60 protein-coding genes (1 of these 60 only partly in view) are annotated in these 53,847 nt (G+C 63.4%); 35 read left to right on the forward strand and 25 right to left on the reverse strand.

All coding sequences use genetic code 11. The features are described from left to right. The first annotated feature begins 32 nt into the window (after positions 1–32). Entirely contained in the window at positions 33–1,061 is a 1,029-nt protein-coding gene (locus tag CAF78_RS26690; RefSeq protein WP_085677683.1) for a LacI family DNA-binding transcriptional regulator, read from the forward strand. A 12-nt stretch (positions 1,062–1,073) separates the two neighbouring features. Here the strand turns inward: CAF78_RS26690 and CAF78_RS26695 are convergent, their stop codons facing one another. The 10 genes from CAF78_RS26695 to CAF78_RS26740 all read right to left on the reverse strand — a co-directional run bounded on the left by CAF78_RS26695 (position 1,074) and on the right by CAF78_RS26740 (position 10,634). Further along, entirely contained in the window at positions 1,074–2,003 is a 930-nt protein-coding gene (locus CAF78_RS26695; RefSeq protein ID WP_256573981.1) for an alpha/beta hydrolase, read from the reverse strand. A gap of 15 nt (positions 2,004–2,018) precedes the next feature. Then, complete coding sequence (locus tag CAF78_RS26700; RefSeq protein ID WP_085677685.1) at positions 2,019–3,299, reverse strand: OprD family porin; 1,281 nt, start codon at positions 3,297–3,299, stop codon at positions 2,019–2,021. Between the two features lie 39 nt (positions 3,300–3,338). After that, positions 3,339–4,208 carry an aldose 1-epimerase gene (locus tag CAF78_RS26705; protein WP_085677686.1) on the reverse strand — a complete coding sequence of 290 codons (870 nt, stop codon included), beginning with the start codon at positions 4,206–4,208 and terminating at the stop codon, positions 3,339–3,341. 82 nt (positions 4,209–4,290) lie between these two features. Further along, positions 4,291–5,379 carry a mandelate racemase/muconate lactonizing enzyme family protein gene (locus tag CAF78_RS26710; protein WP_085677687.1) on the reverse strand — a complete coding sequence of 363 codons (1,089 nt, stop codon included), beginning with the start codon at positions 5,377–5,379 and terminating at the stop codon, positions 4,291–4,293. Further along, positions 5,376–6,185 (reverse strand): NAD(P)-dependent oxidoreductase, encoded by an 810-nt coding sequence (locus CAF78_RS26715; RefSeq protein ID WP_085677688.1) that lies wholly within the window; start codon positions 6,183–6,185, stop codon positions 5,376–5,378. Before CAF78_RS26715 ends, CAF78_RS26710 begins: the two co-directional genes overlap by 4 nt. A 34-nt stretch (positions 6,186–6,219) precedes the next feature. Next, the gene (locus CAF78_RS26720) at positions 6,220–7,509 is read right to left on the reverse strand and encodes an MFS transporter (RefSeq protein WP_085677689.1); all 1,290 of its coding nucleotides are present in this window, start codon (positions 7,507–7,509) and stop codon (positions 6,220–6,222) included. Between the two features lie 87 nt (positions 7,510–7,596). Then, on the reverse strand, positions 7,597–7,890 hold the full coding sequence (locus CAF78_RS26725; RefSeq protein ID WP_085677690.1) for a Dabb family protein: 294 nt from the start codon (positions 7,888–7,890) through the stop codon (positions 7,597–7,599). A gap of 13 nt (positions 7,891–7,903) precedes the next feature. Continuing rightward, the gene (locus tag CAF78_RS26730) at positions 7,904–9,310 is read right to left on the reverse strand and encodes an aldehyde dehydrogenase (NADP(+)) (protein ID WP_085677691.1); all 1,407 of its coding nucleotides are present in this window, start codon (positions 9,308–9,310) and stop codon (positions 7,904–7,906) included. 64 nt (positions 9,311–9,374) lie between these two features. After that, positions 9,375–9,821 carry a nuclear transport factor 2 family protein gene (locus tag CAF78_RS26735; RefSeq protein WP_085677692.1) on the reverse strand — a complete coding sequence of 149 codons (447 nt, stop codon included), beginning with the start codon at positions 9,819–9,821 and terminating at the stop codon, positions 9,375–9,377. Positions 9,822–9,824: 3 nt separating this feature from the next. Beyond that, positions 9,825–10,634 (reverse strand): ribonuclease activity regulator RraA, encoded by an 810-nt coding sequence (locus CAF78_RS26740; RefSeq protein WP_085677693.1) that lies wholly within the window; start codon positions 10,632–10,634, stop codon positions 9,825–9,827. Positions 10,635–10,809: 175 nt separating this feature from the next. Between CAF78_RS26740 and CAF78_RS26745 the strand changes: the two genes are divergently transcribed. The 3 genes from CAF78_RS26745 to CAF78_RS26755 all read left to right on the forward strand — a co-directional run bounded on the left by CAF78_RS26745 (position 10,810) and on the right by CAF78_RS26755 (position 14,294). After that, entirely contained in the window at positions 10,810–12,375 is a 1,566-nt protein-coding gene (locus CAF78_RS26745; protein WP_085677694.1) for an IclR family transcriptional regulator C-terminal domain-containing protein, read from the forward strand. A gap of 228 nt (positions 12,376–12,603) precedes the next feature. Next, the gene (locus CAF78_RS26750) at positions 12,604–13,302 is read left to right on the forward strand and encodes a GntR family transcriptional regulator (protein WP_085677695.1); all 699 of its coding nucleotides are present in this window, start codon (positions 12,604–12,606) and stop codon (positions 13,300–13,302) included. Positions 13,303–13,355: 53 nt separating this feature from the next. Then, positions 13,356–14,294 carry an AEC family transporter gene (locus CAF78_RS26755; RefSeq protein WP_085677696.1) on the forward strand — a complete coding sequence of 313 codons (939 nt, stop codon included), beginning with the start codon at positions 13,356–13,358 and terminating at the stop codon, positions 14,292–14,294. A gap of 52 nt (positions 14,295–14,346) precedes the next feature. Here CAF78_RS26755 and CAF78_RS26760 read toward each other — a convergent pair whose 3' ends face one another. Next, entirely contained in the window at positions 14,347–15,378 is a 1,032-nt protein-coding gene (locus CAF78_RS26760) for a TRAP transporter substrate-binding protein (RefSeq protein WP_085677697.1), read from the reverse strand. 267 nt (positions 15,379–15,645) lie between these two features. Between CAF78_RS26760 and CAF78_RS26765 the strand changes: the two genes are divergently transcribed. Together CAF78_RS26765 and CAF78_RS26770 are read left to right on the forward strand one after the other, a co-directional pair. Next, entirely contained in the window at positions 15,646–16,434 is a 789-nt protein-coding gene (locus CAF78_RS26765) for a phytanoyl-CoA dioxygenase family protein (RefSeq protein ID WP_085677698.1), read from the forward strand. Between the two features lie 65 nt (positions 16,435–16,499). Then, positions 16,500–17,297 (forward strand): SDR family NAD(P)-dependent oxidoreductase, encoded by a 798-nt coding sequence (locus CAF78_RS26770; RefSeq protein ID WP_085677699.1) that lies wholly within the window; start codon positions 16,500–16,502, stop codon positions 17,295–17,297. 388 nt (positions 17,298–17,685) lie between these two features. Here CAF78_RS26770 and CAF78_RS26775 read toward each other — a convergent pair whose 3' ends face one another. Continuing rightward, a complete protein-coding gene (locus tag CAF78_RS26775; RefSeq protein WP_016395015.1) occupies positions 17,686–18,075 on the reverse strand; it encodes an NUDIX hydrolase in 390 nt (129 codons plus the stop codon). Between the two features lie 340 nt (positions 18,076–18,415). Here CAF78_RS26775 and CAF78_RS26780 point away from each other — a divergent pair, with 340 nt between their 5' ends. The 3 genes from CAF78_RS26780 to CAF78_RS26790 are packed head-to-tail and all read left to right on the forward strand — an operon-like array spanning position 18,416 to position 21,223. After that, entirely contained in the window at positions 18,416–19,618 is a 1,203-nt protein-coding gene (locus tag CAF78_RS26780) for a zinc-dependent alcohol dehydrogenase (RefSeq protein WP_085677700.1), read from the forward strand. Positions 19,619–19,631: 13 nt separating this feature from the next. Next, positions 19,632–19,865 (forward strand): PLD nuclease N-terminal domain-containing protein, encoded by a 234-nt coding sequence (locus CAF78_RS26785; protein ID WP_085677701.1) that lies wholly within the window; start codon positions 19,632–19,634, stop codon positions 19,863–19,865. A 32-nt stretch (positions 19,866–19,897) separates the two neighbouring features. Beyond that, entirely contained in the window at positions 19,898–21,223 is a 1,326-nt protein-coding gene (locus tag CAF78_RS26790) for an SDR family oxidoreductase (RefSeq protein WP_085677702.1), read from the forward strand. A 57-nt stretch (positions 21,224–21,280) separates the two neighbouring features. Here the strand turns inward: CAF78_RS26790 and CAF78_RS26795 are convergent, their stop codons facing one another. Beyond that, positions 21,281–21,559, reverse strand: coding sequence for a hypothetical protein (locus CAF78_RS26795; RefSeq protein ID WP_085677703.1), 279 nt, complete (start codon positions 21,557–21,559; stop codon positions 21,281–21,283). Positions 21,560–21,823: 264 nt separating this feature from the next. On the opposite strand from CAF78_RS26795, the gene CAF78_RS26800 reads away from it, so the two are divergent. After that, positions 21,824–22,237: a response regulator gene (locus CAF78_RS26800; protein ID WP_085677704.1), complete on the forward strand. Its 414-nt coding sequence runs from the start codon at positions 21,824–21,826 to the stop codon at positions 22,235–22,237. Positions 22,238–22,442: 205 nt separating this feature from the next. Here the strand turns inward: CAF78_RS26800 and CAF78_RS26810 are convergent, their stop codons facing one another. The 4 genes from CAF78_RS26810 to CAF78_RS26820 form a co-directional block, all read right to left on the reverse strand. Beyond that, a complete protein-coding gene (locus CAF78_RS26810; RefSeq protein WP_085677705.1) occupies positions 22,443–22,667 on the reverse strand; it encodes a DUF2188 domain-containing protein in 225 nt (74 codons plus the stop codon). 16 nt (positions 22,668–22,683) lie between these two features. Beyond that, entirely contained in the window at positions 22,684–22,845 is a 162-nt protein-coding gene (locus CAF78_RS28615) for a hypothetical protein (protein ID WP_177408578.1), read from the reverse strand. Between the two features lie 37 nt (positions 22,846–22,882). Continuing rightward, on the reverse strand, positions 22,883–23,176 hold the full coding sequence (locus CAF78_RS26815) for a DUF6555 family protein (RefSeq protein WP_085677706.1): 294 nt from the start codon (positions 23,174–23,176) through the stop codon (positions 22,883–22,885). A 78-nt stretch (positions 23,177–23,254) separates the two neighbouring features. After that, positions 23,255–23,779 carry a hypothetical protein gene (locus CAF78_RS26820; RefSeq protein ID WP_085677707.1) on the reverse strand — a complete coding sequence of 175 codons (525 nt, stop codon included), beginning with the start codon at positions 23,777–23,779 and terminating at the stop codon, positions 23,255–23,257. Positions 23,780–23,975: 196 nt separating this feature from the next. Between CAF78_RS26820 and CAF78_RS26825 the strand changes: the two genes are divergently transcribed. Continuing rightward, complete coding sequence (locus CAF78_RS26825) at positions 23,976–24,833, forward strand: SDR family oxidoreductase (protein ID WP_085677708.1); 858 nt, start codon at positions 23,976–23,978, stop codon at positions 24,831–24,833. Between the two features lie 44 nt (positions 24,834–24,877). Here CAF78_RS26825 and CAF78_RS28620 read toward each other — a convergent pair whose 3' ends face one another. After that, positions 24,878–25,036, reverse strand: coding sequence for a hypothetical protein (locus tag CAF78_RS28620; protein WP_177408577.1), 159 nt, complete (start codon positions 25,034–25,036; stop codon positions 24,878–24,880). A 157-nt stretch (positions 25,037–25,193) separates the two neighbouring features. Here CAF78_RS28620 and CAF78_RS26835 point away from each other — a divergent pair, with 157 nt between their 5' ends. The 6 genes from CAF78_RS26835 to CAF78_RS26860 all read left to right on the forward strand — a co-directional run bounded on the left by CAF78_RS26835 (position 25,194) and on the right by CAF78_RS26860 (position 29,810). Further along, the gene (locus CAF78_RS26835) at positions 25,194–25,697 is read left to right on the forward strand and encodes a CinA family protein (RefSeq protein ID WP_085677710.1); all 504 of its coding nucleotides are present in this window, start codon (positions 25,194–25,196) and stop codon (positions 25,695–25,697) included. Positions 25,698–25,709: 12 nt separating this feature from the next. Then, positions 25,710–26,216, forward strand: a complete 507-nt coding sequence (locus tag CAF78_RS26840; protein ID WP_085677711.1) for a hypothetical protein — start codon at positions 25,710–25,712, stop codon at positions 26,214–26,216. 9 nt (positions 26,217–26,225) lie between these two features. Continuing rightward, entirely contained in the window at positions 26,226–26,669 is a 444-nt protein-coding gene (locus tag CAF78_RS26845; RefSeq protein ID WP_085677712.1) for a DUF421 domain-containing protein, read from the forward strand. Between the two features lie 456 nt (positions 26,670–27,125). Continuing rightward, entirely contained in the window at positions 27,126–28,940 is a 1,815-nt protein-coding gene (locus CAF78_RS26850) for a glycoside hydrolase family 15 protein (RefSeq protein ID WP_085677713.1), read from the forward strand. 90 nt (positions 28,941–29,030) lie between these two features. After that, positions 29,031–29,495, forward strand: a complete 465-nt coding sequence (locus tag CAF78_RS26855) for a hemerythrin domain-containing protein (RefSeq protein WP_085677714.1) — start codon at positions 29,031–29,033, stop codon at positions 29,493–29,495. 66 nt (positions 29,496–29,561) lie between these two features. Then, positions 29,562–29,810, forward strand: a complete 249-nt coding sequence (locus CAF78_RS26860) for a hypothetical protein (protein WP_085677745.1) — start codon at positions 29,562–29,564, stop codon at positions 29,808–29,810. 60 nt (positions 29,811–29,870) lie between these two features. On the opposite strand, the gene CAF78_RS26865 is transcribed toward CAF78_RS26860, so the two are convergent. Together CAF78_RS26865 and CAF78_RS26870 are read right to left on the reverse strand one after the other, a co-directional pair. Beyond that, entirely contained in the window at positions 29,871–31,010 is a 1,140-nt protein-coding gene (locus CAF78_RS26865; protein ID WP_085677715.1) for a glutathione-independent formaldehyde dehydrogenase, read from the reverse strand. A gap of 146 nt (positions 31,011–31,156) precedes the next feature. Further along, complete coding sequence (locus CAF78_RS26870) at positions 31,157–32,281, reverse strand: sensor histidine kinase KdpD (protein WP_085677716.1); 1,125 nt, start codon at positions 32,279–32,281, stop codon at positions 31,157–31,159. Positions 32,282–32,440: 159 nt separating this feature from the next. On the opposite strand from CAF78_RS26870, the gene CAF78_RS26875 reads away from it, so the two are divergent. After that, the gene (locus CAF78_RS26875) at positions 32,441–32,980 is read left to right on the forward strand and encodes a type 1 glutamine amidotransferase domain-containing protein (RefSeq protein WP_085677717.1); all 540 of its coding nucleotides are present in this window, start codon (positions 32,441–32,443) and stop codon (positions 32,978–32,980) included. Between the two features lie 35 nt (positions 32,981–33,015). Here CAF78_RS26875 and feaR read toward each other — a convergent pair whose 3' ends face one another. Further along, positions 33,016–33,912 (reverse strand): transcriptional regulator FeaR, encoded by an 897-nt coding sequence (gene feaR, locus CAF78_RS26880; protein WP_085677718.1) that lies wholly within the window; start codon positions 33,910–33,912, stop codon positions 33,016–33,018. A 241-nt stretch (positions 33,913–34,153) separates the two neighbouring features. On the opposite strand from feaR, the gene CAF78_RS26885 reads away from it, so the two are divergent. Further along, positions 34,154–34,780 carry an NIPSNAP family protein gene (locus CAF78_RS26885; protein WP_085677719.1) on the forward strand — a complete coding sequence of 209 codons (627 nt, stop codon included), beginning with the start codon at positions 34,154–34,156 and terminating at the stop codon, positions 34,778–34,780. Here the strand turns inward: CAF78_RS26885 and CAF78_RS26890 are convergent. Together CAF78_RS26890 and CAF78_RS26895 are read right to left on the reverse strand one after the other, a co-directional pair. After that, entirely contained in the window at positions 34,766–35,707 is a 942-nt protein-coding gene (locus CAF78_RS26890; protein WP_085677720.1) for a ketopantoate reductase family protein, read from the reverse strand. The genes CAF78_RS26885 and CAF78_RS26890 overlap by 15 nt on opposite strands. Before the next feature lie 83 nt (positions 35,708–35,790). Next, positions 35,791–37,002, reverse strand: coding sequence for a sugar MFS transporter (locus CAF78_RS26895; protein WP_085677721.1), 1,212 nt, complete (start codon positions 37,000–37,002; stop codon positions 35,791–35,793). Positions 37,003–37,295: 293 nt separating this feature from the next. Between CAF78_RS26895 and CAF78_RS26900 the strand changes: the two genes are divergently transcribed. Genes CAF78_RS26900 through CAF78_RS26910 form a run of 3 tightly spaced genes read left to right on the forward strand, consistent with a single transcriptional unit; the run spans position 37,296 to position 40,209 of the window. Next, the gene (locus CAF78_RS26900; RefSeq protein WP_085677722.1) at positions 37,296–38,435 is read left to right on the forward strand and encodes a tyramine oxidase subunit B; all 1,140 of its coding nucleotides are present in this window, start codon (positions 37,296–37,298) and stop codon (positions 38,433–38,435) included. Between the two features lie 33 nt (positions 38,436–38,468). Beyond that, positions 38,469–38,891, forward strand: coding sequence for a Rid family hydrolase (locus CAF78_RS26905; protein WP_085677723.1), 423 nt, complete (start codon positions 38,469–38,471; stop codon positions 38,889–38,891). Between the two features lie 22 nt (positions 38,892–38,913). Continuing rightward, positions 38,914–40,209 (forward strand): FAD-binding oxidoreductase, encoded by a 1,296-nt coding sequence (locus tag CAF78_RS26910; RefSeq protein WP_085677724.1) that lies wholly within the window; start codon positions 38,914–38,916, stop codon positions 40,207–40,209. Here the strand turns inward: CAF78_RS26910 and CAF78_RS26915 are convergent. Next, positions 40,185–41,147: a helix-turn-helix domain-containing protein gene (locus CAF78_RS26915; RefSeq protein ID WP_085677725.1), complete on the reverse strand. Its 963-nt coding sequence runs from the start codon at positions 41,145–41,147 to the stop codon at positions 40,185–40,187. The two genes, CAF78_RS26910 and CAF78_RS26915, sit on opposite strands and share 25 nt — an antisense overlap. Before the next feature lie 344 nt (positions 41,148–41,491). Between CAF78_RS26915 and CAF78_RS26920 the strand changes: the two genes are divergently transcribed. The 10 genes from CAF78_RS26920 (at position 41,492) to CAF78_RS26965 (ending at position 50,460) form a co-directional block, all read left to right on the forward strand. Beyond that, complete coding sequence (locus CAF78_RS26920; RefSeq protein ID WP_085677726.1) at positions 41,492–42,901, forward strand: circularly permuted type 2 ATP-grasp protein; 1,410 nt, start codon at positions 41,492–41,494, stop codon at positions 42,899–42,901. Positions 42,902–42,904: 3 nt separating this feature from the next. After that, positions 42,905–43,855, forward strand: coding sequence for an alpha-E domain-containing protein (locus tag CAF78_RS26925; protein ID WP_085677727.1), 951 nt, complete (start codon positions 42,905–42,907; stop codon positions 43,853–43,855). Next, positions 43,852–44,631: a transglutaminase family protein gene (locus CAF78_RS26930; RefSeq protein WP_085677728.1), complete on the forward strand. Its 780-nt coding sequence runs from the start codon at positions 43,852–43,854 to the stop codon at positions 44,629–44,631. Before CAF78_RS26925 ends, CAF78_RS26930 begins: the two co-directional genes overlap by 4 nt. Before the next feature lie 42 nt (positions 44,632–44,673). Then, the gene (locus CAF78_RS26935; RefSeq protein ID WP_085677729.1) at positions 44,674–45,396 is read left to right on the forward strand and encodes a proteasome-type protease; all 723 of its coding nucleotides are present in this window, start codon (positions 44,674–44,676) and stop codon (positions 45,394–45,396) included. A 110-nt stretch (positions 45,397–45,506) separates the two neighbouring features. Further along, positions 45,507–45,929, forward strand: coding sequence for a nuclear transport factor 2 family protein (locus tag CAF78_RS26940; RefSeq protein WP_085677730.1), 423 nt, complete (start codon positions 45,507–45,509; stop codon positions 45,927–45,929). Next, complete coding sequence (locus CAF78_RS26945; protein WP_085677731.1) at positions 45,926–46,678, forward strand: SDR family oxidoreductase; 753 nt, start codon at positions 45,926–45,928, stop codon at positions 46,676–46,678. Before CAF78_RS26940 ends, CAF78_RS26945 begins: the two co-directional genes overlap by 4 nt. A gap of 3 nt (positions 46,679–46,681) precedes the next feature. Continuing rightward, a complete protein-coding gene (locus CAF78_RS26950; RefSeq protein ID WP_085677732.1) occupies positions 46,682–47,929 on the forward strand; it encodes an NAD(P)/FAD-dependent oxidoreductase in 1,248 nt (415 codons plus the stop codon). Then, entirely contained in the window at positions 47,926–48,738 is an 813-nt protein-coding gene (locus CAF78_RS26955; protein WP_085677746.1) for a DUF1365 domain-containing protein, read from the forward strand. The genes CAF78_RS26950 and CAF78_RS26955 overlap by 4 nt, the downstream gene beginning before the upstream one ends. Further along, a complete protein-coding gene (locus CAF78_RS26960) occupies positions 48,713–49,972 on the forward strand; it encodes a cyclopropane-fatty-acyl-phospholipid synthase family protein (RefSeq protein WP_085677733.1) in 1,260 nt (419 codons plus the stop codon). Before CAF78_RS26955 ends, CAF78_RS26960 begins: the two co-directional genes overlap by 26 nt. A 2-nt stretch (positions 49,973–49,974) precedes the next feature. Then, positions 49,975–50,460 (forward strand): DUF2878 domain-containing protein, encoded by a 486-nt coding sequence (locus CAF78_RS26965; RefSeq protein ID WP_085677734.1) that lies wholly within the window; start codon positions 49,975–49,977, stop codon positions 50,458–50,460. 33 nt (positions 50,461–50,493) lie between these two features. Here CAF78_RS26965 and CAF78_RS26970 read toward each other — a convergent pair whose 3' ends face one another. After that, positions 50,494–51,903, reverse strand: coding sequence for a PLP-dependent aminotransferase family protein (locus tag CAF78_RS26970; protein WP_085677735.1), 1,410 nt, complete (start codon positions 51,901–51,903; stop codon positions 50,494–50,496). A 104-nt stretch (positions 51,904–52,007) separates the two neighbouring features. On the opposite strand from CAF78_RS26970, the gene CAF78_RS26975 reads away from it, so the two are divergent. The 3 genes in view from CAF78_RS26975 to CAF78_RS26985 are tightly spaced (at most 36 nt apart) and all read left to right on the forward strand, a layout consistent with a single transcriptional unit that may run on beyond the window. Then, complete coding sequence (locus tag CAF78_RS26975; RefSeq protein ID WP_085677736.1) at positions 52,008–53,219, forward strand: NAD(P)/FAD-dependent oxidoreductase; 1,212 nt, start codon at positions 52,008–52,010, stop codon at positions 53,217–53,219. Positions 53,220–53,240: 21 nt separating this feature from the next. Further along, positions 53,241–53,552, forward strand: a complete 312-nt coding sequence (locus CAF78_RS26980) for a non-heme iron oxygenase ferredoxin subunit (RefSeq protein ID WP_085677737.1) — start codon at positions 53,241–53,243, stop codon at positions 53,550–53,552. A 36-nt stretch (positions 53,553–53,588) separates the two neighbouring features. Beyond that, a protein-coding gene (locus CAF78_RS26985) for a hypothetical protein (protein ID WP_143515126.1) crosses the window boundary here: on the forward strand, positions 53,589–53,847 show its 5' portion. The gene runs 503 nt beyond the window's last position; only the first 259 of its 762 coding nucleotides appear in the window; the start codon lies at positions 53,589–53,591; its stop codon lies beyond the right edge, outside the window.

A 53,847-nucleotide genomic window follows, 5' to 3' on the forward strand; every position in this document is an offset into this window, starting at 1 on the left:
CACCCGCCCAACCCGCCTGCTTGAGGCTTTGCATGCTGGAAACGCCCGTGATCACCCCTGGCCCCAAACCGGGTCTCGCTACCCTCGATGACGTGGCGAAGATGGCCAAGGTCTCGCCCATCACCGTTTCCCGGGTGATCAACCGGCCAGAACTGGTGTCGGAGAAAACCCAGAAAAAGGTGCGCAATGCCATCCGCAAGACCGGATATGTGCCCAACATGCTCGCTGGCGCCCTGGTGTCGCAGCGCAGTCGGCTGGTCATCGTGGTGGTGCCGAATGTCGCCAACCGCGCCTTCGTCGACACTATCACCCAGCTCGGCCAGCGACTGGCCACGGCGCGCTACCAGCTGCTGCTGAGCCAGTCAGACCTGGCAAACAGCAGTGAAGCGGAACTGATCGATGCGATCCTCGCCCGCCGCCCCGACGGCATCGTGCTGACGCGCCAGCTGCAAAGCCCTGAAGCGCGGGAAAAGCTGATCGCTCGTGGCATTCCGGTGGTAGAGACCTGGGAGCTGGCGCAGGACCCGATCGACACGGTGGTCGGTTTTTCCCACGAGGCCGTTGGCCAGGCCATGGCCGAGCACATCATCGAACGCGGCCACCACCGCGTCGGCCTGGTTTGGAGCGATGACGCCCGCGCCACCCGACGGCGCCAGGCGTGCACCGATACCTTGCGCAAGGCAGGCGTCGAAGTGATCGGCTGCGAGCTCGAAGCAGTACCCGTAAACATGGGCCACGGCCGTGAAGCCATGGCCCGACTGCTGGCGGCCAAGGTGCCGATGGATGCGGTGATCTGCAGCATCGACCTGCTCGCCCAGGGAGTCATGGCCGAGGCCCAGGCCAACGGCCTGCGGGTGCCTCAGGACCTGGCGGTGATGGGTTTCGGCAATCTGGAATTCGCCGCCCATACCCACCCGCGCTTGAGCACGGTGAATGTTGACGGCGGACGCATTGGCCTGCGTACGGCGGAGTTGCTGCTGCAGCGGATCGAAGGCACTCTGGGGCGCGGGGAACAGGTAGAGGATGTGGGTTTCAGCCTGGTGGTTCGCGAAAGTACCTGAAGGCTGCGTGCGTCAATCGCCCGCCCAGCGCAGCAGCTGCGCCGCCATCTGATCCCAGGCCTGCTCGACTTCGGCCACCCCGAATGCGCGCAAGCTCGAATGCACCATGCCCTCGCCCACCCAAGCCCGGGCCACCCCACCCGCCGCCGCCAGCGCATCGACATAGGCCAGCCCGTGATCGCACAGCGGGTCGACTCGTGCCACCAGCACCAACGCCGGTGCCAGCCCGGTAAAGTCTTCAGCCTCCAGCGGCAGGGCGCAGGGGTCATGACGCTGCGCCGGTTGCGGCAGAAAACCCGCCAATGACTTCATCAACCCCGCCACCGTCATCAACGGCGCCTCGGCCTGTTCGCGCATCGATGGCAAGTGCTGCCGAGCCGTGAGCACCGGATACACCAGCATCTGTCCCAGTGGCTGCTCCAACCCGTCACGGCGCAAAGCCATGCACAGGCCCGCAGCCAGCGTGCCCCCTGCGCTGTCCCCCGCCACCATCAGGCACGTCGTGCTGAGGCGAGGGTCGACCAGCCCGGCCCGTAAACCGTGCCAGGCGTTCAGGCAGTCCTCCAGCGGCGCCGGATAGGCATACTCTGGCGCCAGCCGGTACTCCACGGCAACGATCGCCAGTGGCACCCGCTGCGCCAGAGCGTGGGCAAACCAGTCATGGGTGTCGAGATTGCCTAGGTCCCAGCCGCCGCCGTGCAGGTACAGCAGCGTTGGCCACCCCCCGGGCGGCATTTCGCCCGGGGGGGTGTAACAGCGCAGGCGCAAGCCCTTCAGGTCGATATCAGCCACCTGCCAGCCCAGCGGCCGCGGTGGCGTGCAGGCACGGCAGGCGGCGAGAAAGGCTTCGCGCCGGGCCGCCAGGCTGTCGTCACGCGGGGCGAAACGCCGGCTGTTGTCTATATAGGCCTGCATGGCAGGGTCGAGCGGACGGGATACCACGGGCGATCCTCCAGGTCAGAGCAAGGGCAAGGTATAGGCGATGATCACCCGGTTTTCATCACGCCGGCCGGTGGCATCGCCTTGCAGTTCGACGTTGCGCCAGCGCAGCGCCAAATTCTTCAGTGGCCCGCTCTGGATCACGTAGGTGATGTCCAGGTTGCGCTCCCATTCACTGCCGTCCTCGCCGGCCACCTTGAAATTGTCACCCTTCACGTAGCGGGCGAACGCGGTCAGCCCCGGTACACCAAGGGCCGCGAAGTCGAGGTCGTAGCGGGCCTGCCAGGAGCGCTCCTGGGCGCGGTCGAAGCGCAGCACCTGTACGGCATTGGCCACCCCAGGCAAGTCGGTGTCGTGGATGAACGGCAAGGCGCTGTCACCCGCGTTGTACTGGTAGCCGAGGCGGAACGTCTGCGCGCGCAGGTTGGCGCTGAGCATCGCCGAGGTCATGCGGCTGTCGAGCTGGCCGGCTTTTTCGCTACCGGATTCGCCGGTGTCGAGGTAGTTGAGCGTGCCGGAGAGGGTCCAGTCACCGGCCTTGAGGGTGTGGCTGCCGGTGTACAGGGTTTGCTGGTAGACGTCCGCCAGGCGGCCGGTCCACACCCCCAACGAGGTTTGCGGCGTGGCGCGCCAGGTGCCACCGAGGTAATCGAAGCGGTTACTGAACACGCTGTAGTAGTTGCCCACCTGGATATCCCGGGCACCGGCGAATTCGCGCTGGTTGACCCGGCGCATCTGGCCCAGGCCGATGTCAAGGTTGTCCAGCTCGCGTATATCCAGCGTCGCCCCTTCGAAGAACTGCGGCAGCAGGCGCGCGTCGCCAGAACTGACCAGCGGAATTTTCGGGAACAGCCCGCCCACCTTGAGCTCGCTCTTCGAGTACTTGAACTTGATTGCCGCCGTGGCCTCGGAAAACTCGTCCACCGAGCGCGGGTCGGCATTGCGCGGCCCGCCGGCGCGATTGTAGGCCCCGGGCAGCAGCGCTGTGCCGCTGCGAGAGGGCGACGAGTCGAGCTTCAGGCCGAGGCCTGCGTACACATCCATGCCCACCCCGACAGCCGTGTCGGTGTAACCCGACTCGCCCTTGAGAATGAAGCCCTGGGCCCACTCCTCAAGCTTCGACTGAGCGGGCCTGGTGGAATCACGCAGGTCGTGGTTGTAGTAGAAATTGCGAAAGGTCAGGTTGGCCTTGCTGTCGTCGAGGAACGCGCCCTGGGCGCACAGCGGGCCGAGCCCGAGCAGCAGGGACAGAGGTTTTGCAGCGCGAGCGAAGCCCGCTCCAGTCGAGGAGTGTTTCATTGTTGTTGTGCTCTTCTTATAGGTATGTAGGGTGTTGCGTCAGCGGTGTTGCCAGGTGAATTCGAGAGTGGCCTCCAGGCGCTGGCCCGGAGCGAGTTCATGGGTGCCGGTTTCGGCCCAACTGTCGCGGGGCTGGTTGAACGCGTCAGCCAGATGCGACACCGGCTCCAGGCACAGGTAGGGGCTGCCGACCGGGGCGAAAGCGACGAAGTGGTTCAGTACTTGCGAGGCCTGAAGGTGCACATGGCCATTGGCGTAATCGATTTGCAGCTGGCCATCCCAGCGTGATTGGTAATGCGCGAGAGGCTCGCCCGCATCCGCGTCGATCGACCAGTTCCTGACACCCTCCAGGTACGCGCCGGTAGCCATGTACTCCTCGTCGATCTGCCATTCGCGCCCGGTGCGGTACTGCACGCGCATGCCGGGGTGGCGCTGGAAGTACGGGTGCAGCCCGAGGCCGCCAGGCATGGGCGTCTGCCCCAGGTTTATCAGCACCAAGGTGATCCGCAGGCGTGCGCCGTCGAGTGCGAAGTGCTGTTCGGCGCGAAACGCCCAGGGCCAGTGCTCGCCTTGATAGTCGCAGGCAATGCTCAAGTTATCGCTGCCTGAGGTCATCACTTGCCAAAGCTGGGTGTGGGTCACCCCATGCAAGGTATGGGGCCGAGCAGCCGGATGCGCAGGCAGCGCATGTTCGGTGCCAGCGAACTGCAACCGCGCGTTGCGAATGCGGTTGGAATACGGCATCAGCGGGTAGGCACCGGCCCGTGGCCAGTCCAGCGGGTTGAACTGATTGGCGTTGATCGGCAGCAGGATATCCAGTCCCTCGGCATTGAGGTGGGCGATGCGCCCGCCCCAGGCCGGCAGCACGCCCAGCGACCAGGTGGAGTTGCTCAGAACCACGGTGTGCATAGAACCTCCAATGCCATTTTCCAGGCATGCACAGCCCCTGCCGCCGTGCCGAGGCACGGCGGTGAGGCGGTAAAGGATCGGGTTAGCGGCGGAAGCGTTCGGCCACTTGCAGGTCGATGTCCAGGCCCAGGCCTGGACCTTGCGGCACCTGCAACCGGTTACCCTGGCGCAGCTGCTCTACCGGGTAGAGCCAACCGGCGGGCTCGACAAACAGGTATTCGATCTGCGGTACCTGCGGCTGCACCGCCGCCAGGTGCAAGGTGGCGATCAGGCCCGGGCCGAAGTACGGGCAGTGCGGCAGCACGACGCCCGCATGGTGCTCGGCGAGCGCGGCGATGCGCAGGCACTCGGAAATGCCGCCGACCTTGGTTACGCTGGGCTGGACCGAATCCACGGCGCCGCTGCGCAATGCCTGCTCAAATTGCACGGCGGTGCACCAGTTCTCTCCGGCCGACAGTGGCACGCCCTGCCCGCGCAAGCTGGCCAGGGTGGCAAAGTCCTCCGGCGGGAAGATCGGTTCCTCCAACCAGGACAGTTGCAGGTCGGCCAGCGCTGGCAGCCATTCGCGGGTATCGGCCACGGACCAGGCACAGTTCACGTCGGTGGCCAGCGGCACGTCGTGGCCGATGGCACGGCGGCAGGCAGCGATCTCCGGCACGGTCACTTCATGCAGCTTGATGTCGGTGAAGCCCATGCCCAACGCCTTCTCGCAGATCGCCGGGGCAACCTGATCGTCGGCATAGCGCACCAGGCTCGCATAGGCTGGCACCTGCTCGCGGGTGGCCTGGCCAAGCAGCCTGTGCAAGGGCACGCCTTCACGCCGGGCCGCCAAGTCCCACAAGGCGATATCGACACCGGAAATGGCGAACATCGTCACGCCATAGCGGCCGAACAAGTGCAGGCGCAGTTGCAACTCACGGTTGAAGGCGGGAATGTCGTCGACCTGCCGGCCCAGGAGCAGCGGCGCGACCAGGCGATCGATCAGGGCCTTGGTGGCATCGGCGACGAAGTAACCGAACGCCTCGCCCCAGCCGACATTGCCCTGCTCGTCCTCCAGGCGGATCAGCACGTTCTCAAGGGTGTGCCAGGTAGTCGGCGTGATGCCCTGGCCCTTGCCGCCATCATGGAAGGGAATTTCAACGACCTGGGTATCGATACGGACGATCTTCATGCTTGCTCCAGAACACTGGCCAGGGCCACACCGGCATAGGCGCCGCCAACATGGTCACGACCAGATCCAACCGGGGCCATGGCCTCATAGGCGAGGAAGTTTTCGGCCAGGTGCTCGGCCGCATTGTCCTGTGGCCGGTAACCCAGCGCGCGGGCGCGGTTGTTGTGGAAGAGCGCCTGGGGGCATTCCGACACACCGTAGACGATCTCGTGGCGCACCTCGGGATGCTCCAGGCCGATCAGCACCAACTGAGCCAGGTCGCGGGCGCTGGTCCACAGGCGCAGGCGCCGGGCATCGGCAACCTTGCCGTCGGCGTTGCCGATACGCACGATGAACGTGGCCAGCTCGCTGCGCTGGGAGAAGGTGGCGCAGGCCGCTTCGCCGAACACCTTGCTCAGCGCGTAGTAGCTGTCCGGCGCCACAGGGTGATTGTCGAACTGCTCGGCCGTCTGCGTGGGGTACTGGCCCAGCACATGATGGCTGCTGGCGAACACGAAACGCCGCGCCCCGGCGCGCTGGGCGGCTTCGAGCAGGTAAAGGGTAGCGTGGTAGTTGGGCTCTACCGTGGCCTGGAACTGGATATCGGTGCCGTGGGCACAGGCCAGGTGCAGCACCGCGTCGACACCCTCGCAGGCCTGGCGGACGAAGGCCGGGTCGGTCAGGTCGCCGACCAGGGCAGTTTCATTGGCGGCCAGCTCGCTGACCGGCCGGCGATCCAGCAGGCGCAGGCTGAAGCGCTCGCGCAAGAAGGGGCGCAGGGCGGTTCCGACGATTCCGGCAGCGCCGGTGACTAGAAGCGTAGGCATGGTGTATTCCCGTAAAACGTAGGTAGCAGTCATTTCAGGCGGCAGCGACGACGTTGGCTTGCCGGGCCGGCTTCTGGCCGACGAACAAAGCCACGATCAGCGCACCGACGATACCCAGCACGGCAGCCAGACCAAAGCCGCTGCCGTAGGTGCCGGTGGACTGGATGATGAAGCCGGTCACGGTCGGCGCAACGATACCGGACAGGTTGGCCAGGCCATGCATGAAGCCCCCGGCAGTACCCACCTGATGGTCCGGCACGGCGTCCTGGATCAGCGACCAATAGGCTGGCGCGGTCAGCATCAGGAAGCCGATGGCCACCGTCATCACCACCACGGTGCTGGTCACGCTCTCTACCTGGCCGGTCAGGCCGATGCACACCGCCGCCACCAGCAGGCAGCTGACCAGTACCACCTTGCGCGAGAACAGTTGCTTGCCGGTGCGCTTGTACACCCAGTCGATCAGCAACCCGCCGCAGATGAAGCCGACGGTGCCCACCAGCCAGGGTAGCGCGGTGACGATGCTCATGGCCTTGAGGTCGATGCCCTTGGCCTCGATCAGGTAGCTCGGGAACCAGGTCATGAAGAAGTACAGGATGTAGTTGTAACAGAACAGCGAAACGCCAGTGACCAGCACCGAACGCTGCAGGATGATCTGCAGCACCGGGGTATGCGGCGCCTCTGCGACGGCAGTGACCGGGGCATCACGACCTTCGTTGATCAACGCCAGCTCTTCGGCCGACACCTGCGGGTGCTCTTTGGGAGTAGAGGCCGCCAGGCGGTACCAGGCGATTGCCCACAGCACGCCGATCACCGCGATCACCACGAAGGCCACGCGCCAGCCCAGCCACAGGGCGAGAAACCCCACGATCGGGCCGGCCAGGGCGCCGCCCAGTGGGCCACCTGCCTGGTTGATGCCGATGGCGCGGGCGCGCTCCTTGATCGGGAACCAGCTGTTGACGGTCTTGTTGGCGGTGGTCGACACCGGGCCTTCGCCGACACCGAACAGAGCGCGCACGATCAGCAGCGACCAGAAGTTGAAGGCCAGTGCAGTGGAGCCGCATAGCACCGACCAGAAGCTCATCGACCAGGTCAGCACACGCTTGGGCCCGAAACGGTCAGCCAGGTAGCCACCGACGAAGCAAAACAGCGCATAGCCGAAGAAGAAGCTGCTGAAGATCATGCCCTTCTCGGCGGGCGTGAGGTGATACTCCTGGGTAATGAACGGCATGGCGATCGACAGGGCAGCCCGATCGACATAGTTGATGATCATGGCCAGGAACAACATGGTCAGGATCGTCCAGCGATAGTTCTTTTTCTTGTTCATGTACGACTCCGCCCGGCACCTGTGATGCCGGATCTTTTTTGTTATGACGCCTGGCCCCCACAGAGGGCCAGGTGCCTCTGGGGTCAATCAGACGCTGTAATCCACCGCCACCCACTCGAAGTACTGCTTGAGCTCGGCGACCAGGGCCAGGTGCGCCGGGTGTGGCAGGTATCGCTGTACCGCGTCGGCGTCGTCGAAGCTGGACTCGAGGATGTAGTCCCAGCAGATCGGCCGATCCAGTTCGTTGGCCGCGACACGCCAGTCGCGGATGAAGTCGATTTCTTCGGTGAGGTCGCGCATCCGCGCCACCAGCACCGATTCCAGTTCAGGCTGCGCTTCGACGCCCGGCAGGCGGCGGAACAGCACGATATGTCGCATCATCGCCCTGCCCTCCTCAGCACAGGGCCCATGCCGGCGCGTCCTGCAACGCCACCGGGCGCAGGAAGCGCTCGATGGCGGCAAAGCCGACCGAGGTGGACTGTGGCGCGGTGGACGACGGCCATGGCCCGCCGTGCTGCTGGGCGTGGCACACGGCAACGCCGGTCGGCACACCGCTGAACAGCACGCGCCCAGACACTCGCTGGGCCGCACGCAGCAGTTGGCGGTTGTCGGCGCTGTCGGCCTCAAGGCCCCACAGGGTGGTGGTCAGGGTGCCGCCGATGGCGTCGAGCACTTCAGCCACCTGGGCCACGGAATGCGCGGTAACGATCAGCGCCGCTGGGCCGAACATTTCCTCACGCAGATGGGCATTGCCAATGAACGACGCGGCATTGGTGGCGAACAGTCGCGGCGCCGGGCCGGCACCATCAGGCTGCGCAGTGATCACCGGCGCAGCATTGGCAGCTACCGTGGCAGCTGCCGCCTCGAAGCCCTGCTGCATGCCCGGGGTCAGCATACGGTGGGTGGTGATCGGCGCAATGGCCTCGGCCAGCTGAGCGACGAAACGCTGACTGTGGGGTGAATCGAGCAGCACGATCACGCCCGGACTGGTGCAGAACTGGCCGCAGCCCAGGGTGATCGAGCCCGCCAGGGTCTTGGCCAAGGCCTCGCTGTCATTCTCCAGCACCGCCGGCAAGGCTACCAGCGGGTTGATCGAACCCAGCTCGCCGAAGAACGGCACCGGGCGTTCACGGTCATTGGCGGCCTGCCACAGGGCTTTGCCACCCTGGTAAGAGCCGGTGAAGGCCACGGCGGCGATTGACGGGTGCTGTACCAGGTAGGTGCCGGCGGCACGATCTTGCGCTTCGGCCAGGGTCAGCAGGCCGGCCGGCAGGCCCTGGGCGCGGACCACGCCAGCGGCCAGGGCAAACACAGCGCGGGACAGTTCCGGGTGGCCGGAATGCGGCTTGATCACCACTGGGCAACCGGCGGCCAGGGCCGAAGCGGTATCGCCGCCCAGCACCGAGAAGGCGAACGGGAAGTTGCTGGCCGAGAACATCGCCACCGGGCCCAGCGGGCGCTGCACGCGGGTCAGGCGTGGACGGCCGGCAGGTGGAGCACCGGCGATTGCCTGATCATCGACCTGACGGTATGGCACACCGGCTTCCACCTCGCTGGCAAAGCCACGCAGCTGGAAGGCAGTGCGGGCCACCTCACCGTTCAGACGGCCTTCACCGAGGCCGCTTTCGCGGTCGGCGATTGCGACCAGTTCAGTCTGCTGCTGTTCCAGCGCATCGGCCAGGCCGCGCAGCAGGGAGGCGCGCTGGGTGGCACTGGAATCGGCCCAGAAGTCGGCGGCGGACGCCGCTTGGGCGACGACTGCGTCGATGGCAGCGAAATTCGGGTTTTGCGGGGTGGTCATGGGTAACTCCTTCAACATTGCGGTGCGGCCATTCGCGGGTTTACCCGCGAAGAGGCCAGTGGCCTTAACGCGCCTTCGGCTCCAGGTGATACCCACGGCCGACATAGTCGAAATCGACCAGCTCGTTGATCACCACGTCCTTGTCGGCCGGCGAGGCGTAATAGGCGCGGATCTCCTTGATCAAGCCACTCTTCTCGTCGAACACGTACCACTCGTCACCACGCAAGGCCGTGCCCAGCTTGCTCTTCCAGTGAGTCCACTCGATCACCGCCTCGTTGCTGTCGTGGCTGACCAGGATCTTCTCGATGGTCCACTGCGAGCCCAGGTTCTCCACGCACCACACCCACTTGCGGGCGATGGTGTCGGCAGTGCGCCAGGGGATCTCCGGCAACCCCGAGGGGAAGTAGTGAACCGCGTCTGGGGTGAAGCAGGACACCAGCTTGTCGTAGTCGCCTTCGTTGCAGGCGTCGAAGTAGCGGCGGATCAGTTGGGCATGCTTGTGCTCGGCCATGGCTCAGCCCTCCTCGCGGTCGATGATCGACGGGATGGCCGGGCGGCCGGCGGCGACCCAGGCGTGGTAGTCGGACACCGACGTCGGGCTTGGCGGGTAGACGCCCCATAGTGCTTCGCCAGCAGCGATGCGCATGGCCAGGTAGTTTTCGATGTCGTCCTGCACGCTGCACACTTCTGCCAGCTCTTCGGCCAGGTGCGCGGGCACCACGGTCAGGCCATCGGCGTCACCAACGATGATGTCGCCCGGGTATACGGCCACCCCGGCGCAACCGATCGGCACCTGAAGGTCAGCGACATGGTGGTAGGAAATACGCGTGGTCGCGGTGATCTCACGGGCATAGGCCGGCAGGCGCATGGCGGCGATCTCACTGCCGTCACGCAGCGCACCATCGGTGACGATGGCTTTGGCGCCACGGGCCAGCAGGCGGGTCACCAGGATATTGCCGGCCGATGCGGCGGCCGGGTCGTTGCGGCTATCGATCACCAGCACGTCGCCCGGCTGGATCTGCTCCACGCCCACCCATTGCAGGTTGTCGTCGTTGGGCTTGGTGGTCATGGTCGAGTAGGTGTCGATGTCTTCACGGGCCGGAATGAACCGCATGGTGAAGGCACGCCCGGCGAACGGCTTGGCATCGCGACACATGGCGCGCAGGCCGACCAGCGCCGGCTGGCGGAAGCCACGTTTGAACAGTTGCGTGGTCAGCGAGCCGCTGCTGCAGGTGGCCAGTTTGGCCAGTACTTCGTCGCTGACGACGACCTGCTTGCCGGAGACGCTCTCATGGGCATCGGCGTAATTGTGGATGACGGACATTGTTGTAGGTTCTCCTCACGGGTTCATCCGATGGGCGGCCAGGGCAAATTCCCAGCATATGGAACGTGCATTCACTGAAAGCCCTGCTGAGACCGATTCTATGGCGGATAAATGGGAGAAAAAGCGGCAGAATGGGTACTCAGGCAGCCGAGTTCCAACAGATGGGAATCACACAATGAAAACAGGTGAAGGCACCGCCGCACTCGAAAAGGCCCTGGACGTACTACAGGCCATAGGCGCAACCGCCAACGGTATCAGCCAGGCCGAGCTGGCGGAGCAGGTGCCGCTGCCGCGCACCACGCTATACCGCATCATCGCCACCCTGGTGGAGCGCGGCATGATCCGCCGCGACCCGACACGCAAGGTCTACCGCCTGGGCTTCAATTATCTGGAGATGGTCCGCAACGCCTACCTGGAGCCGGACCTGGTGGCCGCCGCCAGCGCCGAGCTGCGTGCCCTGCGCGACCTCACCGGAGAAACCTCCTACCTGGCGGTGCTCGACGGCAATCAGGTGCTGTCACTGGAGCGCTGCGAAGGCGCCCACACCCAGCGCTCGGCCGCCAGCCTCGGCCAGGGCAAGCCGGTGTATTGCACCGGCCAGGGCAAGGCGATCCTCTCGGCGCTCTCCCCTACAGCCCGCGACGAAATCCTCAAGGGCCTGGTGCTGACGCCACTGACCCCGCTGACTATCACCGACCGCCGCCGCCTGCTGGCCGAATTGCAGATTACCCAAGTGCGCGGCTACGCCCTCGACGACGAGGAAATCCGCCTGGGCATCCGCTGCGTCGCCGCGCCAATCGTCGACAAGCAGGGCCTGGTGCGCGGGGCGCTGAGCGTGGCCGGGCCCGCCTACCGCCTGACGCTGGAGCGCCTGACCCTGCTCGGCCCGGAACTGGCTGACGCGGCGCGCCGGGTCGGTGAACAGCTGCGTCCGGACACCACTCCGCGCGCCGCCGGCGAGCTCAGCGTGCTGCCCGGCCCTTGGGCGTTTCACGGTGCATTTCCGCGCTGGCACGCGGGCCAGCGCGTACTGTACTGGGCCGACACCCTGGCGCCAGCCATCCATTACTGGGACGGTCACAGCAGCCGCCTGCTGACCCGCCTCGACCTGCCGGTGCGCGGCATGGAGCTACACCCCGACGGCCTGCTGGTGGCCCAGGCCGGCGGCTGGTCCTTGATCGATTGGAATGGCAACGAACACCCGCGCCAGGATCTGCTCGGCAGCCGTCTGCTGGCATTGGCCACGCATCCGTCCGGCGCCCTGTGGGCGTGCGCCAAAAGTGGTAACGGCTGTTTGATCGGCGAACTCAGCGCCGAGGGCGAACTGCGCCATGGCTGGTCGTTGCCAGAACAGGTCAGCACGTTCAGGTGGGATGCCAAAGGCAGCGCGGTTTATGCCCTGGCACCGGAGGCCGGGGACATCCTGTTGCTGCAACCGGGAAGCAGCAGCGTGCGCCGGCTGGCCTCGCTGCCACGTGGCGGTGGCAGCTTGGGCGGATTGGCGCTGGATGGTAAAGGTGGTGTCTGGACCACGCAGCTGGATGGCTGGAGCCTGGCGCGCTTCGATGCTGAGGGCAACCTGGACCGTATGATTGGATTGCCGGTGCCAAGCCCGACCGACCTGTGCTTTGGTGGAGAAGATGGCACCACCTTGTTCATCACCAGTGCCCGCCATGCATTGCAACTGGAAACCTTGGCCAGCGCGCCGAGCTCAGGGTGCCTTATGCAAATGCAGACTTGAGCTTCAACGCCCTCACGGGTTCACCAAATACAGACTCGCTGTTGCGGGGTCGCTAGTGGTCCATGGCTACCGGTGAGTCCGCTCTGAGCCGGCCCCTCTGATTACCAGATTCCGCAAACCAGGGTAAGCCTCGATCGATTCGATGCCGTCCTTGTTCAATTCCACCTTGCCGATTCGCCGACCTGTACCTTATGCTGACTGTATACAGTACACGAAGATAAATTCCCCATGAAGAAACTCAGCGCCCCCGCTCAACTGATCGAGCGCGTCTATGAGGCGATCCTCGAGGCTATCTGCGATGGCACCTTGCAGCCCAACGAACGCATCACCCAGGAAGGGCTTGCCGAGCAGTTGGGTGTATCGCGACAGCCTATCCTGCAAGCCTTCCAAATTCTCAAGCGTGAAGGCTTCATCGAGGAAAACGGCCGTAAAGGCGTGGCGGTGACGCCCCTCGACGCAAAGCGACTGGTCGAGGTCTACCAGGTCAGGGCGGCACTGGATGCACTGGCCGCCCGGTGCGCGGCGCTGCGTATCCGCCAACTCGGTGCAGGCCCTTTCAAGGACATCGCCTCGCAGGTCATCCAGCAAGGCCGCCGTGCCGTGGAGTCCAACGACACGCGCAATCTGGTTGTGACGGACATGGCGTTCCACAGCGCCATCTACGAAATGTCGGGCAACCCAGTCATTGCGCAAACCGCTGCGCTGCACTGGCATCACATCCGCCGGGTGATGAGCGCCATTCTGCGACATGACGTGCGCACCTTCGCCGGGGTCTGGGACGAACACCAGGCGATCATCGAAGCGATCCTCGACGGCCTTCCCGACCAGGCAGCGTCGCTGGCCCAGCAGCATGCGGAAAGCGCTGCAGAACACCTGGCGAACGTATTGCAGAGCGGCGAATTCAACGCCACCCTCAAACAGGCCTGAATGCTGCCCCTGGCAGCTTTCAGCCTCCCGCAACCGACCGGGCTGTTTACCTCATGCTTGCCATCGTCAATGTCGCCTTGCCGATCTTCGGGTTGATCTTCGTCGGTTTCTTCGCCTATCGCCTGGGCGTGCTGGGCGACGCCAGCTCGGCTGAACTCAACCGGTTCGTCGTATACCTGGGGCTACCTGCACTGCTGTTCGAGTCCATGGCCAAAGCAAGCACCCTGCAGACGCTGAACATCACCTACACCTTGGCATTCACTGCGGGGATGGCCGCCGTGTTTCTCGTGACACTGGCGACAAGAATGCGCAGCGGCGTCCTTTTCAAGGATGCGACCATCGATGCGGTGGCGGCCAGTTACCCCAACGCGGGTTTCCTCGGCATTCCGCTGTGCGCGCTGACATTTGGCCAAGCCGGCATTGCGCCTGCCGTCATCGCGACGATCCTGTCCGCCTGCATATTGTTCGCGGTCGCCATTATCCTTATCGAGGTGTCGCACCAGCCTGACAAACGTGTTGCCCAGACCCTCAGGCTGGTGGGCGGCAGGCTGCTGAAGAATCCGATACTGGTCGCCCCGCTCCTGGGCTGCCTGGTGGCCTGGAGTGGTTATCCCCTGCCGCAGAGCCTGCAACGCTTCTTCGAACTGCTCGGTGCCGCAGCAGGCCCCTGCGCCCTGGTGTCGATCGGCCTGTTCCTGGCTGCGGCAAAATTGCGCAATCTCGACGTGAAGGGGCTGGGGTTGCTCGTGGCGATGAAGCTGCTCGTTCAGCCCGGGATCACAGCCTTGCTGGTTTTCGTGGTATTTCCCATCCCGACGGTATGGGCCTGGTCAGCGCTGTTGCTCAGTGCCTTACCCATTGGCAATGGCCCATTCATGCTGGCTGCGCTGTTTGACCGGGACGCCAAGCTCATGTCCCACGCCATCCTGGCGTCGACCCTGCTCTCCCTGCTGACGGTGTCGATCATTCTTGCCTGGGTTCCAACCTTTTGAGTACCGGCTGCATGCTGTGGCGACCGACTACGGGCGGTCGCCACAGCAGGCTTCACGCCAGCGAGCCTACCGTGCCTTCGAGTAGCTGCCAGGCGTGCTGGCCGAAGTTCTCGCGCCATTTGGCGTAGTAGCCCGCCTCCCTCAACTTCGAGCGAAACGCATCGGGTTCAACGTTGCTGATGGCCAGGCCCTTGCCGTCGAGCTGCGCAATCACCGAATCCTGCATCGCCCGAAGATCGGCGCGCATGTTCACACCGGCTTCGTTGATATGCTTGCTGACCAACGCCTGCACATCCGCAGGCAACCGTGCGAAGCGGGCCTTGTTGCCCAGGATCCAGAACCCGTCCCACATGTGGTTGGTGAGCGAGCAGTACTTTTGCACTTCGTACAGTTTGGCCGAGTTGATAAGGCTCAGCGGGTTCTCCTGGCCTTCGACGATCCGGGTCTGCAGCGAAGAATAGACTTCGGCGAAGTTGAGGCTCACCGGCGCCGCCTCGAAACTGCGGAACATGGACATCAGCATGGGGCTGGGTGGAACGCGCAGTTTCATGCCGGCGAGGTCCGCAGGCGATGCGATTGGCCGAGTGCTGGTAGTGGTGACCCTGAAGCCGTTGTCCCAGATCTTTTCGAAGGCGAACAGGTTTTCGCTTTTGGCAATTTCTTGCCTGATATGTGCACCCAACTCGCCATCCATGGCCGCCCACACCTGGTCGTAATCCTTGAACGCAAAACCCACCGCGCTGATCTGCGCCGCGGAAATCAGCGTCCCCAGGATGACGGGCGGGCCTGCATAGAAATCGATAGCACCTGACCGCGCCTGGGCGATCATGTCGGTGTCGCCGCCCAACTGGCTGCTGGGGAACACCTGCAATGTCACAGCCCCGCCTGATGCCTCCTTGATCCGTTTGGCTGCCTCCCTGGCGCGCACATTCATGGGGTGTGTCATCGGTAGGTTATTGGCAAATTTCAGATTGAAATCCGCTGCACGCGAAGTGCCGCTATAAAGCCCTGCGGCTCCAGCCGCCAGGGCTGCGGACGCGAGTGTTGCGTTGCCCAGGAAGCGACGACGGGTCATTTCGGTCATGGTGACTCTCCTGCTGATTTTTTTGTTATTGAGGCTGCCAAGAGTGCATTGACAGCATAATCGCAGGTTCGTAGTCTGTATACAGAACACTGAACATAGAACACATAAACCCGTACGGGCCCATTTGCGGGAAGTTGCACGACAGGAGAAACCAAGCCAGGCGTACGCCATGCGCCTTGCAGCTGGCCCGACCCCGATCGACGCATCGACCGGTGGTCACAACTCAGGCGGGCATGCCCTGCCATCGACTGACGCACGGAGATACTCATGAAGCTGACACAAGAACAAATCAAAGCTTATGAAGAAGAAGGCTACGTCCTGCTGCCGGGGCTTTTCTCCCAGGAAGAAGCCGCGCTCATGAAGTCGCGCCTGCCGTTGCTGTACCGAATGGACAGAGAAGAAGTGATCAAGGAAAAAAGCGGAGTGGTACGCACAGTGTTCGCTGCGCACACGTTCGACGATGTCTTCGCTCAAGTGGCGCGACACCCACGCCTGATCGAACCGGCGCGCCAGCTGTTGGGCAGCGATGTCTACATGCATCAGTTCAAGATCAATGCCAAAGCCGCTTTCAATGGTGACATCTGGCAGTGGCACCAGGATTTCGGCACTTGGCACCAGGACGACGGCATGCCTGAGGCCCGGGCCATGAACGTCGCGATCTTCCTGGATGAAGTCAACGAGTTCAACGGCCCGCTGATGTTCATTCCCCGCTCGCACATGTTAGGCCGTCTGGATGCCAGCCACGACCGCAGCACAACCAGCTATCCGCTGTGGACACTGGACAATGCCAAGGTCTCGGAGTTGGTCGAACAAGGCGGCATCGTCGCCCCCAAGGGGCGCGCCGGGACAGTGCTGATTTTCCAGAGCACCCTGGTCCACGCCTCCTCGCCCAATCTCTCGCCCTGGGATCGCAACACGCTGTACGTCACCACCAATGCAGTGGACAACGCCATTACCCGGTTCAAGCGGCCCGACTACATCGCTCACCGCGACTTCACGCCGATACAGACCGTCGGCGATGACGCGCTGAGCGGCTTCCTCCACGCCGTCGCATGACCCTACGGCGCGCCGGCCGCCACGCACGGCCCGGCGCGCCTCTTCGGACAGACTGGATAACGACAATGACAAATTCCAAGCATGAGAAAGTCGTGATCGTCACGGGTGCCGGGGCGATCGCCGATGGCTGGAGCAATGGCCGAGCCGCAGCCGTCATGTACGCTCGGCACGGCTATCGGGTACTGGCAGTTGACCGCAACCGCGCCTCCGTGGAACGCACGCGTGACATCATTTTCGAAGAAGGCGGCCAGTGCAGGGTGTTCACTGGCGATGTCACCTGCGCAGAGGATATGCGTCAGATGGTGGACGCGGCGCAAGACCATTTTGGCGGCGTGCATGTACTGCATAACAATGTTGGCATCGCCGAAACAGGAGGCCCGGTGGAGGCCAGCGAGGCCAGCTGGAACAAGCTGATCGCAGTGAATCAGACCAGCCTGTTCCTTACGTGCAAGTACGCGCTTCCGGTCATGCAAGCGCAGCGCAGCGGGGCCATCGTAAACATCGCGTCCATCGCAGCGCAACGCTGGCTTGGTTTCCCTTACGTTGGCTATTCCGCCACCAAGGCGGCCATGATCGCATTCACACGTAATGTGGCAATCCAGTATGCGCCGCTGGGAATTCGCGCCAACTGCATATCGCCAGGTTTCATGGATACGCCCATGGTGAGCACGTCGTTGACCCAAGCCTATGGCGGTGAAACCCAAGCGATGCTGGACAAGCGACATGCCCAATGCCCCATGGGGTTCATGGGCGACGCCTGGGATGTGGCCAACGCGGCAGTGTTTCTCGCTTCGGATGCCGCGCGCTATATCACAGGCATCGATCTGGTGGTCGACGGCGGGCTCACCTTGCGTTGTGCGTGAAGCCCCATCCAGAACGCATCTTGCAACCCGTGCTTTCTTGCGCGAAAGAGCAGTCGAGAGTAACCAATGAACACGTGCTCAGGGCTCTTGCTGGCTAGCCTGCCCTGACCGTGCCCCGGGTTTGCTGTCAGTTAGCCGGCCCACGCAAAGCGGGGGCAGTCATTGCCCCGGCTTTGCGTGCAAATGAGCAATCAGCACCACCTGACGAGTTGGTGAACTGCTGTCGCATAGGTGGCGTCCGGCTCAGTCGTGCAGGGCGGCTTACCTGGACGCATGCTGAAGGCGCTGCTTCCGACCATCTCAAAGAAGGGCTGGACGCAAAAGAAACCGGCCGCCGTCGCAGCGCGCAAGCGTGCCGGGCATGAAACAAACGGATAGCGTGAGCTGATCAGGCACAGCGTTTAAGGATAGTCTTGATCGGGCGCCTTACTCGACGCTTCGACACATCCCTGGCTTTGATCCAACGGCAAGCCTCGATCTCGTTTCGAGGGCGTGGTTTATCGTCTGCCTTGCGGGCTTCGAACAGGTAATGGATCACCTTGTCTTCTCGGTACATCGTGAGGTAACGGAGCTCGTCGAACGCGAGACCAGTTTCTTCGGCCATCTCCCGCATAGCCGCCTCAAGCGGCGTCTCGTCTCGCTCGACTCGGCCACCAGGTAGGTTCCACTTGGCGTTGCGCTTGCGAACGAACAAGACTTCACCATCCTTGCGATAGATGATGGTAGCGCGCAGCTTGATGCCTTTGCGTTTCGCTGTTGCAGTGTCCATTGCCTTCATGCGCTGCCCTTGAAGTTGGCTGGCCTGGATCCGGCAGGTTCCTTGCCGAGGGTAAATCGTCCGTGTGTCGGTTAGATGACCGGTATAACGATGGCAACGTTCAACGTATCGGCTCCGAAGCGTTTAAAATGCCTCTTAGTGAAGGCTCATCCGATGGCCATCGATACGTCCCAGCAGCTCCCTTGAGATCGCTCTGGTACCGATGTGCCAAATGGTTTACCCAACTTGCGAGTAGGCAGTGAATGAGTACCGCCTGACTTGTTGGTCTGAACTTTGCTGTCCGCCATGGCTTCCCCTGCATACCGATTACGTAAATACGCGGCTGCAGGAGCTGACATTCATGAGAGCACTGACCTACCACGGAGCACACGACGTCAGGGTCGATAACGTCCCTGACCCGATCATCGATCAAGAAGACGACATCATCCTCAGGGTCACCGCCACAGCCATTTGCGGCTCCGACTTGCACCTCTACCGAGGCAAAATCCCAGAAACCGAAGCCGGCGATATCTTCGGCCATGAGTTCATGGGCGTCGTCGAGGACACCGGGAATGCAGTCACTAATCTCCAGATCGGCGACCGCGTGGTGATTCCCTTTGTAATCGCTTGCGGCAGCTGCTTCTTCTGTCAGCACGATTTGTTCGCTGCCTGCGAAACCACCAACACAGGTCGTGGCTCGATCATCAACAAGAAGGGCATTCCACCGGGCGCCGCTTTGTTCGGATACAGCCATCTCTATGGCGGTATCCCTGGCGGCCAAGCGGACTACGTCAGGGTGCCCAAGGGCAACGTCGGCCCGTTCAAAGTGCCCACCACGCTGGCCGACGACAAGGTGCTGTTCCTCTCGGACATTCTGCCAACCGCCTGGCAGGCGGTCATCAATGCCGAGATTGGCCAGGGCTCATCGCTGGCGATTTATGGTGCCGGGCCTGTGGGCTTGCTGAGCGCCGCCTGTGCGCGAATGCTCGGCGCTCAGACCATCTTCATGGTCGACGACAACGATTATCGCCTGGCCTACGCACAAGAGGCCTATGGGGTCATACCGATCAATTTCGAGCAAGACGACGATCCCGCCGACAGCATAATCCGCCAGACGCCAGGCATGCGCGGCGTCGATGCGGTGATCGATGCGGTCGGTTTCGAGGCCAAGGGCAGCACTGCCGAAACGGTGATGACGGCGCTGAAAATCGAAGGAAGCAGTGGCAAGGCGCTGCGCCAGAGCATTGCTGCGGTGCGACGCGGTGGCGTTGTCAGTGTCCCCGGTGTGTACGCGGGCTTCATTCACGGGTTCATGTTCGGCGACGCGTTTGACAAGGGCCTTACCTTCAAGATGGGCCAGACCCATGTGCAGAAATACTTGCCTGAACTTCTTGAACACATCGAAGCAGGACGCCTGCAACCAGAGCTGATCGTCACCCACCGCCTGGCACTCGAAGAAGCGGCCATGGGCTACAAGATGTTCGATCAGAAGCAGGACAACTGCCGCAAGGTCATCCTCGTGCCAGGCGCGGCAGCGGGCACCTTGGGCCCTGACTTCGTGTAAAGGAGGCAAGCACATGAACGGTCTCGCCAGCTACTTCTGGATTGCCGTGGCAACAATCCTTTTACTCATCGATCTGTGGGCCATCGTCAGCGTGTTCCGGAGCGACAAGCCGGATGCAGTCAAGGCGGCCTGGGCCCTGCTGATCGTGGCGCTACCGTTGGTTGGTCTGGGTATCTGGGGCGTTGCTGGCCCGCGCGGTATCAAGCGAGGCACTGGCCCCACTTCCGACGAGCACAGCAAAGGCTGACATCTTCGAGCTCCACTTACAGGGGTTTCAACATGATCGATCAAGCGACAGGCATGAAATCAGGCGAACGTTATCGCGTGGAAAACGTGGAGCGCGCTCATCAGTTTCCAGGCTTCTTTCAAAACGGGAAGTATTACCTCGGCCCTGAACTTCTCACCGCCGTGGGCTGGCTCGAAGGTACGCGCTTCATCTACGACAGCCTGGATGCCGAAGGTGAGCCCGTATTTCCAAACCGGGAGGCAGGCACGGTCGAAGGGCTGACGTTGACCCTGATCGATGGCACCTCCCTTGAGCTCTCGCGGATCGAGGCCAGCGACCCCATTGCCCCCCTTGACCCCAGCGCCTCGGGTGCGGAACGAGAAGCGCCTGACCGTGGCGCTCCGCTCAAAGGGCCTCTGCGCGGCAAGGTCGTGGTCATCACCGGCGCATCCAGCGGCATAGGCCGAGCCGCCGCGCATGCCTTTGCGTGCAAAAGTGCTCGCCTGGTACTCGCCGCACGCGATGAAGAGGCGTTGTTCGACGTGCTGGATGAATGCACCGATTGCGGTACGGATGCCATAGCGATCACGACCGACGTCACCCACAGCGACCAGGTTCAAGCGCTTGCCGCTCAGGCCGCAGACTTTGGACATGGACGGATCGATATCTGGGTCAACAATGCCGGGGTCGGCGCGGTCGGCAATTTCGAAGAAACGCCGTTGGAGGCGCACGAGCAGGTCATCCAGACTGACCTGATCGGTTACCTGCGAGGTGCCTATGTCGCCCTTCCCTTCTTCAAGGCACAGGGCAGCGGCATTCTGATCAACACGCTGTCGCTGGGCAGCTGGGTGGCCCAGCCCTACGCCGCCGCTTATTCGGCGAGCAAATTCGGCTTGCGTGGACTGACCGAGGCATTACGGGGCGAATTGACTGAGTTTCCCAACATCCATGTTTGCGATATCTATCCAGCAGTCATGGACACACCAGGCTTCCGAGACGGCGGTAATTACACCGGACATGCGCTGACACCGCCAGGCCCCGTATACGATCCCGAAAGGGTGGCGAAGGCTATGGTGGCCTGCGCAATCTCGCCTCGGGCTCACACCACGGTTGGCGCTGCGGCGCGCCTCGCACATTTGGCCAGCTACCTGATACCAAACCTGCCACTGTTGTCAGGGAGGCTGACGCGCTGGGGGATAAATCGCAGCCCCATAGCCGAAGCATCGTCAGGCAACCTCTTTGAGCCTCCGAGTGGCAGGAGGGGTATCGACGGAGGTTGGAGGAAGCCAAAAGATAAAACGCCGCTGCTGATCGGCGCAGCGGTGCTGGGAATCCTTTTGGGTTTTAGCCTCACACATTCACGACGCGGGGATAGATAGAGAAGGTCTGCTTACAGAGGAATGAGCGTGGTTTCATTGCGAGATCACGTTCGATCCCTACTTTGCTAACGAACTCGTGGGATTAACATGGCGATAGTCCTCCCCTGCTACCGCTCTCAAGTAAGCAGCGTCAGCCTCCAGACGAAGATCGCGCCATTCCTGCCAGCAGATAATCCCTCGACGATCCATCTCATCGGCCTGGCGAAGCAGTTCCTCGTGATAGTCGTCAGGCGAGTCCATGCGCAATGCCCTGTCTTCAAGCACCCGATACCAAACCGCCAGACAATTGAGCTTCAGCAGTTGGGCGGCAGACAGGTTTTTCTCGAGCGTTCGCATCAGGAGGCCTCATACGCTGATGGAGGGTTGAGTCACCCTTGCTCCCAGAGGTTCAAAACAGCAGTGTCAGCGGCTCGCAACCAGATTCACATGAGCACGTTAGCCACAGTCGCGTTCTCGGATAAGTAGCGCGACACACTGTTCAAGTGAATTTTTTGAAGACCCGCGATGTCAGACTGATGGCGCACTGCTACGTCTTGCTGGCGACCAGCGAGAAGACCTGGATGTCCTTTCCCTTCAGGCAGGCGGATTTTGAGTATTGTCATGAAAAAGCTGGATCACGCATCTACATCCTCTTCAACCCGTGTCCTCGTCGTTGAGGACGAACCCATGATTCGCGAGCTTCTCACCCTCTATCTCGAAGATTGGGGAGCCTCAGTTACAGCGGTAGCTACCGCTGATGAAGGTCGTGAAATACTGGATAACGAGGATTGGGCGCTGCTACTCAGTGACGTTCAGACGCCGGGTTTACTTAATGGCGTGGATCTGGCCTGGATAACTAATCAGCAAGCCCCTCGGACTCGTATCATCGTTATGAGTGGCTACTACGAGTTCGCCGGTCGGGTGTTACCGGAGGGCGCAGTGTTCTTGCCCAAGCCCTGGCCCTTGACACGGTTGCATGAAGTCATCACCGCAAGCTTGGAAGACTTGCCATCCACGATCACGGCACCCACTTGAATTGATAGCCTGATTTCCATCAGTGGATAAGGGTGGGCAAGCTTATGTGGCGTATCCAGACCGTGCTCATCGACAAGGATCCGGTACGCCTTGACTGCTACGGTCGAGCGGATGCGCTTGCCCATGAGAAAACTGGCCAGCAACCATCTGAACACCCCGCCGACATCGGTCACCTCGATGCCGAGGTCTCGAGCAGTTACGGCCTTCAACCTTTACTGCGGCGCGGGTCAGCCGCTCTTGGGTAGGTGCGCTCTTCTTCGAGGGTGCCATCCGCTTTGTGAATCTTCACCGACGCTGTCTTGCCATCAAAGAAATCTGCAAGGGCGTTGACCAGTTCCTGTTTGATCGCCGCACGTTTGGACGCTCGTTCGGCACCGACTTTCTTCAATTCCCAGCCATCTGCTGCCGGGCTGAGGTGATAATTGTCCATCGTGTAGTTCTCCGGGCTAATTGAATGGGTCGTCATCATCCTGGATGTCGTCCTCTGCCTCGGCTGCATCCGTGGCATCGGCATCATTCAAGGGTGGCGACGTAGGCTTTTGCGGGTCGTTGATGAACGGTACGTCGCTGGGGCCCTTTTCTTCAGAGCCCTGCGTTTTCGGCTGCATGGCAATACCTCCAGGCAAGTGAATCGGACACTGCGCCTCAGGTACCTGAGGCAGCTCCCGAGAACTTTTTGACATCGATAGGTTGCGCTACGAATTCCGGACCCTGGCCCGCGAGCCGCCACTTCACATTGGCGATGCCGTAGCGCTCGGCCATCGGCCGACTGACCCGTTTGATTTTCTGCTCACTGAACCTTGGAATAATGCCAACGCCAGCATCACAACTGGCCCAGTGCCAGGCGACGGCGTTGTCCATCTTCTCCATACGAATGATGAATGTCCGAGGTTCACCGTGAAGTTCGTACTCAATGACATACAGTTGCTGTCCCACCACCAGAATTCCCTCCTTAGTTCATGTGCTATTGAGCAAGCCGGGGAAGCATTAATTCCATCGAACTGGCAACTGACACGTTCAGGCCAGTTGGATGTACACCGAATAGCAACCCAGCAGCACCCAGAACCCCAGAAAGATCCACGGCGTGCGCAGCGAAAACAGCAGGGATTTCCGATGCCCTGCACGCGAGGTTTCAGCCTCGCAGAACAGCGGCGACTCGTCATAAGCCAGCCCCATCAACGGCTCGCTACGCAACAGGTGACTTTGCTTGAGCTGCCAGTGATCGATGATGTTGTAGGCCGCCCGGATGCCAGGCCAGGCGTTGAGCGAGCTCAATACCCCAAGCAAGGCAAGAAACGCTGGCACGATCAGTGTGAACATCTCGCCCCACCCCTGGTTAAGGTTGCCCATGGAAGAGACAAAGGCGATGACCAGAAAAGACTGGGCAGCCAGGTAGGCATCCGTGCGATTGGCCAAGATGCTGGTTTCGTACTGGATCTCACGGCGGTAGAAGTCCAGGCGCTCCTTGGGGGAGCCAAACATCCTGGCATTGTGCTCGCTGATCTCGTGCTCAGGGGTCGCTGGTGTAATGATTCGAGGCACTCGCTGCTCCGGAAATTGCGCTCCGGGCTATGGGGTGAGCGTGGAGCCGAGCACGGTAGAACAGGCGATGGAGCCCATAATTCAATTCGATTGAAATCTCGCACCACTCGTCGCACCAGACGCAGATTGAAACCAACACACCGGGGCCGGGCCTTTCGAACCGGTATGAGTGTTCTCAACTGCAGGAGCTACCACCATGCGAGACTTTCCTACTCCGCCCTTCCCTTCACAGCCGCAAAACGTCCCCGGCTCGCAGCGCAAGATGGAACCCCAGCCGGATTGCGGTGAGCAGTCGTACACCGGCCACAATCGACTGACAGGCAAGGTTGCACTGATCACCGGGGGTGATAGCGGAATCGGCCGGGCAGTGGCCATTGCCTATGCCCGTGAGGGCGCCGACGTGGCAATCGCCTATCTTGATGAGCATGAAGACGCGCAAGAAACCGCACGCTGGGTCGAGCAGGCAGGCCGCCAATGCCTGTTGTTGCCCGGAGACCTGGCGCAAAAACAGCACTGCTACGACATCGTCGAAAAGACGGTCAGCCAGTTCGGGCGTATCGACATCCTGGTCAATAACGCGGCGTTCCAGATGTCCCACGAGACGCTGGAAGAAATTGACGATGATGAATGGGTGAAAACCTTCGATACCAACATCACTGCGATTTTCCGGATTTGCCAGGCGGCACTGCCTTCCATGCCCAAGGGCAGCTCGATCATCAACACAAGTTCGGTGAACTCCGACGATCCCTCGCCCAGTTTGCTCGCCTACGCCACGACCAAGGGCGCGATTGCCAACTTCACCGCGGGGTTGGCCCAGCTGCTTGGCAAAAAGGGCATTCGGGTCAACAGCGTGGCGCCTGGCCCTATCTGGACACCTCTGATCCCGGCCACCATGCCCGACGAAGCAGTCAAGAACTTCGGCTCGAGCTATCCGATGGGGCGACCGGGGCAGCCGGTCGAAGTCGCGCCGATCTACGTGCTGCTGGGCTCCGATGAGGCCAGCTACATCAGTGGATCACGCTACGCAGTCACGGGCGGTAAACCGATCCTCTAGTCAAAGGAGGCTCGCCTGTTTGGCGAGCCTCACTGCGTCGCGGTTCAATGTTTGTGCTGGTTGTGATCACGTGCCGTTTTTTGCGCCGTGGAGTCATGGGACGTACCGGTCGATCCATCCGGACGATGGGCATCGTTGTCCCGCTCCTGCTCCCCGTTTGGCCCTGTTTGGCCACCTGGTTTTTGCGTATCGGTCTGTTTCATCACGCTGTTCTCCTGGTCTTTGCCTGTGAACAAGGGAAGCCTCAATACAGAGCAAAGTTCAAGCCCGGGTCGCTGCAGAAGACAGGCGGGCAACAGATCCGATGAACCAAATGCGCCAGGGTCGCGTCCACAGCAAAACAAGCGAGTCGACACTGGAATGGCAAACGACCCTGTACTGGCCGCCCTTGGCTATCTGAAAGACAACCAATTGATCCTGACCACTGCAGAGTCGTGTACTGCGGGCTGCCTGGTGGCTATGCTGGCGGCGGTACCGGGTACCGGAGAGGTGCTGGAAAGCGGCTACGTCGTCTACTCACCCAGCGCCAAGAAACGCTTGCTGGGCGTCAGCGCCGAAACCATCGAACGCTACGGCCTGACCAGCGAAGCAGTGGCCTGGGAGATGGCCTTGGGTGCCTTGCGCGACAGCGACGCCAACGTGGTGATCGCCACCACTGGCGTGGCAGGGCCGGCACCCGAGTCCGGGATACCACCGGGCACCCTGTGCTTCGCGTGGGCTTTTGCGGGTGAGCCAATCGCGGTTTTCACACGCACTCAACGTTTCTTCGGCGAGCGGTCTGAAGTCATGCGTCAAGGCGCCCTGTTCGGCTTGACCCGGCTTTCCCACTACCACCAGCGCTGGTTACGCGGCGAGCGCGCCTGAGGGCAAGGGATCATGTCGGAAGATGAACGGGTATCCAGGCATCATCCTGTTCAAGAAGACATGCCGAGGCAGCAGCGCGTCTGGCGTTTCGAACGCGTGGGGTGGTATGTGCTCGTGGCCATCGTGCTACTTGCCTTGGCAGGCCTGTTCGGTAATGGCCCCTTGAGCGATGCCGAGGTAGTGAGCCAGGATGGACGGGTACGGGTCGAGTATCAGCGCCTGAGCCGAAGTGGCACCACGGACAGCCTCTTCATCACCGTTCAGGGCACACCTGGCCAACCGGTGGAGGTGGTAATCGAGGGACCATTGCTTCGTGACGCCAGTATCGAGACGTTACAACCGGAGCCGCAACGGTCGACGTCACAGGGTTCGGCCTTGTTGTTCGAATTGGGTACTGGGCAAGAGGGTGTCGCGACCTTGTACCTGACCCTTCGAAGTGAACACGTGGGTATTCTGCAGGGCAGCGTCAAGGCGGGCCCCCAAAGCGCCGTTCACTTCTCCACGTTTCTTTACCCCTAGGAGTGCATCATGGATTCGATCCTCCGCGCAGCCGGGATGTACGTCGCCCTCATGCTACTGTTTCGGGTAGCCGGGCGACGCTCACTTGCCGACCTGACAACCTTCGACTTCGTCTTGCTGCTGATCATTGGCGAAGCCACCCAGCAGGCGCTGCTTGGCGAGGATTTTTCATTCACCAATGCCATGCTGGTCATTGCCACGCTGATCGTCCTGGACGTCGGCCTTTCGCTCGCGAAGCTCAACTCCAGGCCCTTGGCCAGGTTACTGGACGGGCACGCTACCCTGGTTGTCGAGAATGGGCGCTTTCTGCATCACCGCATGCGTCGGGCCCGCCTCACGGAGGACGATATTCTTGAGTCAGCGCGGGACAGCCAAGGCATCGAGAACATCGAGCAGGTCAAGTTCGCCATCGTCGAACGCAACGGAAAGATCTCGATCATTCCCGCCGAATAAGGCACTTGGCCACCCTTGCCAAGGTCTCGACCGTCTACAGCGCCAAAATCGCCTGGCCATGGTCGATCGTGGGAATGGGCATCAGTTGGCGACAGGACACCAGCCACGCTCGCATCCGTTCGGTATCGAAAATCTGACCCTCTTCCATCATTACCAGGATGAGCGCCTGGGACATTCGGTAACAGCCACACGCAGAGCAGCGTCGTTCTTCCCAACCGCCAATGCATTCGACGGACTCAGCTTGTCCGGCGCAAATCAGACAACTCATGTAAACCCCCTTTTGTTCTTGTTCCGCGCAGGGTGAATGCGAGGGCACGAAGCGCCCACGCCTTTCGCTTTAGTTGAGATTTCCGTGCCAACGCTAAATTCCCTCTATTTTCTCGGCGCCGAGCTGAAACGAACCAGGCGCCATGCAGGTATGTCCCAAGCAGAACAGCTCATCTCTGAGGCACGCCGATGGAAAGGGAAGCGGTCGAAGTTCAACACGGTACACCTCTGCGCGATGAGGGCGGATGGCTTCCCCTGGAGGAGTATGGTGCGCTGGGCGATGGGCGCTCTGTAGCACTTGTGGGGCTGGACGGCTCCATCGACTGGTGGTGCGTGCCGCACATGGACTCCCCGCCCCTGTTCGACAAGCTGCTGGCCCCTCACACAGGCGGCTTCTTTTCCATCACCCCCAGCGAGCCATTCGTTGCTGAGCGCCGCTACCTGCCAGACAGCAACGTGCTCGAAACAATCTTTACCACCCACCAGGGTCGTGCGCGGCTGACCGAGTCCTTGAACAGTGGCCCAGCTGGGCGCCTGCCTTGGGCTGAACTCGCCAGGCGCATCGAAGGCATAGAGGGTCAGGTCGATTTCGAGATCGCCATCGACTTCGGAACCCAGGCCGACACGGTGAGCCCCTACGTGGCGCCGAACGACAACGCCTGCGTTTTCCATGCGGGCCGAATACTCGGCATGTTCCTGCACGACCAGCAGGTGCAAATCGCACGCAAGGACGACATGGGCGTTCGTGCTCTCCTTAGCCTTGCGGCAGGTCAACGCTCAGTAGTGGCGATCATCGCAGGGCGCGATGAGCCGCTGGTGGTACCGCCATTGGCCCTGATCGATGAACGTATCGACGGCTCGCACCGGGAGTGGTGCCAATGGTCGAAGGGGCTGGTCTACAACGGCCCGTACCAGACCCAAGTAGTCCGCAATGCCCTGGCCCTCAAGCTCCTGCTGTCCTCTCCGAGTGGCTCGATCATGGCGGCAGCAACCTCATCCCTACCCGAACGGATTGGCGGCAGAAAGAACTACGATTACCGCTTCGCCTGGATACGCGATGCCGGCTACACCATCGAAGCGTTTCTGGGTATCGGCGCGCAGCCAGAAGCCAAGGCTGCGTTTACCTGGCTACTGCGCCGGCTGGATGAACTCGGGCCTCGGGTGTTCTATACCCTCGAAGGTGCAATCGGTAACTGCGTACGCCCGGTCGACCTGCCTGGCTACAAGAACTCGCCACCCGTTGTCGGCAATGACGCCCGTGACCAACTGCAACACGGGGTGTTCGGCGACATTTTCGAAACAGCGCGTTGCTTCATCGACAGCGGCAACATCCTCGATGCGCCAAGTGCCATGCTCCTCTCGGGCCTTGCCGACCAGTGCGCCGACGGTTGGCGTCAGCAAGACGCCGGGATCTGGGAGCTGCCGGAAAAGCAGCACTACACAATGTCCAAGATCAGCTGCTGGCAAGCCTTGAGCCGCGCCATCGAACTGGCAGATGGTGGTCACCTTCCCACCACCTGCCGAGAGCGCTGGGATCGCGAGCGTCAGCGCATCCAGAACTGGATCGAAGCGCACTGCTGGAGCGAGGAGCGCCAGGCCTACCTGTTCTACCCCGGCAGCGGGCGACTGGACGCCTCGCTGGCATTGGCCGTCAGGTTTGGTTACCCCAGCAGCGGGCGCCTGCGCAGCACGCTGGACGTCATTCAAGGGGATCTCGGCGCTGGCGCTTTCCATTATCGCTACACCCAGGCACAGGAAGAAGAAGGTTGCTTCCTGGCCTGCACCTTCTGGTTGATCGAGGCCTGGGCCATCCTCGGCCAGCAAGATCGCGCCGAGGCCGCGTATGCGGACGCTTTGCAAGGCCTCTCCCACGGCGTGGGCATCTACGCGGAGATGATCGATCCGGCGTCTGGACAGTATCTGGGCAACCTTCCGCAAGGCTTGACCCACCTGGCAGCCCTCAGAGCTGCGATGGCCATCGGTGGCTGCCATCCCCAACGATGACGCCAGACATCATCTGCGTGGAACCGTATCGCTTGCCAGGGACTCAACCACAGGCAAGTTTGTAAATCCTATCCGTGATGAGGTAACGCCATGAACGCTATCGACTTACTGATTCAAGACCACAAGCTGGTGAAGAAGCTGCTCGAAGAACTCTCGACCACCACCGAGCGAGCGGTGAAGAAACGGGCCGAGTTACTTCACCGAATCGAGCAGGAGTTGCAGATTCACACCGCGCTCGAAGAACAGATTCTCTATCCGGCCATCAAGCAAGCGGGCGGCAAGGAAGAAGCGAAGATGTACTACGAGGCCAAGGAAGAGCACCGGACTGTCGACTCCCTCGTCCTGCCCGACCTGCTGCACACCGAAACCGGCACTGTCGAGTTCGCCGGGCGCGTCAAGGTGATGAAAGAGTTGCTGGAGCATCACATCGAAGAAGAAGAAAGCGAACTGTTCCCCACCGCCAAGAAGTTGCTCGGCAAGGCCACCCTTGAGGAGCTTGGGCAAACCATGGAAATGCAGAAAAAGATGCTCAAAGGTGAGCAGCGCGCGGCTTGATGTGGCGACTACCTGCCAGTGCACGCGACGCTGGCAGGTATCCAGACGATGAGTGGGAACGTTTTAATGGAACATTGGCTCGAGTGGTTGGAATGGCCTGCCATGGTGATGACCGTGCTGGCCGCGTGGTGCATCGGTTCGCGCCGCCCGGGAAGACGCAAGGCAGGGTTCTGCTGTTTCATCGCAAGCAACGTGCTGTGGGCTGTGTGGGGCTGGCAGGCGCAAGCCTGGGCCTTGATCATCTTGCAGATCTGCCTCTGCGCCATGAACCTGCGAGGGTGGCGGAAGAACACGCAACTGGAAATTACCGGGTGATAGCGCCTCGGGAGCTGAATTTCTCGCCATGCTTCCTTCCCTGGAAGCAGCGAGACCGGATCAGGCAGCAGGCTTGAGTACCACTTTTGTCCAGCCGTCATCCCGCGCATCGAAATGTTTGTACGCATCGGGACCTTCAGCCAGTTTCAAGCGATGCGAAATGATCTGCGAGGGCTTGGCACGCCCATGATGGATGAGCGCCGCAAGGCGGCGATTGTAGGCCTTGACGTTCGCTTGGCCCGTTCGAATCTGCTGGCCCTTGAACCAGAACGCACCAAAGTCGAAGGCCATCTTGCCCTCTTTCGCCAACTCGTTCCTGGCGCCCGGATCCTCTGGCACGAACACCCCGACCACGCCGATGCCACCGGTAGCCTTGGTGGATGCCACCAGGTTGTTCATGGTGAGGTAATTGGCTTCATGGCCATGCTTGTCGCAGCACTGGTAACCCACGCATTCACAGCCCCGGTCGGTGCCTTTGCCGTGGGTGAGGTTCATGATCTCTTCCACTGCTTTTTGCTCGACTGCGTTGATGGGGGTTGCCCCCAGCTGAGCGGCGAGTTGCAAGCGATCCGGCTGGTTGTCGATGACGAACACCTGGGACGCGCCTTTGATGATTGCCGAGTGGGCCGCCATCAGGCCGACAGGGCCCGCGCCGTAGATGGCAATGCTCTCACCAGGCAGCAAGCCGGCTAATTCCGTCGCATGCCAACCCGTCGGGAAAATATCCGAGAGCATGACGTAGTCATCTTCATGTTCCTGGGCATCTTCAGGCAGTACCAAGCAGTTGAAGTCTGCATAGGGCACACGCAGCAATTCAGCCTGCCCTCCCTGATAGGGGCCCATATCGGCGAAGCCATAAGCGGCGCCTGCAGTACCAGGGTTGGCTGTGAGGCAGAACCCAGTGAGGCCTTTCTCGCAGTTTTCACAGAAGCCACAGCCTATATTGAAGGGTAGGCAGACCCGATCGCCGACTTTTATCCGATCGACTCCGCCCCCCACCTCGATCACCTCACCGAGATTTTCATGGCCAAACACTCTGCCGGCTTCGAACGAGGTGCGTCCCTCGTACATGTGCAGGTCAGAACCGCAAATATTGGTCGTGGTGATGCGCACCAGCACGTCCGTAGGCTTTTCAATTCTTGCGTCCGGTACGTTCTTGACCGCAACGTCACGTGGGCCGTTGTACACGATTGCTTTCATGCTGAACTCCAGAATGAGAGGGGCGACAGAAATGCGCCCTGCTCAGTTCTGGTGATGGCGGGGCAGGTACGTTCAGCGAGGTGGCCCTCTCAACAGACCGGTGGCGCTAAATGCTGTCGCTCCCACCGGCGTTCGAATCGCCCGCGCTATTGGGTTGGAAGTGAGACGCGGAATACGGTACCAGATGCCTGGCTCGACTCGACATCGATGGAGCCACCATGGCGAGCGACAATTTCACCAACAATGAACAACCCGAGGCCCAGCCCCCCCGATGCCTCATGGTGTTCCGAAGTCAACCGCGAATATCGGCCTTTAGGGTCAAACAGGTAAGGCAAGACATCCGCTGGAATGGGCTTGCCCCAGTTATGCACGCTGAACTCGACCGCCGTTGTGCTTTGCGTCAGCGTTACGGTAATGGGCTTGGCATGATCGCCATGGTGAAACGCATTGGCAATGAGGTTGGAGAACACCTGCCCCATCCGGGTGGCGTCAAACTGGCCCAGGGCCCGGTTACCGTCCTGCAGGACAACGGTGATCTCAGGCCGGGAAACACGCAGCTCTTCTACAAGTGAATGACACACCTCTGACAGATCGACTTTCTCCTTCTGGATGGGAATGCCGCTGCCCAGATTGGCTTTTGCGAGATCCAGCAGGTCCGTGACGATTTGCCTGGATCGCCCGACACTGGTCACAACCTGATTCGCAATCCTGCGGTCGCGCTCGGCAAGCTGGCTTTGGCGACTCAACATCTCGGCCCCCAACAGCGCTGCGGTCAAAGGCGTTCTGAGGTCATGCCCGAGCACGCCGAGGATCAGTTTTCGGGTGGTTTCCACCGCGATGCCATAGGAGGTGATCGACTCGCCCAAGGCCTGGTCAATGGCCTCGTTGAAGCGAACCATGTCATCGATAGCGTGGGACTCACCCGTCATTTGCAGCGCCAGCCAAAGGCGCAGCACCGTGGCACGCAGCGCCCGATACTCGGCAACGACCTGGTCCAGGGTAAATCCGGCATCCAGCCGCGAAACCGCATGGACCTGGGCGGCCGTTTCAACCGGGCTGGGTACCTGCAGGCCTCGGGATTTCTGGTACTGCTCGACTGCAGTCTGTGGCGACGCCATGTCCAGAGCCACGGTTCGCAATATGCCTTCGGCGTGATTGCGCAGGCCTGACGCATCGAGGTCTGGCATCGGGGTATCGACAGTACGAGCGAAATCCTCCCAAGCCTCGAGGATGGGCTCCATGTTTTGCGCGATGAAGTCAGACAACCTCACGTCAGATCCTCACTGAAATCCCGTGGCTGTCAGGGGTGAATGATTAGCATAGCCAAGGCTGCCAACGAGGCAACGCAGGCGCCGTTGAGGCATCGTCTTTGAACTTCGAGCCCGGATCAGGGCCTCCCTTTAAGGTCTATGGAAAACGGAGATTCAACAATGAGTGCACAACTGAACGGCAAGCGCGTGGCCTTTCTGGTCACCGATGGTTTTGAGCAAGTGGAGCTGACCGGGCCGCGTGACGCCTTGCAGAAGGTGGGCGCGGTGGTCGACATCCTGGCTGACAAGGAAGGTGCGGTGCGCGGCTGGAACCATGACAAGCCCGCCGACGAATTTGCCGTGGATGCAACCTTCGACAGCGCCCACCTCGATCTTTACGACGCCATCGTGCTGCCTGGTGGCGTACAGAATTCCGACACCATCCGGCTGATACCCGGCGCCCAGAAGCTGGTGAAAAGTCACGATTCGGCAAGCAGGCCGCTGGCAGTGATCTGCCATGGGGCCTGGCTGCTGGTGTCCACAGGCTTGGTCAAGGGCAAGCGGATGACCAGCTACAAGACGTTGCAGGACGATATTCGTAATGCTGGCGGCAACTGGGTAGACGAAGAGGTCGTGGTGGACGGCAACCTCATCACCAGCCGCAAGCCGGACGATATCCCGGCCTTCAACGAGCAGTTGATCAGGGCGCTGGGTGGCTGAGTGCCGCTTGGCAGTACCCCTGAGGTGCAGGCCCACTACCCTTGGCTGCGATAGCCACTCGGCGTCATGCCCAGCTGCTTCTTGAAAGTCTTGGAAAAGTGCGCGGAGTCGGCAAAGCCCCAACGGGTACCGATGTCGGTGATCGAGCGATGCCCATAGGCAGGGTTGCGCAAGTCCTGTGCGGCCTTGAGTAGCCGTTCGCGGAGGATGTAACGGCAGACACTGTCGCCGCTGGCTTCGAACAGGCGATACAGCTGGCGGCTGGAAATACCCAGTTCCTCGGCCAGGGCGACGGGCGTCAGGCGCGGCGAGTCCAGGCGCTGCTGGATCAGCGACTGCACTTCGTGCAGGTGCAGGCCGGGCGAGCTGTCACGCGCCCGGTACTCCAGCACCGAGCCGAGCAGCCCGACCAGCGCGGCCTGCAGCCCGTCACCGTCTTCCGCGCAGGCCCACTGTTCGAGTTCGCCTTCGGCCACCTGGCGCACCAGCGTCGCCAGCAACTGCCCGCACGCACCGGCGGTGGACAGCTTGCCGAAACGGCTGGCATCCAGGTTCTTCAAGCGCTCACGGGGCAGGTGGATGGACACGTGGGAGAACAGCCCGCGGGGGATCATCTTCATCGCCTGCGCCGAGTCCAGCAGGGCCATGTCACCTTCGCGCAGGTCCATCACCCGGTCGCCCAGTTCGATGGACATTTCCCCGCTCTGTTGTAACACAAGGAAACAATGTGAGTCGCCGTCACGCCCCGCGTCGCGCCCTGAGCGGGCGATTGCATGGGCATTGCTGCGGATGTGAGCGACCTGTGTGGTGCCCAGCAGCGAGGGGCGCAAATCGCCGATGAAAAGGCTCTGGCAGTGGTCGTAGCGGGTTTCGAAGCGCCCGCAAATAGCGTGGACACGGGTGTTCCAGACAGACATCGCTTGACCGTTCATCAACCACCTCTATCGAAAGCACGCGCCATATTAGTGCAATATTCACGTGATTTTGGGTAACAAAAAAGCTGTGCCCGAAGCGCAAGCACATACCGCGCCACATTGCCCATCGTGCCCTGCGACCGACGGCTCGTTGCGGATCACGCAACAACATTGCGCGCGCTTGTCATTGAGCGCCCTGCCCGCTGCCCTTTAGCGTGCCCTACCGTTTGCCCGGGCTTTTATCCAGGAGTCACGCTTGATGTCCAACCACTACGAACTGCTGCGCTTCACCTTGCGCGTGCGCACCCCCGGCCAGGCCCTGCCGCGCCTGCAGGCGGCCTTGCAGGCCGCCATCGAAGGCGTCGAACTGATCGGTTGCTGGGTGTCCGAGATCGGCCCGCAAAACACCATTGCCGTGCTGCGGCGCTTTGCCAGCGTCGAGGTCCAGGCGGCCGAACGCGAACGTGTGCTGCTGGCCAGCGATGCGTTCGGTATCGGTGAGTTCGTGCTCGAGCAGCACATGGACGACTACCGCCTGTTCCCGTTCCTTGAGCCGCTGGCGCCCGGCAAGCACGGCCCGTTCTATGAACTGCGTGAGTACGACCTGGTCAGTTCCGGCCTGGCACCGACCCTGGCCGGTTGGCGCAAGGCGGTCGGGCCGCGCACCGGCGAGGGGTATTCACCGGTGTATGCAGCGTTCTACGCCACCAATGGCCGGGTGCCGCGCTACCTGCACATCTGGCCCTACGCCAGCCTGGAGCAACGCCTGGATGTGCGCACCCGCGCCGTCGGCGACGGGGTATGGCCGCCGGAAAACTCTGCCCCGCAACTGCAGAAGATGAACTCGGTGGTCTACCTGCCCGCGGCCTTCTCACCGCTGCACTGAGGCCATCGCGCGGCGCCGCTGCAGCCGGCGCAACAGCCTGTCGACAGCGGCCATGGCCGGGGCGCGCACGCCCTGGCGCCGGGCATGGGCCAGCAACGCGCCGGACAGCGCGTCGATCTCCATGCGCCTGCCATGCTCCAGGTCCTGGAGCATGGAGGGCTTGTGCCCGGCATGCACGACGAACGCCTGCTCCACCGCCTGCATGACCCGCTGCGGGTCCAGCGCCACACCCACCGAAGCGGCAATCGCGGCGGCTTCGGCGACCAACTTGAACGCCACCTGGCGGCCACGCGAGCAGCGGCCAAACTCGCCCACGCTTGCCCCCGCCAGGGCACACAGCGAGTTCAGGGCCGTGTTGAAGGCGACTTTTTCCCAGATGCTCACCTCGATATGCGGGTCTTCGATGCAGTGCATGCCGCCGCGCCGCAGGCAGTCGGTCAGGGCCTGCAACGGCCCGGCCTGCTGCGGCCCAGGCAACAGCCCGCGCAAGCGCACCTCGCCAGCGCCGCTGCTGCGTACGCTACCCGGCGCCAGCACATCGGCCGGGTACAGGGTCATGCCGATCGCCAGGCAAGGGTCAGCCACGTACTCGCGCAGCACCGGCACGCTGTCCAGGCCGTTCTGCAACGTCAGCACCAAGGTCTGTTGGCCGAGCAGATGCCGGCTTGCCTGCATCGCCTGGCGGGTGTGGTGACTCTTGGTCAGCATCAGCATGGCATCGACCTCGCCTTGCACCTGCTCGGCGCGCGCCACCCGAGGCCAGTACACGCGGGCGCCCCGTTCGTCCTCCAGGCGCAGGCCATGGCAGCGCAGGGCGTCGAGCAGCCGCTCATCGACGTCCACCAGGGTCACCTCGGCACCGGCATCGATCAACCTGGCGGCAAACAGGCTGCCCATCGCCCCTGCCCCGATCACTGCAATCTTCATGTCTGGTTTCTTCCTTGTTTGCGCGAAATGAAAAAGCTCGCCGGGTCATCCCCAGCGAGCCTTTTCTACCCAGGCTGCGGCCATCACAGCTTTGGCAAGGTGACCGCATCGCCAAGCGGCTCGCATTTACCCGCCTGCTGCGAGCGCAGCACGGCAGCACCGTAGATCGCCAGCACGCTGATCGAGCAGGCACCGGAGAACAGCAGCACCGCCGTATAGCCGTAGGCTTCGATCAGCAGGCCACCGACCGCCGGCCCCACGGCCGCGCCGACCGACAGGCACAGCGCGCCCAGGGCCACCAAGCGGCCCGACAGGTCGAACTCGGCCATCACGCCGAAGGTGTAGGCCAGCACGAAACTGATCGAGAACAGGAAGCACATCACCCCGGCCACGTAGGTGGTCAGCGAATCGAACTGCGCCAACAGCACCAGCCCGGCCACCTCGGCCGCGATGATCACCGCCACCGGCAGGAAACGCCCGGCTTTCAGGCCGACCGACGAGGCGATGAAGCCGCCGCCGGCATTGATGATGAAGCCCACCGCCAGCACCGAGCCGATGGTGTCCGAAGCCAGGCCGCTCTTCTTGCCCATCAGCTCGAGGAACGCCCACACCGACATGATGCCGGTGAGGAACACCAGGCTGGCCAGCAGGCTCAGCCAGGCAATGGTGCGGCTCTCACGGCACACCACCGGCGCCCCGCCAGCGCCTGCTTCGAGCTGCCGCGCGCTGCGGCGCGGTACCCACGGCAAAGGCGCTACACCCATCAGCAGCAGGCTGATGACCAGCGTCACCAGCATGCCCTGGAAGCCCCACTGCGGCGCCACCGCGACCGGCAGCACGATCAGCAGCAAGGCGCCGGGCACGGTCTCCATGCCCAGCTTGAAGCCGAATGCCCGTTCAGGTTGCGCGCTGTCGCCGAAAATGGTCATCGCCAGGGCATACAACGCGCCCGTGCCGGCCCCTGCCAGGGCCATGAGCAGCATCAGCGTCTCGTACGTGGGGTTGCCCAGCATGCCGGCCAGCGCAATCGCCACCAGCACCGACGACAGGGTGGAAATCACCCGCCAGCTCAGGCGCTGGATCCACAGCAGCGAGGCCAGGCCGAGCACGCCGAAACCGAGGTTCATGGCCATGGCCAGGCTGCCCAGTTGCTGTTCGCCATAACCGAACTGCTCGGCCAGGGCGCCGAACAGCACCGGCAGCACATTGAGCAACAGCGCCCCGCCAGCGGAAACCAGGCCTGCGCAGATGTACACGGACGTCTTGTCAATCGGATTGGATGTTGTTGTTTTCATGGACTGATCCTGAATTGAGGGGCCTTGTCACCGCCACAGTGTGCAACGCCCGAAGGCGTGCGGCATGTACCGCTTTGCCGGGCTTTTGGTCATGGCTGCCAGCGCTGTTGCGGCCCGAAACCCGCTGAAAACGGGCAAAGCCCCACGCTAGACAGCGCGAGTCGATAGGCCTGCAGGCACCCCGTGATTCCTGACCAATTCGGGATAGCCGGGCGCCCTGGCGGGTTCCTAACATCGGCACCGTCGGCAGCAGCCTTCGCAGCCGGCCCTCTTCCTCCGCCCCGAGATGAGCCATGACGACAACTACAAGAATCGACTTTCTCTACCTGTCCGAGCAGGACATGATCCGCGCCGGTGTCACCGACATGCTGGCCTGCGTGAACACCATGGAGCAGATGTTCGCCCTGCTCCACCACGGCGACTACCGCATGGCCGGGCCGAACAGCGACTCCCACGGCGCGATGATCACCTTCCCCAAGGACTCGCCCTTCCCCAACATGCCCAAACCCACCGCCGACCGGCGCATGATGGCGATGCCCGCCTACCTGGGTGGCGACTTCTGCACCGCCGGGGTCAAGTGGTACGGCTCCAACATCGCCAACCGCGACAAGGGCCTGCCGCGTTCGATCCTGATGTTCACCCTCAATGACCCCGACACCGGCGCGCCGCTGGCGCACATGTCGGCCAACCTGCTGTCTGCTTACCGCACCGGCGCCATCCCCGGCGTTGGCGCACGCCACCTGGCCCGCCGCGACTCGCGGGTGATCGGCCTGCTGGGCCCGGGCGTGATGGGCAAGACCACCGTGGCCGCGTTCATGGCCGTGTGCCCGCAGATCGACACCCTCAAGCTCAAGGGCCGCGGCCAGAAAAGCCTGGACGATTTCATCAGCTGGGTGCGCGACAGCTACCCGCAGATCACCACCATCGACGTGGTGGACAGCATCGAGGACGTGGTACGCGGCTCGGACCTGGTCACCTACTGCACCTCTGGCGAAACCGGTGACCCGTCCAGCTACCCGCTGGTCAAGCGCGAGTGGGTCAAGCCCGGCGCGTTTCTGGCCATGCCGGCCGGCTGCAGCATCGACGCCGGCATGGAACAGGCCGACGTGCGCAAGGTGGTCGACAACACCGGGCTTTACGAGGCGTGGTTCGAGGAGCTGCCCAAACCCGCGCACAACCATGTGCCACTGGTGGGCGTGCGCTTCATGGACATGATCGCCGAAGGCACGCTGCCGGCCGAACAGCTGGAAGACATCGGCAAGATCGTCGCAGGCGTCGCGCCCGGCCGGCTCAACGACGAGGAGATCATCATCATGTCGGTGGGCGGCATGCCGGTCGAGGATGTGGCCTGGGGCACGGTGGTGTACCGCCAGGCACTGGAACGCGGCGTCGGGGTTCGCCTGAACCTGTGGGAAAGCCCGGCCCTGAGCTGATTCATCCACCTTTTCAATCGTAAGGACAGTGCCATGCTGCAGATCACCAAACTCAAGACCGGCTCCAAATACGAGACCCTGGGCAGCTACTCGCGCCTGGTGGCCGTGGACGACTGGATCTTCGTCTCCAACACCGCCGGGCGCAACCCGGCGACCGGCGAAATCCCCGAAGACCTCGAGGCACAGACCCGCCAGGTGTTCGCCAACATCGAAGCGGCGCTGAATGCCGTGGACGCAACCCTGGCCGACGTGGTCTGCTCGCGGGTGTTCATCCAGAGGCCTGAGGATGTCGCCAGCGTGATGACTATCGTCGGCGAAGTGTTTCGCGGCATCGACCCGGCCAGCACGGTCACCTGCCCGCCCCTGGGCGCGACGGTCTACCGGGTGGAGCTGGAGGTCACCGCCTACCGCGGTGCATCGCGTGCCACCACTCAGCTGATCGACCTGTCGCGCTAGCCCGCCCCGAGGAGAACCGTCCATGTCCCCTGTCATCGCGCCGGTGCACTGCGCAACCACACCTCCCCGTGCCACCACCGTGGTCATCATCGGCGGCGGCATCGTCGGCCTGACCGCAGCCCTGACCCTCGCCGAGCGCAACATCCCGGTGGTAGTGCTGGAGAAAGGCCGCATCGCCGGCGAGCAGTCCTCGCGCAACCTGGGCTGGGTGCGCAAGACCAGCCGCCACCGCGAAGACCTGCCCCTGGCCCTGGCTGCGGACCGGTTGTGGGCACACATGCCCGCCCGGGTCGGGCGCGAGGTCGGCTATCGGCAGGCGGGCATCCTGTTCGCCGCCCGCGAGCCCGGGCAAATGGCGATGCACGAGGCCTGGCTGAAGTCGGTGCAAGGCTTGCCGGTCGGTTCGCGGCTGCTGAGCAATGCTGAAATTGCCCAGCGCGTACCCGGTGGACAAGCAACCTGGGCCGGCGGGATCTTCACCGAAAGCGACGGCCGGGCCGAGCCGACCCTGGCCAGCAGCGCCATCGCCAGCGCCGCCATGGCCCGGGGCGCGGTGATTGTCGAGCACTGCGCCGTGCGCAGCGTGACCACTGCCGCCGGGCGCATCGACGGCGTGGTGACCGAACACGGCGAGATCCGCTGCGAGCAGGTACTGCTGGCCGGCGGCTTGTGGTCGCGGCGCCTGCTGGGTAACCACGGCGTCGCCCTGCCGACCTTGCCGCTGAATTGCTCGGTACTGCGCACGGCGGCCATGGAAGGCCCGACCGACATCGCCGTGGGCGGCCCGGACTTCTCGTTCCGCAAGCATATCGACGGCGGTTTCATCATCACGCAACGGGGTGCCCTCGATGCGCACCTGACCTTAGATCATGCCTTGCTGGGGCGGCGCTACCTGCCGCAGTTCCGCGCACAGCGGGGGTTGCTGCGGGTGTCGTTCGGCAAGCCGTTCTTCAAGGACCTGGCGCTGGCACGGCGCTGGTCGCCCACGGCCGTCTCCCCGTTCGAGCGCATCCGCACCCAGGACCCGGCTGCCAACCCGGCCTTGAACCAGGAGGCGCTGAACAACCTCAGGGCCGCCTGGCCGGTATTCAAAGAGGCGCGTATCGAGCAGGCGTGGGCCGGCACCATCGATGTGACGCCCGACTCGCTGCCGGTGATCGGGCAGGTTCAGCAGCTACCGGGTATGGTGCTTGCCACCGGCTTCTCCGGCCACGGCTTCGGCACCTCGCCCGCGGCCGGGCAACTGGCGGCGGACCTGATCGATGGCAGTACCCCGCTGGTCGATCCCTCGCCTTACCGACTGGATCGCTTTGCCTGAACGACACTGCCCTGGCGAGCGGTGTGTGAAGGCAGTTCACCGAACAGCGCGCGGTAGGCCCCGGAGAAATGCCCGAGGTGGGTGAAGCCCAGGTCGCTGGCCACCCGGGCGACGGTGAACTGCTCGGCTGCGGTGCACTGCAGCCGTTGGCGTACGGCATTCAGGCGTACCGCGCGCAGGTACTCGACCGGGCTCAGGCCGGTGACCCCCAGGAAACTGCGCTGCAAGGTGCTGCGGCTGACATCCAGCCGCTCGCAGATCTGCAACACCGACAACGGCTCGTCCAGGCAATCCAGGGCCATCTGGTGCGCCTGCCGGACCAGGTAGGCGCTGACCGCAACACTGCCCCCGCGCCCCGCGCCGTCCTCGCTGACCTGCTCCAGCAACACCAGCATGCACTCCAGCAACAAGTCCTCAAGCTGGGCTTCCACCAGTGCTTCACCCTGCAGCGCGGCATCGATCAGCCCCTGCAATTGCAGGCGTATCGCCGCCAGGAAAGCCGGGCTGACCTTCAGCCGGGTGGTGCGGTTCAGCGCACGCAGTTCCTGGGCGCTGAACTCACGCTCGGCCAACTGTTCCAGACGATCGGCATCGACACTGACCGCCAGCAGGTCCATGCCTTCGGGCGCATGGACGAAAAACTCCTGGCCACTGTGAAGAAGCGTGACATCCGCACTGCCGACACTGCTGCCCTGGAACACCCCGGCACCCGCGCTGCCTGCGGGGAGCGCCAGGCAAAAACGCCGCGCCGGCGCCACCCCGTGCTGGACCACACGCTTGTCCAGGCACTCACGAAAAATCTGGAAGCGCTGCGCGGTGAGGTGCGTCAGTTCGGTGTGGGCACTGCCGGCGCTGATCTGGTCGTAGGTCTGTTGCCAGCCGAGGATCGCGCTGGCGTGGGTGTTGACGTCATTGAAGCGATGGCGTTGGGCGTGCATGGCGTGACTGTTACCTCAATTGCATGAGGCGAAACAAAGCAAGGAGTGGGCCACACTGTCCCGCACGCCCTGCTGGCGCTGCGCCCGCACGCACCAACTCGGGTCAAAACCTGCGGCAGGTCGCATGACGCGCTGTTTTGATGCACGTCATGCGACCACCCTGGCAACGGCCGGTCACCACGGCGCGCTGCGCTGCCTTTCTGTGCCGCGATAAAACCACACTGTTTCAATGCCTTAGCGCTCATCCCCAGGCGTGCCAGCGCTGCGCCGAACTTTCGGCACCTTCATTGCAATGGCCTTTTGCATGCACAACGCACTGCCAGCAACGGTAGCAAGGAGTGGCTATGTCCCGGGCTTTTTTCAATGAAATGTACGAAGCGAACGGCAGCTGCCGCCCGCATTACCAGGAGTTCGCCCGCTGGTTGGCCAATACGCCGCTGGAGCTGCTGGCGCAACGTCGGCGCGAAGCCGACCTGCTGTTTCACCGCGCCGGCATCACCTTCACCCTGTACGGCGACCAGCAGGATACCGAGCGCCTGATCCCCTTCGACATCATCCCGCGCAGCATTCGCGCCAGCGAATGGCGCATGGTCGAGCGCGGTTGTATCCAGCGGGTGCAGGCACTGAACCTGTTCCTCCAGGACATCTACCACGACCAGCGCATCCTCAAGGCCGGGATCATCCCGCCAGAGCAGGTGCTGGCCAACGAGGGCTACCAGATCGCCATGCAGGGCCTGGACCTGCACCGTGGGCTCTACGCCCATATCGCCGGCGTCGACCTGGTGCGCGACGGCGATGGCAGCTACTTCGTGCTGGAAGACAACCTGCGCACCCCCAGCGGTGTCAGCTACATGCTCGAAGACCGCAAGATGATGATGCGGCTGTTCCCCGAACTGTTCGCCGCCCAGCGCATCGCCCCCATCGACCATTACCCCAACCTGCTGCTGGACACCCTCAAGAGCGCCAGCCCGCTGGACAACCCCACCGCCGTGCTGCTGACCCCGGGCCGTTTCAACAGCGCCTACTTCGAGCATGCCTTCCTGGCGCGGGAAATGGGCATCGAACTGGTCGAAGGCGCCGACCTGTTCATCCGTGACGAGCATGTCTACATGCGCACCACCGCCGGCCCGCAGCAGGTGGACGTGATCTACCGGCGCCTGGACGACGACTTCCTGGACCCGCTGTCGTTCAACCCGGACTCGATGCTGGGCGTGCCGGGGCTGATCTCGGTGTACCGCGCCGGCAATGTGGTGCTGGCGAACGCGGTGGGGACCGGGGTGGCCGACGACAAGTCGATCTACCCCTATGTCGCCGACATGATCCGCTTCTACATGAGCGAAGAGCCGATCCTCAACAACGTGCCCACCTGGCAGTGCCGCCGGCCTGCGGACCTGTCCCATGTCCTGGCCCACCTGCCCGAGCTGGTGGTCAAGGAAACCCAGGGCTCCGGTGGCTATGGCATGTTGGTCGGGCCGGCCTCGACCCACGCCCAGATCGAGGACTTCCGCGCCCGCATCAAGGCCCGCCCGCATGCCTACATCGCGCAACCCACATTGTGCCTGTCTACCTGCCCGACCTTCGTCGACAGCGGCATCGCCCCGCGCCACATCGACCTGCGCCCGTTCGTGCTGTCTGGCAGTGAAACCCGCCTGGTACCTGGTGGCCTGACCCGCGTGGCGCTGCAGGAAGGCTCGCTGGTGGTCAACTCGTCGCAGGGCGGCGGTACCAAGGACACCTGGGTGGTGGAGGACTGAACCATGCTTTCGAGAACCGCTTCCGACCTGTACTGGATGTCACGCTACCTGGAGCGTGCGGAGAACCTCGCGCGCATGCTCGAGGTCAGTTATTCGCTGTCGTTGATGCCCCAGGCCGGGCGCAGTGACGGCCACGCCGAACTGGCCATGTCGCTGCTGGCCTCGGGCACGCTTGACGACTACCGCCGCCGGCACACCGAACTCGATACCGAGCGCATGCTGCACTTCTTCGCCCTCGACGCGACCAACCCCAGCAGCATCTATTGCTGCCTGCAGGCGGCCAGGACCAATGCCCACGCGGTACGTGGGCGGATCACCGCCGACATGTGGGAGAACATCAACGCCACCTGGATCGAGATGCGCAACATCGCCGGCAACGGCCTTGGCCGCTATGGCATCAGCCAGTTCTGCGACTGGGTCAAGGAGCGCTCGCACCTGTTCCGCGGGGCGACCTCGGGCACCATCATGCGCAACGATGCCTACAGCTTCATCCGCCTGGGGACCTTCCTGGAGCGGGCGGACAACACCCTGCGCCTGCTCGATGCGCGCTATGAAATGTTTGGCGAAGCTTCCGAAGAGGTCAGTGACGACTCTGCCCGCGGCTATTACCAGTGGAGTGCCCTGCTGCGCGCGCTGACCGCGTACGAGGCCTTCAACGAGCTCTACCGCGCCGCGCCCAGTGCCCGGCCGGTGTCCGAGTTGCTGTTGCTGCGGGTGGACGTGCCGCGCTCGCTGCATGCCTGCATCGAGGAGCTGGACCAGATCCTCGCCAGCCTGCCCGGCAGTACCGGGCGCGCCGCCCAGCGCATGGCCGCCGAACTCAATGCACGGCTGCGCTACACCGCGGTCGACGAAATCCTCGAAGCCGGCCTGCACCCGTGGCTGACCGACTTCATCGGGCGCATCAACCAACTGGGCCAGGCGGTCCGTTACTCCTACCTGGAGGTCGTATGAAACTGTCCATTCGCCACGACACCACCTACAGCTACGCCAGCGACGTCTGCAACAGCATCCAGTTCCTGCGCCTGACGCCACGCAGCAGTGAACGCCAGCGCATCGATGAATGGCAGCTGGACCTGCCCTGCAAGGTGAAGGGCCAGATCGACCCCTATGGCAACATCCTGCATGTGCTGACCCTGGAAAAACCCCATGGTCACCTGGCGCTGACCGCCAGCGGCCGGGTGGAGATCGACCCGGCATGCGAGCAGGAGGCCGGTGATCAATCACCGCTGCCCTTCCTGCGCGGCAGCCACCTGACCCAGGCCGATGACACCCTCAAGGCCTTCGCCCGCCAGCACTGTGGCGAACACCGCGACCGGTCGGCGTTGATCGGGCTGATGCAAGGCCTGGCCGAACACATGCTGTACCGCCCGGGCGCCACCTCGGTGGGCACCACCGCCATCGAAGCGTTCAACGGCGCTGCCGGGGTCTGCCAGGACCACACCCACGCCTTCCTCGCCTGCGCCCGCAGCCTGGGCATACCGGCCCGCTACGTCTCCGGCTACCTGTGCACCGAGGACGAGCAGCACCTGGCCAGCCACGCCTGGGCCGAAGCCTGGGTCGACGACGCCTGGTACAGCTTCGACATCACCAACCGCCTGACCCGGCCGGAACGCCACCTGAAGCTGGCAGTGGGCCTGGACTACCTCGATGCCTGCCCGGTCAGGGGCGTGCGCCGGGGTGGCGGCGCCGAATCGATGCAGGCCAGCGTCCATGTCCACCGGCAGTGACCACCGGCAGCATTCGTTCATTGAAATAACAAGGGAACCCGCATGACTTACTGTGTCGCCATGCACCTGGCGGACGGGCTGGTCTTCATCAGCGACTCGCGCACCAACGCCGGCATCGACCAGATCTCGACCTTTGCCAAGTTGTTCGTGTTCAGCCTGCCGGGCGAGCGCCTGATCGTCCTGCAGACCGCCGGCAACCTGGCCACCTCGCAGTCGGTGGTCAACCTGCTCCAGCAACGCACCCAGGGCCCCGGCCCTCACCTGCTGAACGTGGCCACGCTGTACGACGCCACCGTGCTGGTGGCCGACACCCTGCGCGAAGTGGTCAGCCGCGACCGCAGCAAGTTGACGGCCGGCATCGACCTGAGCTGTTCGTTCATCGTCGGCGGCCAGATTGCCGGCGCGCCCATGGCCATCTACAACGTCTACGCGCAGGGCAACTTCTTCCAGGCCACCGCCGACACGCCGTTCCTGCAACTGGGCGAAAGCAAGTACGGCCGGCCGATTCTCGACCGCAACCTGAGCTACCACACGCCCCTGGACGAAGCGCTGCGCTGCGGCCTGATCTCGTTCGACTCGACCATTCGCAGCAACCTGTCGGTAGGCATGCCGCTGGACCTGCTGGTGTACCGCAAGGGCAGCCTGGAAACCCACTCGCGCCAACGCATCAGCAACGACGATGCCTATTACGCACAGATTCGCCGGCAATGGAGCGATGGCCTGAAAAGGCTGCTGGCCGAGCTGCCAGCGCCACCGTATGGCTGAAGGGCGGCACCCGGCGCATGAAATTGTACAAATATTATTTTCTGTATAGCTTTATCCAGCCACCTGCACTATACCTTGTACAGTGATCAGAACTTGTACAGGTATTGTGCATGTCCACCTACCTGCAGCACTTCACCGAACGCTTTGCCGCGCTGGGTACAGGCAATCTCGAGCTGTTGGGCGACTTGTACAGCGAGGATGTCACCTTTCGCGACCCGCTCCATCACATCAGCGGACTTGCCGCCCTGCGTGGCTATTTCGCGCAGCTGTATGCCAATGTGGCCGAGGTCCGCTACACCTTCGAGGGCCTTGACGAACTACAGCCGGGCCACGGCTACATCCGCTGGACCTTGCACTACCGCCACCCACGTCTGGCCGGCGGCCAGCCGATCAGCCTGCAAGGCTGCAGCCACCTGCGCTGGCGCGGCCGGGTGCACTTTCATCAGGACTACTTCGACGCCGGCGCCTTGCTGTATGAGCATGTTCCCGTCATGGGCCAGGCGGTTCGCTGGCTCAAGGGCAGGCTGGCATGAGCCGCTGCTGGCTGACCGGTGCCAGCAGCGGCATCGGCGCGGTACTGGCGCAGCGATTGCTGGAGCAGGGGCACCAGGTGGCGCTGGGGGCACGCCGGGCAGAAAGCCTGGCAAACCTCGCCGCACGCTTTCCGGGCCAGGCCCTGCTGGCCGTCGGCGATGTCGACCAGCCTGAGCAGGTGGCCCGGATGGCCACGCAGATCGAACAGGCCTGGGGCGCGCTCGACCTGGTGATTCTGAATGCGGGCACCTGCGAGTACCTGGAGCCGGGGCAGTTCGACGCCGCCCTGGTCGAACGGGTGATGCGCACCAACCTGATCGGCACCAGCCATTGCCTGGCCGCCGCCCTGCCTTTGCTACGCCGCGGCCAGCGCCCGCACCTGGTGGTGATGGGCAGCTCGGTCAGCTGGCTGGCGCTGCCACGGGCCGGTGCCTACGGCGCCTCCAAGGCAGCGCTGCGCTACCTGGTCGAGTCACTGCGCCTGGACCTGACCCGCGAGGGCATCGACGTCACCCTGGTCAGCCCCGGTTTCGTCGACACCCCGCTGACACGCCGCAACGACTTTGCCATGCCCCAGCTGTGGAGCGCCGAGCGCGCCGGCGGGTACATCGTCGCGCGCCTGCCCCGTCGCCCGCTGGAGATCAACTTCCCCACCAGCTTCACCCTGTTGCTGCGCCTGCTCGGCGCACTGCCGGCACGCTGGCGCCTGAAGCTGGGCCAGCGCCTGGCGCGCCAACCCCAGGGCTGAACCATGCGCATCGCCATCATCGGCAGCGGCATCGCCGGCCTCACCTGCGCCCACCTGCTGTCACGCCGGCACACAATCACCCTGTTCGAAGCGGCAGACCGGGTCGGTGGGCACACCCATACCGTCGATGTGCACTGGCGCGGCCAGCACTATGCGGTGGACACCGGTTTCATCGTCTTCAACGACTGGACCTACCCGCACTTCATTCGCCTGCTGGAACACCTGGGCGTCGCCTCGCAGGTGACCGAGATGAGTTTTTCGGTGCACGACCCGCGTACCGGCTTCGAATACAACGGGCACGACCTGCGCAGCCTGTTTGCCCAGCGCCGCAACCTGTTGTCGCCAGGCTTCTGGGGCATGCTGCGCGATGTGCTGCGTTTCAACCGCCAGGCGTTGGCCGACCTGGACCAGCAACGTATCGATGGCGCGACCACCCTGGGCCAATACGTGCGCGACAACCGTTACGGTCAACGTTTCATCGACCATTACCTCGTGCCCATGGGCTCGGCCATCTGGTCGATGTCACGGGCCGACATGCTGAATTTTCCATTGCAGTTTTTCGTGCGTTTCTGCCGCAACCACGGCCTGCTGTCGGTCAACCAGCGCCCGCAGTGGCGGGTGATCGAGGGCGGGTCACGCAGCTACCTGGCACCCCTGTGCCGGCCCTTCGCCGAGGGCATCCGGCTGAACTGCCCGGTGCAACGGGTGAGCCGCGACGACGAAGGGGTGACCGTGGCCTGGGGAGGCGCCAGCGAACGCTTCGACAAGGTGGTGTTCGCCTGCCACAGCGACCAGGCCTTGGCGCTGCTGGGCAACCCCAGCGCGCAAGAGCAGGAGATACTCGGCGCCATCCGCTACGCCAGCAACGATGTGGTGCTGCACACCGACACCCGCTTGCTGCCCCGCCGGCGCCGGGCCTGGGCCAGCTGGAACTACCGCCTGGGTGGCAGCGAACAGGCCCCCGCAGCGCTCACCTACGACATGAACATCCTGCAGGGCATCGAGGCGCCGGTGACCTTCTGTGTCAGCCTCAACCAGACTGTGCTGGTGGACCCGGCGCAAATCATTGCCCGTTTCGAGTACGCGCACCCCCAGTACAGCCTTGCCGCCGTGGCCGCCCAGGCCCGCCAGGGCGAACTGCAGGGCCCGCTGCACAGCTACTACTGTGGTGCCTACTGGGCCAACGGGTTCCACGAAGACGGCGTGCTCAGTGCGCTGAACGTCGCCAGGCACTTTGGAGAACAGCTGTGAACAGCAGCCTGTGCCACGGCTGGCTCAGCCACCGGCGCCTGACACCCGGGCACCACGCGTTCCGCTACCGCATCGGCATGTTCTACCTGGACCTCGACGAGCTGCCGCGCTTGCTGAGCCTGTCCCGCTGGCTCGGCCGCGCGCGCCTGGCGCCCTTGTGCTGGCGCGAAACCGACTACCTGCCGGTGCTCACTCGCCAGGGCATGCCCTTGGCAGAGGCCGCGCGCCTGCTGGTTGGCCAGGCCACCGGGCAGGTTCCCGACGGCGCCGTGCACCTGCTGACGCAACCACGCTGCTGGGGGCTGTCGTTCAACCCGGTGAGCATCTATTTCTGCCACGACCGCCAGGGGCAGGTCGCAGCCGTGCTGCTGGAGGTGCGCAACACCCCCTGGCGCGAGCGCTTTCAGTACGTGCTGCCGGTGCACGGCGAGCTGGCCCAGCCCTTTGCCGTGGCCAAGGCCTTCCATGTCTCGCCCTTCCTGCCAATGGACATGGACTACCGGCTGCGTTTCGCCGTCGATGGGCAGCGCGTGCGCGTGCACATGGAAAACTGGCGCAACGGGCAGCAGGTGTTCGCAGCCGACCTCGCCCTGCAACGCCAACCGCTCGACCGCGCCAGCCTGCAACGTCACATCGTCGCCTTTCCCTGGATGAGCCTGCGCACCGTGACCGGTATCTACTGGCAAGCCCTGCGCCTGCTGCTCAAACGCACGCCCGTGCACGACCACATCGCCAGCCAGCACGACCTGGCGCTTGGCCAACCCATCCGCGAGGAGCCCGACCATGCCCGAACCGACCTTGACCGTTAGCAAATCGGCCGGCATCGCGCCGCTGCTCGGCGGCCTGGCCAGGCGTGCGGTGCTGGCGCAGCTGCGCCACCTGAGCCATGGCCATCTGCGCCTGATCAGCCAGGGCCGGCAGTGGACCTTCGGCGATGTCGCCAGCCCGCTGTACGCGGAAGTGGAGATCATTGACGACGCCGCCTGGGACCTGGTGGCCGGCAATGGCTCGATCGGCGCCGGCGAGGGCTACATCCACGGTTACTGGCGCAGCCCGGACCTGGCTGCGGTGACCCGGCTGTTCGTCGCCAACCTCGACGTGCTGGACGCCATGGAAGGCGGCCTGGCCCGCCTGGCACGCCCGGCCCTGCGCCTGTTGCATCGCCTCAACCGCAACAGCCGGCGCGGCGCGCGGCGTAACATCCTGGCCCATTACGACCTGGGCAATGCGCTGTTCGAGCGGCTGCTCGATCCGACCATGATGTACTCCGCCGCTCAGTTCGACAGCGCCGAGCAGAGCCTGGAGCAGGCCCAGGCCAACAAGCTCCGGCAAATCTGCCAGAAGCTCGAACTCCAGCCCGGCGACCACCTGCTGGAAATCGGCAGCGGCTGGGGCAGCCTGGCCATCCACGCGGCCTTGCAGCATGGCTGCCGGGTCACCACCACCACCCTCTCCGCTGCCCAGCACGCGTACACCGTGCAACGGGTCAAGGCGCTGGGCCTGGAACGGCACGTCACGGTGCTGCACGAGGACTACCGCGACCTGCGCGGGCGCTTCGACAAGCTGGTGTCCATCGAAATGATCGAGGCCGTCGGCCACCGCTACCTGCCTACCTACTTCCGCCAGTGCGCCGCGCTGCTCAAGGACGACGGCCTGATGCTGCTGCAGGCCATCACCATCCGCGACCAGCGCTACGCCCAGGCCCGGCGCTCGGTGGACTTCATCCAGCGCTACATCTTCCCCGGCGGCGCCCTGCCCTCGCTGAGCGTCCTGCTCGACACCGCCAGCCGCCAGACGGCGCTGAACCTGGTGCACCTGGAGGATTTCGGCCAGGACTATGCACGCACCCTGCGCCATTGGCGCGACAACCTGCGCCATGCGCGCACGGAGCTGGCCAGGCTCGGCTACGACGACACCTTCCAGCGCCTGTGGGAGTTCTACCTGTGCTATTGCCAGGGCGGCTTCGAGGAGCGGACCATCGGCGTGGCCCAGATGCTCTGGGCCACGCCCAAGGCGCGGCGGGCGCCGCTGCCCGGCACCTGACCATGGGCCGCCGTGGCTGGCTGATCGGCAATGCGCTGTGGCTGCAGGCCGGCTGGTGGCTTTGCGTGCTGGGGGCACACAGGCCCTGGCTGTTGCTGATCGTGCTGCTCGGCCTGCTGCTGCACCTGTGCCTGAGCCCCGGCGGCGAGCTGCGCGTGCTGCTGGGGATCGCGGCAGCGGGCTGCCTGCTGGACAGCAGCCTGGGCATGCTCGGTGTGCTGCGCTTCGCGCAGTGGCCGCTGCCGCCCTGGCTGGCACTGCTGTGGCTGGTGTTGGCCAGTGGCATGCGCCACAGCCTGGCTGGGTTTGCCCGGCCCGCGTGGCGCGCGGTGTTGCTGGGGATGTTCGGTGGGCCGCTGGCTTACCAGGCCGGCGCCCGGCTGGCCGGTGTCGGCTTGCCGATGGGGGACCTGGAAACCGCGCTTATCCTGGCGGTGGTCTGGGCGGTGGTGTTGCCGCTGGGGTTGTGCTTTGCGGCCAGGGTCTGATCGCCACACCTGTCGGCGAACACCTGTCAGCCATCACGCATGCCCAACCTCCACGCCAAGCACCTGTGCAACCAGCCGCTGCAACTGCTCCCGCCGGGCACCTGTCCATTCTGCGGAAAAATTCAGCGCCATGAAGTTCGAGAACGCTCCAGCCGGCGAAAAGAACGGCCCCGGGATAAAGTCGAACGTGTCGTGCCCGGCCGTCATGGCCAGTTTCATCGAGTCGAAATGCCGAGGCCCTCTCACCCAGCACAGGTAGCCACCGCTTGGCGCCGACACCGCTACCCTGCCGGATGACGTCGCCGTGAGCAGTTCGATGCCCTGCCTCATGCGCTCGGCCAGTGCCTGGCTGGCGTGCCGTAGATCCCGCTCGACCTGCCGGCTCTTCAGGTAATCGGCCAATGCAGCCTGCAGCGCAACATGCGGCAGGTGCGTACCGGCGAGATGCCGGTTGGCAATGAGCCTGGCAGCGTGGCGGCCGGCCAGGACCCAGCCGATTTCATGGGACGAGGACAGGTACGAAGCGGTACCGCCGAACTGCACCACCGTGTCATCGTCGTCGAAGGCCTTGAGCGAGAGTGTGTTGAGTTCGCCATGGCCGAGTTCGCCAGCCATGTCGTTCTCGATGATGAGCGCCTCATGCTGCCGTGCTGCGCGCACCAGCCTCGCCAGGATGTCCCCGCTGTAGGTGACACCCGTGGGCACACGGTTGACGCCCATCAGCACACAGCGCTTCACGCCCGTGCTCTTGAGAATGTGCTCGAACTGCTCGGGGTCGACGCCGTACGTGGGGTGGGTGTAGATCTCCACGGCCTTGATGCGCCGATGGCGCAGGCTTTCCAGTACCGGGTAGAACGACGGGCTCTCGACCAGCACCGGCGCCCCTTCCTGGCACAGGGTGTCCAGGCACAGGTTGAACGCCTCCATTGCCGAGCGCGTGAGTACCACCCCGTCCTGGCCGGTGAACGCTTGCCGCTGCCCTGCGCGGTGCACGATCGCGGCTTTCAGCGCCGCCAGCTCCACCAGCCCATGGCCCGCTTCGCCAGGCGTTTGCAGGAGTGCGCGGCGAAACCCCTTGACCAGCCCTTGCTCGGGCACCAACCCATGGGCCGGCAGCATCGCGGCCGAGGCTCGGGCATGAAATGGCAGGCGGGCCAGTGCATCGTCAAGCGAACGGACGTCATCCGGCGGCATCACCGGCATCCTGGCCGACATCCGGTGCTGCGCCACCTTGGCCGGGCTGGCGACGTAGAACCCCGAGCGATCCCTGGAATGGCACACACCTTGGGCCTCGAGCAGTTCATATGCCCGGTAGACGGTCACCACACTGAAGCCCGTTTCGCCAGCCAGGCGACGGAGCGAGGGGAGCTTGTCACCCGCTGCGATCACACCTGAATCGATCCGTTTCTGCACCAGCTCGGCAACCTGTCTGAAGCGCTGCATTCGGCCCCCAATCTGTACTACATGAAATCACGAAAATGTGTGCATTGTAGTACAGAGGCTACACGCACTAGAGTCGGCTTACCAACTGACCCAGTGAGGGAAACATGGAGCATTTCGTCATCGTCGGCGGCGGCCTGGCAGCGCACCAGTCGGCCAGAAGCATCCTCGATGCGCGCCCCGACGCGCGTATCTCGATGGTCAGCGCCGAGCAGCACCTGCCCTATGACCGCCCTCACCTGTCCAAGGGCTATCTCGCCGCTGATGCTTGCGAACCCCAGTTACTGAGCGGGGCGACATGCTATGCGCAACCCCGGCTGAAGCTGATTCATGGCAGGCGTGCGGAGGCAATCGACAGGGCGGCTGGGCGTGTTCACCTGGATAACGACGAAGCACTCGGCTATGACCGCCTGATCCTCGCCACCGGCTCGCGGGTCAGGCACCTGCCTGCAGACCAGGTGCATGCGCCCGTGCACTATCTGCGCACCCTCGACGACGCGCGGGCGGTGCGCGACAAACTTGTCGAAGGCGCGGCGGTGGTGATCGTCGGCGGTGGCTTCATCGGCCTGGAGGTGGCCGCTGCGGCCCGCCAGCGGGGCTGCCGGGTCACCGTCATCGAACCCCGTCAGCAGTTGCTCGCCCGTACCGGGTCGCCGGCCCTGAGCCAGTGGGTCGATGCGCTGCACCGTGCCCATGGCGTGAACATTCAACTCGATACACGCGTGCTGAGTATCGACCCGGCCGACGGCGCCAGGGCGCGGGTCGAAACCAGCGCCGGGCCTGTCCTGGCCGACATTGTGATTGCCGGCATCGGCGTGCTGCCGAACATGGAACTGGCTGCGGCCTGCGGCCTCTCGGTAGACGACGGCATCGTGGTCGATGAGCGCTGCGCGACGTCCGACCCGAGCATCTTCGCCGCCGGCGAGGTCACCCGCTACCCGGTGGCGCACCTGGGCGTGAGTACGCGCTCCGAGTCATGGACCGCCGCCAGCGAGCAAGGCAGCGCAGCGGGGCGTGTGGCGGCCGGCGATGCGGCCGCGTGCTACAGCGAGATGCCCTGGTTGTGGTCCGATCAATACGACAGCAGCCTCCAGTGCATAGGCCTCACCCACCTCGCCTGCAGCTACTCGTTCATCGGCGAACCCGGCGCGCAGCAATGGCTGGCGCTGGGCTGGGGCGCGCAGGACCAGCTGGCCTGCGCCATCGCCGCGAACCGGGGGCGTGATCTGGCGGCGATAAGGCGCGCACTGAAACGCAACGATGCGCTGCCGGACGTCTACTGGTCGACCCGTGCCTCAGCTACCCCCACTCTTCTTTGAAATCGGTCGGAGAACCGCCCCATGGAACAAACCTGGATCAAAGTCTGTGAAGCCGCCGACGTGCAAGCGGATGCGGCATTCGCCTGTGAAGTCGAGGGCCGGATGATTGCGGTGTATCAGGTCGATGAGCGCTACTTCGCCACCGACAATGTCTGCCCCCACGCCTATGCGCTATTGTCCGACGGCTGGCTGGAAGGCATCGAGATCGAATGCCCGCTGCACGGCGCACGCTTCGACATCACCACGGGCGCGGTGCTCGAGGGGCCGGCCGAATGCGCCTTGAAAACCTACCCGGTGCGCGTCGAAGGCAATGAAGTGCAGTGCCTGGTGTGACCCACAACCCCCTATGACGAAGGGACCGATATGCACGTGATCGACGCTTTGAGCTCGGACTTCTACGAAGTCGAGTGCGCAGACAAACCGGCCAGCATGTGGGATGTGTTCCCGGGCTGGAACGCCCATGACCGCTTCGGCATCGTCATCTACGAGCCGTTGGCCGCCCTGGGAGCGACCCACCTGATCCAGCTGGCCTGCATGTGTTTCTACGACATCAAGCCGGTGCGCCGCACCGAGCGCAAGGTCTACCCCGAGATGTTCGCGATCCACGTGGGCGGCTGGTGGGGTGGCC

This window comes from Pseudomonas sp. R28(2017) (assembly GCF_002112505.1).
Lineage (GTDB): Bacteria > Pseudomonadota > Gammaproteobacteria > Pseudomonadales > Pseudomonadaceae > Aquipseudomonas.

Coding starts and splice junctions, on each gene's coding strand:
- CAF78_RS26690 (WP_085677683.1), top strand. CDS start 33: ATGCTGGAAACGCCCGTGATCACCCCTGGCCCCAAACCGGGTCTCGCT.
- CAF78_RS26700 (WP_085677685.1), bottom strand. CDS start 3,299: ATGAAACACTCCTCGACTGGAGCGGGCTTCGCTCGCGCTGCAAAACCT.
- CAF78_RS26705 (WP_085677686.1), bottom strand. CDS start 4,208: ATGCACACCGTGGTTCTGAGCAACTCCACCTGGTCGCTGGGCGTGCTG.
- CAF78_RS26710 (WP_085677687.1), bottom strand. CDS start 5,379: ATGAAGATCGTCCGTATCGATACCCAGGTCGTTGAAATTCCCTTCCAT.
- CAF78_RS26715 (WP_085677688.1), bottom strand. CDS start 6,185: ATGCCTACGCTTCTAGTCACCGGCGCTGCCGGAATCGTCGGAACCGCC.
- CAF78_RS26720 (WP_085677689.1), bottom strand. CDS start 7,509: ATGAACAAGAAAAAGAACTATCGCTGGACGATCCTGACCATGTTGTTC.
- CAF78_RS26725 (WP_085677690.1), bottom strand. CDS start 7,890: ATGATGCGACATATCGTGCTGTTCCGCCGCCTGCCGGGCGTCGAAGCG.
- CAF78_RS26730 (WP_085677691.1), bottom strand. CDS start 9,310: ATGACCACCCCGCAAAACCCGAATTTCGCTGCCATCGACGCAGTCGTC.
- CAF78_RS26735 (WP_085677692.1), bottom strand. CDS start 9,821: ATGGCCGAGCACAAGCATGCCCAACTGATCCGCCGCTACTTCGACGCC.
- CAF78_RS26740 (WP_085677693.1), bottom strand. CDS start 10,634: ATGTCCGTCATCCACAATTACGCCGATGCCCATGAGAGCGTCTCCGGC.
- CAF78_RS26745 (WP_085677694.1), top strand. CDS start 10,810: ATGAAAACAGGTGAAGGCACCGCCGCACTCGAAAAGGCCCTGGACGTA.
- CAF78_RS26750 (WP_085677695.1), top strand. CDS start 12,604: ATGAAGAAACTCAGCGCCCCCGCTCAACTGATCGAGCGCGTCTATGAG.
- CAF78_RS26755 (WP_085677696.1), top strand. CDS start 13,356: ATGCTTGCCATCGTCAATGTCGCCTTGCCGATCTTCGGGTTGATCTTC.
- CAF78_RS26760 (WP_085677697.1), bottom strand. CDS start 15,378: ATGACCGAAATGACCCGTCGTCGCTTCCTGGGCAACGCAACACTCGCG.
- CAF78_RS26765 (WP_085677698.1), top strand. CDS start 15,646: ATGAAGCTGACACAAGAACAAATCAAAGCTTATGAAGAAGAAGGCTAC.
- CAF78_RS26770 (WP_085677699.1), top strand. CDS start 16,500: ATGACAAATTCCAAGCATGAGAAAGTCGTGATCGTCACGGGTGCCGGG.
- CAF78_RS26775 (WP_016395015.1), bottom strand. CDS start 18,075: ATGAAGGCAATGGACACTGCAACAGCGAAACGCAAAGGCATCAAGCTG.
- CAF78_RS26780 (WP_085677700.1), top strand. CDS start 18,416: ATGAGAGCACTGACCTACCACGGAGCACACGACGTCAGGGTCGATAAC.
- CAF78_RS26785 (WP_085677701.1), top strand. CDS start 19,632: ATGAACGGTCTCGCCAGCTACTTCTGGATTGCCGTGGCAACAATCCTT.
- CAF78_RS26790 (WP_085677702.1), top strand. CDS start 19,898: ATGATCGATCAAGCGACAGGCATGAAATCAGGCGAACGTTATCGCGTG.
- CAF78_RS26795 (WP_085677703.1), bottom strand. CDS start 21,559: ATGCGAACGCTCGAGAAAAACCTGTCTGCCGCCCAACTGCTGAAGCTC.
- CAF78_RS26800 (WP_085677704.1), top strand. CDS start 21,824: ATGAAAAAGCTGGATCACGCATCTACATCCTCTTCAACCCGTGTCCTC.
- CAF78_RS26810 (WP_085677705.1), bottom strand. CDS start 22,667: ATGGACAATTATCACCTCAGCCCGGCAGCAGATGGCTGGGAATTGAAG.
- CAF78_RS28615 (WP_177408578.1), bottom strand. CDS start 22,845: ATGCAGCCGAAAACGCAGGGCTCTGAAGAAAAGGGCCCCAGCGACGTA.
- CAF78_RS26825 (WP_085677708.1), top strand. CDS start 23,976: ATGCGAGACTTTCCTACTCCGCCCTTCCCTTCACAGCCGCAAAACGTC.
- CAF78_RS28620 (WP_177408577.1), bottom strand. CDS start 25,036: ATGAAACAGACCGATACGCAAAAACCAGGTGGCCAAACAGGGCCAAAC.
- CAF78_RS26835 (WP_085677710.1), top strand. CDS start 25,194: ATGGCAAACGACCCTGTACTGGCCGCCCTTGGCTATCTGAAAGACAAC.
- CAF78_RS26840 (WP_085677711.1), top strand. CDS start 25,710: ATGTCGGAAGATGAACGGGTATCCAGGCATCATCCTGTTCAAGAAGAC.
- CAF78_RS26845 (WP_085677712.1), top strand. CDS start 26,226: ATGGATTCGATCCTCCGCGCAGCCGGGATGTACGTCGCCCTCATGCTA.
- CAF78_RS26850 (WP_085677713.1), top strand. CDS start 27,126: ATGGAAAGGGAAGCGGTCGAAGTTCAACACGGTACACCTCTGCGCGAT.
- CAF78_RS26855 (WP_085677714.1), top strand. CDS start 29,031: ATGAACGCTATCGACTTACTGATTCAAGACCACAAGCTGGTGAAGAAG.
- CAF78_RS26860 (WP_085677745.1), top strand. CDS start 29,562: ATGGAACATTGGCTCGAGTGGTTGGAATGGCCTGCCATGGTGATGACC.
- CAF78_RS26865 (WP_085677715.1), bottom strand. CDS start 31,010: ATGAAAGCAATCGTGTACAACGGCCCACGTGACGTTGCGGTCAAGAAC.
- CAF78_RS26875 (WP_085677717.1), top strand. CDS start 32,441: ATGAGTGCACAACTGAACGGCAAGCGCGTGGCCTTTCTGGTCACCGAT.
- feaR (WP_085677718.1), bottom strand. CDS start 33,912: ATGAACGGTCAAGCGATGTCTGTCTGGAACACCCGTGTCCACGCTATT.
- CAF78_RS26885 (WP_085677719.1), top strand. CDS start 34,154: ATGTCCAACCACTACGAACTGCTGCGCTTCACCTTGCGCGTGCGCACC.
- CAF78_RS26890 (WP_085677720.1), bottom strand. CDS start 35,707: ATGAAGATTGCAGTGATCGGGGCAGGGGCGATGGGCAGCCTGTTTGCC.
- CAF78_RS26895 (WP_085677721.1), bottom strand. CDS start 37,002: ATGAAAACAACAACATCCAATCCGATTGACAAGACGTCCGTGTACATC.
- CAF78_RS26900 (WP_085677722.1), top strand. CDS start 37,296: ATGACGACAACTACAAGAATCGACTTTCTCTACCTGTCCGAGCAGGAC.
- CAF78_RS26905 (WP_085677723.1), top strand. CDS start 38,469: ATGCTGCAGATCACCAAACTCAAGACCGGCTCCAAATACGAGACCCTG.
- CAF78_RS26910 (WP_085677724.1), top strand. CDS start 38,914: ATGTCCCCTGTCATCGCGCCGGTGCACTGCGCAACCACACCTCCCCGT.
- CAF78_RS26915 (WP_085677725.1), bottom strand. CDS start 41,147: ATGCACGCCCAACGCCATCGCTTCAATGACGTCAACACCCACGCCAGC.
- CAF78_RS26920 (WP_085677726.1), top strand. CDS start 41,492: ATGTCCCGGGCTTTTTTCAATGAAATGTACGAAGCGAACGGCAGCTGC.
- CAF78_RS26925 (WP_085677727.1), top strand. CDS start 42,905: ATGCTTTCGAGAACCGCTTCCGACCTGTACTGGATGTCACGCTACCTG.
- CAF78_RS26930 (WP_085677728.1), top strand. CDS start 43,852: ATGAAACTGTCCATTCGCCACGACACCACCTACAGCTACGCCAGCGAC.
- CAF78_RS26935 (WP_085677729.1), top strand. CDS start 44,674: ATGACTTACTGTGTCGCCATGCACCTGGCGGACGGGCTGGTCTTCATC.
- CAF78_RS26940 (WP_085677730.1), top strand. CDS start 45,507: ATGTCCACCTACCTGCAGCACTTCACCGAACGCTTTGCCGCGCTGGGT.
- CAF78_RS26945 (WP_085677731.1), top strand. CDS start 45,926: ATGAGCCGCTGCTGGCTGACCGGTGCCAGCAGCGGCATCGGCGCGGTA.
- CAF78_RS26950 (WP_085677732.1), top strand. CDS start 46,682: ATGCGCATCGCCATCATCGGCAGCGGCATCGCCGGCCTCACCTGCGCC.
- CAF78_RS26960 (WP_085677733.1), top strand. CDS start 48,713: ATGCCCGAACCGACCTTGACCGTTAGCAAATCGGCCGGCATCGCGCCG.
- CAF78_RS26965 (WP_085677734.1), top strand. CDS start 49,975: ATGGGCCGCCGTGGCTGGCTGATCGGCAATGCGCTGTGGCTGCAGGCC.
- CAF78_RS26970 (WP_085677735.1), bottom strand. CDS start 51,903: ATGCAGCGCTTCAGACAGGTTGCCGAGCTGGTGCAGAAACGGATCGAT.
- CAF78_RS26975 (WP_085677736.1), top strand. CDS start 52,008: ATGGAGCATTTCGTCATCGTCGGCGGCGGCCTGGCAGCGCACCAGTCG.
- CAF78_RS26980 (WP_085677737.1), top strand. CDS start 53,241: ATGGAACAAACCTGGATCAAAGTCTGTGAAGCCGCCGACGTGCAAGCG.